This window comes from Bartonella florencae (genome assembly GCF_000312525.1).
GTDB lineage: Bacteria > Pseudomonadota > Alphaproteobacteria > Rhizobiales > Rhizobiaceae > Bartonella > Bartonella florencae.
Genome location: NZ_HE997451.1, coordinates 185,474 through 243,144, shown reverse-complemented (window position 1 = coordinate 243,144; position 57,671 = coordinate 185,474). Strand labels below are relative to the sequence as shown.

The window sequence follows — 57,671 nt, the reverse complement described above, 5'->3', positions numbered from 1 at the left end:
GCACCCATAATTGCTTCTGCGCTCTTTCCTCCTGCGGGAGGAGCTACTGCGGCGACGGCGGCTCGTGCGGCAATTGGAGCTGATGTTGTGCTGGGAGGTAGAGCTGGTGTTGCAGGAGCACAAATAACCAGTAAAGCTTTAGCAGCAGGAGAAAGGGCGGCACAATCTGCTTTAGCAGAGGGTGCAGAACGAACAGCGGCAAAGGCGGCAGGTGAAGCAGCAATGAAAGTCGCTGCAAGCAAAGAGGCGGCAAAATTTAGCTTGGGGCGTGCAGCAAAAACCGGAGCCATTTATGGGGGGATAGCGGGTAGTGGTGAGGGGGAGGGGCTTGGAGATACTTTAGTGTCTGCTGGATTTGGTGCAGGGCTAGGTGCTGCAACGCCATTTGTTGCAAGTGGTGTATCAAAAGTAACACCTTTTATGATAAAATCACTTAAAGCAGCATTGAGAGGACCTATAAGTCCAGCTGAAATGGCGGCAAAAGCAGCGCAAATGCCAGAAAAAGAGGCATTTCAAATAAGCGATAGAGCGCTTAGAGATGTAAGTCGTACTTTAGGGGACGAAGGTGTTGATAAGCTTGAGAGAGCATTAAAACAGCGTGGTCCTGATTCAATGATTATTGATCTTCATGATGGTCTTGCTACGAGAGCTTTTAAGGCAGCAAAAAAAGATCACGATACCTATTCACTCATAAGTAATCGTTTGAATGAAAGACAAGATGCGAGTGCACTGCGGGTAAAGGATGCGTTGACAGATGTGATGGGTCCAAAAGTAGATACGCTCAATTTAAAGCAAGAGATTATCAAACAAGCACAGAAAAAGGCTGAACCATTTTATGAGAGTGCGAAAGCTTCTCCTATTTCTAATGCTGTTCGTGAAGATTTATCGCGGTTGCAAGAAACCCCCGCATTCCAAAAAGCCTATAAAAAAGCAATTGCACAAATGCCAAATGAAGCAGATGCAACAGTTATAGGGAGCAATGGATATCCAAAGCTGAATATGCGAATTTTACATAAGATGAAAGAGGTTTTGGATGATCAAATTAATTCTGCACGTATCAAAGGAAAATGGGGATATGCTCGAGATTTGACTGATTTCAAACAACGCATTCTGGACGTTTTGGATACATCATCTCCAGAATATATTAAGGCACGGAAAATTTATTATGACGAGCGTACTATCGGTAATGCCCTCGAGCAGGGAGAGCAAGCGCTGAAGAAGAGCGTTAATCTCGATACAATCAAAAGTCAACTTTCGGATTTGGGGGTGATGGAAAAAGAGGCTTTTCAAAAAGGTTTGCGCTCACAAATAGAAGATGCCGCAGGTAATGCACAGAATTTTGACCACAGTCTTTTGAGTTTGTTTGACACAAAAAATGGTCAAGAAAAATTACAGCATATTTTTGGTGAGGATAAAGCAAAACAGCTTATGAAAGTGTTGCGACCAGAAGTGGAAAGAACAAAGCTTTTTGCACGATTGCCAAACCATATAGGTGAAGTGGAAGAAAGGGGGGCACAACAGACTATGGGTATAGGAAAAATTGCTTTCATCAAGGCAGTTGTAAAAAATTTCTTAGGGAAATTTGGACGCAAATTCTCAAGCGTCCATAAAGATACTGAGAGAGATATTGTAGCGCTTATAACAGCGCGGGAAAAAGGAGATTTTGGGTTAGCAAGGGAAAAAGCTGTTGAATTAATTAAGAAGTTTCATGAAGCAGAAAAGAAACGCTTAATAACCAAAGAAGACCACACAAAATTCTTCAATTTTATTGGCATTCTTTTGAATAGCAGTGCTGATAGAACGGTTATAAACTAATGATCAATTTTCATCCCAATGTAAAGCATGCCATCTCACAGGCAGCACAAAAATATGGTTTGCCAGAAAGCTTTCTTGAACGTGTCGCTATGATAGAAAGTAATGGTAATCCAAATGCAAGAAATAAGAACAGCAGTGCAGGGGGGCTGTATCAATTTCTCGATTCAACAGCAAAGCACTATCAACTCAATAACAAGTTTGATCCCTTTCAAGCAACCGATGCTATGGCACGATTGACCAAAGACAATACGCGTTATTTAGCCACAGCATTAGGCAGAGAGCCATCAGAAGCAGAACTTTATTTGGCACATCAACAAGGACCAGCAGGGGCTGTAAAGCTGATCAAAAATCCAAATATGCCAGCAAGCCATCTTTTAGGGAGCCAAGCAGTCACACTCAATGGTGGCGATATGGAAGCTACAGCAAGGGATTTTATGAATCATGTTTATGGGCTTTACAATAAAACGGGAGATGCTTTGAAGAGAACGATACAGCAAAACCAAAGCAATGGACAAGCAGCACCAAACGAGATGGGTCCTTTGCGTGGGTTTGAGAGGCTTCAAAAGACACTTCAAGGTCATCAAGTGGGGCAAGGTGATCAAGGAGGCAACCAATTAATGGCATATGACACGCCATTTCCAAACAGAATGATGGCACCTGAAAGCGGAGACAATTTAACAGGACGGGTTATGGAAACCACACCATTGCAAGGGCAAGGTATTGATGCAGGTGCTCTTAAAAAGGGCTTTTCTGGTTTGCTTCATTTAATGAGAGAGAATGGAGAACGACAAAAACAGCAGGCACAGATGGTACAGCAACAAATGTTACAGCAACCAGTCATGGCGGGTTTCTCACAATCGACGGGGCGCCCGACAGATTTAACAGCTCTTATTGATCCCTCTAGGCGGCAATCTGTTGGCTCCTATGGGCGGCAAAAAGAAGAGCAATTGCGCGAAGAGCTATTAAGAAGAACGGGGGCTTATAATGTCTGATATTTATGATTGGTCGTTGATAGCTGATAAAAATGCACATTCAGATAGCATTATTAATTGGGCAGAAGGACAACCCCCCAGTTCTGTCAATGATAGTGCGCGGGTCATGATGCAGCGTGTACGTGAATATCTTGCAGATAATGGTGGTTCTCTTGATGCAAACTTTATGGTGAATGGACAAGATAAAACAACAACCATAACGTTAACGACGGTTTCACCTATAGCAAAATATAAAAATGATATCATTCTACGTTTTAAGGCGCGTGGTGTAAATGTGGGAGCTACAACAATCAATGTTAATAATATCGGAGCAAAGCCACTCTATAAAGCCACGAACTTGGGTATTGTACCATTAGAGGGAGGTGAATTACAAACAGGCGGTATTTATGCAATAGTCTATAATAGTGATACATCAAGAAAAGAATATGATGGCTGGTATCTTTTAAATCCTACCCCCATTCCACCACCCCCACCACCAAAGATAGAAACCTTCCCTTCAGGGTTTATTGCCACTTTTGCTATGCAAGAACTGCCAAGTGGTTGGCTTTTATGTGATGGAGCTACTTATGAACGCGAAGATTATCCGCAATTATTCAAGGCGATAGGGGATAAATGGGGAAAAGACAGTGATACAACCTTTAAAGTTCCAGATTTTAGAGGCATGTTTTTACGCGGCTTTGATGATGGTCGTGGTTTAGACAGAAGTAGAAAATTTGCCGATATACAGCAAGATTGCCTCAAATCGCATACACATGTTGCCACCATTGAAGAAGCAGGGAAGCATGCACATAGCTTTAACTATAATGGAGTTGGATGGAGTGCCAATGATATAGGTAGAAGAAATCCCTCTTATCATTATGCAGTCATCGGGGGGACAACAGAATCTGCTGGTGCGCACACGCACAGGGTAACCATATCTTCAACAGGTGAGGCAGAAACACGCCCTGTTAATATAACGGTTGTTTATGCTATAAAAACATGAGTTTTCCAATGATCAATCATTTATCCGCTATTGATGATATTGCGGACGCGGAACAAATCCGCGTCCTTTTTTATGCAAGCAATCGAATAGTTCATGCACCTTTAAATAAGGTTCTTGATCTTATCAAAAACGATCTACAGCATGATCTTTTAAGCGCTTTGACACAGTATCAAGAAACAACAGAACAACGTCTTGAGATTATGCAAAAAACCATTGATGAATTGCGCATACAGTATCTCACTCTTCACACACAATCTCAAGAAACGAACTGACTAAGGAATAAAATGCGATGCCATTACCCTATCACACGCATATCTTTAAGCTTGAACCAGCAACAAAAGAAGAAGTCAAAGAGGGTGTTCTAGATAGCAAGGCTCTTGCACCCGTTTCAGTGGGGAGTGCAGCGGCTTATAAAGTAGAATATTTTGCAACTGCTGCTCAAGGAAAAAAAGCTGATGATGCGGTAGCTAAAAGAGATATTGGTACACTTGCCTATAAAGATAAGGTCACAATTTACGATATTGAAGCAAGTGGTGAAGCCTGTGAAAATGCGATTTTATCAGGTAGTGGTTGGATACAAATATCGCCGTTAGGAATTGGCGATATGAAGGCTACGACATATGACCCCGACGATGTGAGAGCAAATGCATTTTCTATGGAAAATATGAGTGAGGGTCCTACAAAAAAGATTTTGACAACAGAGGAAAGATCAAAGTTACAGTGGCTAAGCCCTAGCCAACCCACAATAGAAAAGTGGCATAAGGGAATTGAAGGCGTTTATTATCCTATATCTCCGGCAGATCTCAAAAATACCATTAGCTATTTCGTAGCATCAAAATCTTTTGGTATGTCAAGATTAGTCTATGATCCAGATCAAATAGAAAAAGATGCATTTGATATGGAGAATATGAAAGAGGGAATCGAGCATCTTATCTTAACCCCTCAAGAGCGTGCACAGATTACAAAAATTAATAAAGTTGAAGACGATGTAGAACAAGGGATTCATGTTGCAAGTGAAGCAAAAAATGTTGCAGATGTTGCATTAAATACAGCGAAAGATGCAAAAACAACGGCTGATGTAGTACACAAAACAGCAGATCAGGCACAAGCTGAGGCAAGTGTTGCACAAAAAAGTGCTGCGGACGCAAAAGCTATTGCTACTAAGGCACAAACAACAGCCGATAAAGCCCAAGACACAGCACGCAATGTGCAGAAAAAAGTTGATCTCATTCAACCTCTTGAAAAACAAGACTGGATTGATGGCACAAAAACAATAGATGCACTTATCTCACCAGCCGACCTCATGGCTTCAATTAAAGCAAATTGCAACAACAGCAGTGGTGGTGGCGGTAATAACGGCAGTTGGGGGAGAAAACCTATTGAAATCCTCATGACAGAAAGTGGTGATATCCCTTGGCCAGAAGGTATCACCGATCAGACAGATATTGAAATATGGGCTTGGGGTGGAGGAGGTGGAGGCGTTAAAGATGGCGGCGGCGGTGGCGGTCAATGCGTGCATGTTAACATGAAAGGATCTGATTTAGATAAATTAAAAACCGTTTACATTGGTCGTGGTGGTAAAGGCAATGATAGCAATATTTTGTGCAATGGTGGCAGAACAATTATCAAAGGGCTTCTTTCTGCAGAAGGAGGGTATTCCGTCTCCATGTCTTTAGTTAACTTTGGAGGAAAAGGCGGAGATGGAGGAGGAAACAGAGAGGGTATCAGTGGTGAAAGCTTTATTTTCTCTGGTGGGAATGGAGGAGGAAGTGGACGCGACGGAAAGAGAGCTGGTACCGGTGGAAGTTCATTTCTTGGAGGCGGTGGAGGCGGTGGTGGTCAATGCAAGGGTTCTATCATGGGGCAGGGTGGTGAAAGTTATAAAGGCGGTAATGGGGGGAGAGGTGGTAAAGAATGTGGTGGCGGTGGCGGTGGATATTTCGACGGGAAACACGGAGGCGACAAAGTCGGCGGCGATGGTGGAGATGGTGCAGTACTCATAAAGGTATATTTGTAAGGTGAATTGAATAATGGCACGGAAAATAAATAAAAATTGTCTTGCTTGTTTAAAAAGATGGGAAGGTTTGCGCTTGCAAGCTTATCAAGATGCTTCTGGTGTTTTGACCATTGGCTATGGACATACAGGAAAAGCTGGTAAGCCGGCAGTTGTTGAGGGTATGGTGATTACAGAAAAAAAAGCCGAAACCATGCTTTTAGCAGATTTGCAGCAATATGAGAGGGCGGTAGAAAAAGCGGTTTGTGTGAATTTAAGTGACGAGCAGTTTGGTGCTCTTGTTTCCTTTTGTTATAATGTAGGTATTTCAGCTTTCCAAAATTCTACGTTGCTTAAAAGACTCAACAAAGGTGATTATGAAGCGATACCTGCCGAATTACAAAAATGGACCAAAGCGGGAGGAAAACGTTTACAAGGTCTTGTCCACCGGCGTGCAGCAGAAGCAGGATTATGGGCAAAAGGGGCTTTTGTTTCCTCCAACTACCAAACGGTAGAAACAAAGGATTCAACAGGTCTTTTCAAAGCAGAAGCATTAACACCCATTATTGGATCTTTCTCAGGTCTTGGTGGTTTTTTAGCTGGCAATGGTCCTATCCAATGGGCATTCGCAGCCATTATGGTTTTGGCAGCAGGTGCTGGTATTTTCTTTGTTGCTAAACGCTTTCAGGAGCACTGTTTATGATGTTCTGGATGAAAAAAAATCTGATGCTAATAGGTGCGGTTTTAGCCGCTTTTTTTATAGTTTTAGCCAAAGCTTTCACTCTTGGGAAAAAGGCTGAACGGCAAAAGCAAACAGAAAATATTTTAAAGGCAGCAACAGTACGGTTTGAGGTGGAAAATGAAGTTAACAAAAAAAGTGATGCTGATGTGCGTGCTGCTCTCTCTGACTGGTTGCGTGACCCATAAATATGCTTCTTCTTGTATTGGTTGGTTGCCCATTTATTTAGACAAGAGAGATGTTAAGGTCATCAGTTCAAACTTAGCAAGAGAGGTCTTAAAACATAATAAGCAGGGCGAACGCTTGTGTGGGTGGGAACATGGTAAGAAAAAAGGGTGAAAAATATACAGAGCTTACAGAAGCGGAAAAAGAAATGCTTCAAGAAATGATCATTACCTACCAAAGTGTGAAAGTGATGTCGCGTCTCATGAAGTGGATAGCATTTTTTCTTTTTTTACTTATCCTTGATTTTGCACGCCTCATGGATGCGATAGATAATGTCATTGCACATTTAAAGCAGTGGTTTTCAAAGAATTAGATACATATCAAATTTTCCTTCAAGACAGCTCCCAAAAACACTTTGAAAAGAAGTCCTGATTCGCAATAACTGAAGAAAGTTTGGAAAAGATTTGTTAGAATCAGAAGAAATATTTCTTCTTCTAACAGGACTTTTTAGATGGTTACATCCTTTGGTAAAATCTTACGTAAACTTCGCGTTGATCACTCAGAACGTCTCTTAGATATGGCTAAGAAATTAGGTATATCCGTAGCGTTTTTATCTTCAGTCGAGATTGGCAAGAAATCTGTACCGGTTGGTATGGAAGACAAGATCACAGAGCTTTACGCCTTAGATCAAGAAACAGCATGCCTTTTAAGAAAAAAGGCTGATTCTTGCCGTAAGATCTTCACAATAAAGCCTTCGGATTCATTTAGCCGTGAAATTGTTGGTATGTTCGTGAGAACTTTAGACAATTTTTCACAACAGGATTTAGCAAAATTTAAAAAATTATTAGAAAAAGTTAGTGAAAAAAGAGACGCTCTGTAGAGGAACATTGGAAAATTCTATTCCCGAACCTTTATTTATTTATCCCGCACCTTAAAAAAACAGCTATAAAACCAATAAGTTACAGCATGATAAAAGTGCTGTGGCGGAGGGGGTGGGATTCGAACCCACGGTACAGTCTCCTGCACGCCGGTTTTCAAGACCGGTGCCTTAAACCGCTCGGCCACCCCTCCAAACTAGTTATGCCTTTTTACAAAGTTCTTGCAAAAGGTCAATCGTTTAAATGAATTTCTAAACGTTTTTAATAAAATTGCTTGAATGCCAAGCGAAATAATTTCTAAGATATAACTCTTTTTTGGGAATTGCACTAAATTAGTAATTTAGCTTTAATGTGAATCAATTTGTAAAGAAATAAAACCGAGTATAATATCTATAACAAATTCTTATTTATCATTACCTACCGAAATTTTGTGCAAACTTATTTTTTCTCAAAATAATTTTTGCTAAAATTTCATATAAACTTCGCATTAATCACTCAGAACGTTTTTTAATATGGCTGCGAAATTAGATATATCTGTAGTTTTTTACCTTCAGTTGAGATTGGCAAAAAATCATTACCTGTGGCGTGGAAAACAAGATTATAGAGTTGTATGCCTTAGATCCAAAAGAAGGCTACTCTGTTAAGAAAAAAGGCTGATGCTTTTCGCAAGATCTTTACAATCAAACCTTCTGATCCACTTAGACGTGAAGCTGTTGGCATGTTTGTTAGAAACTTAGAGAATTTTTCACAACAGGATATAGCAAGATTAAAAAGATATTGGAGAAATTAGGTAAAAAAACAGGCGTCCTATAGAGGTATGTTGCAAAATCCCATTCCCTCACTTTTATTCGTGTATCCCTCATCTCTTAAAACATAAATAAAATCAGTAAGTTATAGGAGAAGTAAAAGTATATGGTGGGCGATGAGAGACTCGAACTCCCGACATCCTCGGTGTAAACGAGGCGCTCTACCAGCTGAGCTAATCGCCCAATGCCAATGATCAGCAATTGAATGAGGCCCCTCTTTAAGCAAAAATTTTTGCAAACGCAAGAATAAAGATTGTGTTTGATGATTTTTTTTAAAAAATGCATAAGTCTGCTTGACATAAGCGTATGAACCCCTTACACGACCTTTTGTGCCAATAATGAATTGGTTCGAAAAGTGTGCGAGTGTAGCTCAGTTGGTTAGAGTGCTGGCCTGTCACGCCGGAGGTCGCGGGTTCGAGCCCCGTCACTCGCGCCACTCCAAGTTCCTTTGTTAACTTCTGCTTTTTGGTAAAATCTTTATATGTGGAACATAGAGTCTGTGAAGTGTTAACTTTATGGAGCATTATGGGTGGTTATTTTCTCCTTTTTATGTGGTTTATAAGAATAAGGCTTGCGTCTTTCTCTGCTCTGCGTTACCTATGCCCATAAGAAAAGCATCGCTTGACATGTCCTTGAAGCGGTCCAAGCGCAAAATGAGCAGGGCAATTAATAAAATTAATAATTTGTCTGTTTAATTTAATAATGTGGAGTGATTGCGTTAGTTTAAATCATTTCATATAAGGTGGAAGAAAATTATGACTCAGTTATTGAGCTCTTATTTGCCAGTTTTAATTTTTATTATTGTTTCGGCGGTTATTGCAGGGGTTCTTTTGATTATGCCTTATATTGTGGCTTATCGTTCTCCCGATCCCGAAAAATTATCGGCTTATGAATGCGGATTTAATTCGTTTGATGATGCACGTATGAAATTTGATATCCGTTTTTATTTGGTATCAATTTTGTTTATTATTTTTGATCTTGAAGTCGCTTTTCTTTTTCCTTGGGCAGTTTCATTTAATTCGATAGGTATGTTTGGTTTTTGGTCGATGATTGTGTTTTTAGCACTTTTGACTATCGGATTTATATATGAATGGAAAAAAGGAGCTCTTGAATGGGATTAATACAGAACAATTCTACGATGGTTGCTCCAAAGCCAAAAGGGGTTATTGATCCACATACCGGTAAGTTGATAGGTGCTGATGACGGCTTCTTTCGTGATATTAATGCTGAATTATCAGACAAAGGCTTTTTAGTAACCTCAGCAGATGCTTTAATCACTTGGGCGCGTACCGGTTCTTTAATGTGGATGAGTTTTGGTTTGGCTTGTTGTGCTATTGAAATGATGCAATGTTCAATGCCTCACTATGATAATGAGCGTTTTGGGTATGCTCCACGTGCTTCACCCCGTCAATCAGATGTGATGGTGGTGGCAGGCACTTTAACAAATAAGATGGCACCAGCTTTAAGGAAAGTCTACGATCAAATGCCGGAGCCCCGTTATGTGATCTCTATGGGATCATGTGCAAATGGTGGTGGTTATTATCATTATTCTTATTCTGTTGTACGTGGGTGTGATCGTATTGTACCTGTGGATATTTATGTTCCAGGATGTCCTCCTACAGCGGAAGCATTATTGTACGGTATATTATTGTTGCAGAAAAAAATTCGTCGTACGGGTTCTATAGAGCGATAGGGGCTTCTTTATTATGATGAATGAAACATTAGTCGAACTTTCATCCTATTTAAAAAGTAAATTAGGAGATAAGCTTGAAGAAACCATTCTTGCATTTGGTGAATTAACGATTGTCTCGCGTCTTGATGCAATTACGGATGTATTGATGTTCGTTCGTGATGATTCTCGCTGTCAGTTTATTAATATTACAGATATTAGTGGTGTTGATTATCCCTCTCGCGACAAGCGTTTTGATATCTCTTACCAACTCTTATCTCCTCGTGAGAATTTACGTCTACGTGTTAAAGTACGTACTGATGAAAATACTCCTGTTGCTTCTGCTTGCTCGATTTATCCTGGTGCAGAGTGGTATGAGCGTGAGGCGTACGATATGTATGGAATTTTATTTTCAGGACATCCCGATTTAAGGCGGATTTTAACAGATTATGGTTTCGAAGGGCATCCTTTGCGCAAAGATTTTCCTGTAACGGGTTTTGTTGAATGTCGTTACGATAATGAAGCAAAGAGAGTCATTTATGAGCCTGTTGTTTTACGACAAGAGATGCGCAATTTTGATTTTCTTTCTCCTTGGGAAGGAGGACAATATGTTTTACCGTGCGATGAAAAAGCAGATGTCAATAAGTGATATTGGAACTGATGAATTCTTGAAATTAGAGTGATAGACGTTTAAAATGATTAATTTTTTTAGTTTGATAAGAGTTTTTATTAATATTTGATATGAAGTTTTTAAAAAAGCAAGGGGTTAATTGTGGCTGAGGTCAGTGTTCGGAACTTTAATATCAATTTTGGACCGCAGCATCCTGCAGCGCATGGGGTTTTGCGCATGGTTTTAGAATTGGATGGTGAAGTCGTTGAGCGTGTAGATCCGCATATTGGATTGTTGCATCGCGGTACCGAAAAATTAATGGAAACAAAAACTTATCTTCAAGCTGGTCCTTATCTGGATCGTTTAGATTATGTTGCTCCTATGAATCAGGAGCACGCTTTTGTGCTCGCTATTGAGAAATTATTAGGTGTTGAGGTTCCCAAAAGAGGGCAGTTAATACGTGTTTTGTTTTCTGAAATTGGGCGTATTCTTAATCATTTGCTTAATGTAACAACACAGGCCATGGATGTTGGTGCACTAACACCACCACTTTGGGGATTTGAGCAACGTGAAAAATTGATGATTTTTTATGAGCGTGCATGTGGAGCGCGTCTTCATGCCAATTATTTTCGTCCTGGTGGGGTGCATCAAGATTTACCGGAATTGTTGATTGAGGATATTGGTAATTTTATTGATCCGTTTCTTATTGCTCTTGGCAAACTTGACGCGCTTATAACGCCAAATCGAATTTTTAAGCAGCGTAATGTAGATATTGGTGTCGTGAGTATTGATGAAGCTTGGGCGCGTGGTTTTTCTGGTGTCATGATTCGTGGAGCTGGTGTGCCGTGGGATTTGCGGAAAAACCAACCTTATGAATGTTATAATGAAATGGAATTTGATATTCCTATAGGTAAAAATAGTGATTGTTATGATCGCTATCTGATTCGTATGGAAGAAATGCGCCAATCAGCAAGAATTATGCGCCAATGCGTGGATCGCTTACTTGGTGCTGAAAAAAGTGGGCCAGTCTCGAGTTTAGATCATAAAATTGTGCCTCCAAAGCGGAGAGAAATGAAGAATTCAATGGAAGCGCTTATTCATCATTTTAAACTTTATACCGAAGGTTTTCATACACCTCCTGGTGAGGTATATGTTGCTGTGGAAGCTCCAAAGGGTGAGTTTGGAGTGTATCTTGTTTCTGATGGAACTAATAAGCCTTATCGTGTTAAGTTGCGTGCTCCTGGTTTTGCTCATCTTCAAGCCATGGATTTTTTAACCCGAGGGCATATGTTAGCGGATGCTACAGCTATTTTGGGTTCAATTGATATTGTTTTTGGGGAGGTTGATCGCTAATGTCCGTGCGCCGTCTTGCAGATGATATTTATCAACCCGCAGACTTTTCTTTTACAAAAGAAAATCAGATATGGGTAAAAAATACCATAAAGAAGTATCCTGTAGGCCGTGAACAGTCTGCGGTGATTCCATTATTAATGCGTGCTCAAGAGCAAGATGGCTGGGTGACACGTGCTGCGATTGAACATATTGCACAGATTCTTTCCATGGCTTATATTCGTGTTCTAGAAGTGGCGACTTTTTATACCCAGTTTCAACTCAAACCCGTGGGAACAAGGGCACATATTCAAGTTTGTGGTACAACTCCTTGTATGTTACGTGGATCTGAGGATTTGATTAAAGTTTGTCAGAAAAGAATTCATCATGAACCTTTTGTTACCAATTCGGATGGGACGTTATCATGGGAAGAGGTGGAATGTCTTGGCGCTTGTGTTAATGCTCCTATGGTGATGATTTTTAAAGATACTTATGAAGATCTTACAGCAGAGCGTCTTGAAGAGATTATTGATGCATTTGAAGCGGGTAAAGGTTCTGAAATAACAGTTGGTCCGCAAAATAGTCGTCAATCATCGGAGCCAATTAGCGGTTTAACTTCTCTCATCGATGGTGAAGAAAAAAAATCCCTGAAATCTTCAAAGAAAAAAGATAAGGAAGGATTGGGCGCATAGTAGCTATTTTTTGAGGGGAGATTTTATGATTTTACCCATTTCGATAATATTTGACGAAAAGTTAAGAGTTTTTAAAAAAATGTTTTAAAACTGCGTTTGAGGAAAAGCTAAGAATGCTATGGGCAAGAGAAAAAAAGGTGGGGTATGCTGGCTGATAAAGATCGCATTTTCACCAATATTTATGGTTTAAAAGACAAATCGTTAAAAGCTGCAATGTCACGTGGGCATTGGAACGGGACCAAAGCAATTATCGAAAAAGGCCGTGATTGGATCATTGATGAGGTGAAGGCATCGGGTCTACGTGGCCGTGGTGGGGCAGGGTTTCCTACCGGAATGAAATGGTCCTTTATGCCAAAACAAAGTGATGGACGTCCTCATTATTTGGTTGTGAATGCTGATGAATCAGAGCCTGGGACTTGTAAAGACCGTGATATTTTACGACATGACCCCCATACTTTGATTGAAGGATGTGCAATTGCTACTTTTGCAATGGGAGCAAATGTCGCTTTTATTTATATTCGTGGTGAATATATTCGTGAGCGTGAAGCGCTTCAAGCGGCTGTAGATGAATGTTATGAAGCAGGTTTGCTTGGCAAAAAAACAAAATATGGACATGCTTGTGATATTATTATTCATCATGGTGCTGGTGCTTATATTTGTGGTGAAGAGACAGCTCTTCTCGAAAGTCTTGAGGGGAAAAAAGGGCAACCTCGGCTTAAACCACCATTTCCTGCAAATATGGGAATTTATGGCTGTCCAACAACCGTCAACAATGTCGAATCTGTAGCGGTTGTTCCAACGATTTTACGTCGTGGGGCTTCATGGTTTTCGTCAATTGGGCGTGCAAATAATGTCGGAACGAAATTGTTTATGGTTTCTGGGCATGTGAATGCACCTTGTACATTTGAAGAAGCTCTTGGTGTTTCTTTTCGTGAATTAATTGAAAAACATACCGGCGGTATTCGTGGTGGATGGAATAATCTTTTAGCCGTTATTCCAGGTGGTGCTTCTTGTCCAGTTGTTCGTGGAGAAGAGATGGTAGATGCAATCATGGATTTTGATGGAATGCGTGATGTCGGGTCTTCTTTTGGCACTGGTGGGGTGATTGTTATGGATAAATCAACCGATATTATCAAGGCAATTTGGCGTATAGCTGCTTTTTTCAAACATGAAAGCTGTGGTCAGTGTACGCCGTGTCGTGAAGGTACAGGATGGATGATGCGTCTTTTGGGGCGTATGGTTGAGGGAAGAGCACAAAAACGAGAGATTGATCTTTTGTTTGAAGTTTCTAAACAGGTTGAAGGACACACTATTTGCGCACTTGGTGATGCGGCAGCATGGCCGGTACAGGGATTGATACGTAATTTTCGTCCAGAAATTGAGCGTAGAATTGATGATTATACGCGAAATGTCGTTCAAAGAAAAAATATTGCTTTAGAAGCAGTTGGATAGAGGTTCTTATTTTTAAAAGCAATGAAATGCAAATTTTAAGTGGATTATTTGCGGGCTGGATGAGTGATGATAAATATCAAAGTTGATGGTAAAGAGATTGAAGTCCCTGATTACTACACGTTGCTTCAGGCAGCGGAGGCAGCTGGTGCTGAAGTGCCACGTTTTTGTTTTCATGAAACTTTATCAATTGCTGGTAATTGTCGCATGTGCTTGGTTGAGGTTAAAGGGGGGCCTCCAAAACCTCAGGCTTCTTGTGCTATGGGGGTTCGTGATTTACGACTTGGTCCAAATGGTGAAGCACCAGAAATTTTTACCAATACCGAGATGGTGAAAAAAGCGCGTGAAGGTGTAATGGAGTTTCTTCTCATCAATCATCCTTTGGATTGTCCTGTATGTGATCAGGGGGGGGAATGTGATCTTCAAGATCAAGCAATGCTCTATGGACGTGATTGTTCTCGGTATACAGAAAATAAGCGTGCTGTAGAAGATAAATATATTGGACCACTTGTAAAAACGGTTATGACGCGGTGCATTCATTGCACACGTTGTGTTCGTTTTACAACGGAAGTGGCGGGTATTTCTGAACTTGGGTTGATAGGTCGTGGTGAAGATGCTGAAATTACGACATATCTCGAAAAAGCTATGACATCTGAATTACAGGGAAATGTTATTGATCTTTGTCCAGTGGGAGCTCTAACCTCAAAACCTTATGCATTTCATGCACGCCCTTGGGAGTTGGTTAAAACAGAATCGATTGATGTGATGGACGGACTTGGTAGTGCGATCCGCATTGATAGCCGTGGTCGTGAAGTTATGCGAATTATGCCGCGTACAAATGAAGATGTAAATGAGGAATGGATTTCTGATAAAACGCGTTTTATTTGGGATGGTTTACGTACTCAGCGGCTTGATAGACCATATGTACGCAAAGATGGAAAACTTCAACCTGTAAGCTGGGCAGAAGCTTTTGAAAAAATTAAAATCGTAGTTTCTAAAACCTTGCCAGAAAAAATAGGCGCAATTGCAGGTGATCTTGCCTCTATTGAAGAAATGTATGCACTTAAAAAATTACTCATTTCATTGGGTGCAGGGATCTTCGATTGTCGCCAAAGAGGAATGGCTTTGTCTTCTGAATTAGGGCGTTCGAGTTATATTTTTAATCCGACAATTGCTGGCATTGAACAAGCTGACGCATTGCTTATCGTGGGGTCTAATCCGCGTTATGAAGCTGCAGTTTTAAATGCACGTATTTTAAAGCGTCACCGGATGGGGCAATTTCCTATTGCGTTAATTGGTGATAAGGTTGATTTACGTTATCCTTATTCTTATCTTGGAACTGGTACAGAAGCATTGAGTGCACTTATTCGTGGAGAGGATACATTTTTAAATGTGTTAAAAGAAGCGAATAAGCCGCTTATTTTGATTGGGGAGGGCGCTGTTTCAGGTAAAGGAGGTTTATCTGTTTTAAAAAATCTTGCCAAATTAGCTGATAGTGTTGGAGCTCTTAAAGCAGAATGGAATGGATTTGGAGTGCTTCATAATGCAGCATCTACTGTTGGCGGTTTGGATATAGGGTTTATTTCTAAACTTGGTGTTGTAAATATTCTTAAAACCTGTGAAGTTTTATTTTTGCTTGGTGCTGATGAAATAGAGTTAGCCAATACAAAAGCTTTTACAATTTATATTGGTAGTCATGGTGATAATGGTGCACATGCTGCTGATGTAATTTTGCCTGCATCTGCTTATACTGAAAAATCAGGACTTTATGTCAATACAGAGGGACGTGTTCAAATGACTAATCGGGCTGGATTTGCCCCTGGTGAAGCAAAAGAAGATTGGGCTATCTTGCGTGCTTTATCGGATGTTTTAGGACAAAAGCTTCCTTTTGATTCGCTTTCTCAGTTAAGACAGAAGCTCTTTAATGATTATCCGCATCTTTGTGCTATTGATGATATCGCACCTTCTAGTATAAGTGATCTTAAAGTGCTTAGTTCACAGATAGTCGCTCTAGAAGCACAAGCCTTTACTTCTATGGTTAAAGACTTTTATTTGACAAATCCGATAGCACGTGCTTCTGCAGTTATGGCTGAATGTTCATCACTTGCAAAAAGCCGTACTACACAAGCTGTAGAGTAAGGGCAGGGGAAAAGGAATAATGATGTATGATTTCTTTATAACTTGGTTGTTGCCATTACTCATTATTGTTGGGAAAACACTTCTTCTTTTGGTTGTTCTTTTGGTATTGGTTGCTTATCTTCTTTATGCAGATCGAAAGATTTGGGCAGCGGTACAATTACGGCGTGGTCCCAATGTTGTTGGTCCGTGGGGGTTGTTGCAATCTTTTGCGGATTTAATTAAATTTGTTGTAAAAGAACCTATTATTCCAGCTGGTGCGAATAAAGGCGTTTTTCTTTTAGCGCCTTTCGTTTCTGCTACACTGGCTTTATCAACTTGGGCTGTTGTCCCTGTTGATGAAGGATGGGAAGTTGCAAAGATTAATGTTGGTTTGCTTTATATCCTCGCTATTTCATCTCTTGAAGTTTACGGTGTTATTATGGGGGGGTGGGCTTCGAACTCAAAATATCCTTTTTTAGGAGCTCTTCGTTCAGCAGCACAGATGGTTTCTTATGAGGTTTCCATTGGGTTTGTGCTTGTAACTGTTATTTTAATAAGTGGATCACTTGATCTTACAACAATTGTGCAGAAACAAAGTTATGGGCTTGGAACAGCTCTTGGTCTTCCTTTTAATAGTTTTCTTGATTGGAATTGGCTCATTCTTTTTCCAATGTTTATTATCTTTTTTATTTCTGCGCTTGCAGAAACAAATCGGCCTCCCTTTGATTTAGTGGAGGCAGAATCTGAACTTGTTGCTGGTCATATGGTTGAATATTCTTCAACGCCTTATATGCTCTTTTTCCTTGGGGAATATGTTGCTATTGTTTTAATGTGTGCATTAACAACTATTTTATTTTTAGGTGGTTGGTTGCCTCCCTTGGATGTTTGGTGGCTTAATTGGATTCCTGGTGTTATTTGGTTTGTTTTAAAAGTCTGTTTTGTATTTTTTTGGTTTGCTATGGTCAAAGCATTTGTTCCACGTTATCGCTATGATCAACTCATGCGACTTGGTTGGAAGGTTTTCCTTCCTCTCTCATTGGCAATGGTTGTGATAACTGCTGCTTTTTTAAAGTATACAGATTTTGTTTAAGAAGAGGTTTTATGATGTCAGCTTTTCTTCAGGCAGCAAAGTCACTCCTTTTATTGGAGTTTGTAAGAGCTTTTTTCTTAGCAATGCGCCAGTTCTTTGCACCAAAACCTACGATTAATTACCCTTATGAGAAGGGTTTTGTATCTCAGCGTTTCCGTGGGGAACATGCGCTTCGTCGTTATCCAAATGGTGAAGAACGCTGTATTGCATGTAAATTATGTGAAGCAATTTGCCCTGCACAAGCTATTACTATTGAAGCAGGACCGAGGCGTAATGATGGTACACGTAGAACTGTTCGTTATGATATAGATATGGTTAAATGTATTTACTGCGGCTTTTGTCAAGAAGCTTGTCCCGTTGAAGCTATTGTAGAAGGTCCAAATTTTGAATTTGCAACAGAAACGCGAGAAGAACTTTATTATGATAAAGAAAAACTTTTAATGAATGGCGATCGCTGGGAGCGAGAAATTGCTCGCAATATATTGATGGATGCACCTTATCGTTAAGTGTATCGTTAAATGAGGTGTCGGATAATTTTTCCGATAAATTGTAATCTGGTATGAATTTTTGTACCAATTGTATGATTGATTGAGGAGAAGCCTATGCTAACAGGTCTAGCGGCGGCATTTTTCTATTTATTTGCTTTTATTATGCTTGTAAGTGCAGTTGTTGTTATTATAGCACGCAATCCTGTACATTCTGTTTTGTTTTTAATCCTCGCATTTTTTAATGCTGCTGCTTTGTTTTTGCTTGCAGGAGCAGAATTTTTGGGGCTTATTCTGCTTGTTGTTTATGTTGGTGCGGTAGCAGTTTTATTTTTATTTGTTGTTATGATGCTTGATGTTGATTTTGCTGAGTTGAAAAGTGGTGCACTCCGGTATGCTCCTATTGGAGCTCTTGTTGGAGGAGTTATCGCTGTAGAATTAATTGTTGTTTTTGTAAGCAGCCATTTTTCTCCAGTTCTTAAAACGCAAATTATACAACCAATGCCAGACTTAGTACAGCGAACAAATACACAGGCTTTAGGCGATATTCTCTATACAGATTATGTTTTCTATTTTGAAACTGCTGGGCTCATTCTCTTAATTGCAATGATTGGTGCAATTATTTTAACGCTTCGTCATAAGTCGGGTGTAAAGCGGCAATCTATAGCAGCGCAAGTTTCTCGAACAGTAGAAAATGCAATTGAAATTAAACAAGTTGAATCAGGTAAGGGTGTTTAAGGGGGAGGCTATGCACATTGATATTACACATTATCTTATTATTTCTGCTTTGATGTTTACAATCGGTATTACTGGAATTTTTCTTAACAGAAAGAACGTGATTATTATTTTGATGTCTATTGAGCTTATATTGCTTTCCGTTAATCTTAATTTTGTTGCGTTTTCAGCATTTCTCCACGATCTTGTTGGTCAGATATTCGCTTTATTCATCTTAACGGTAGCAGCTGCTGAAGCCGCAATTGGTTTGGCAATTCTTGTCGTTTTCTTCCGTAATCGTGGTTCTATTGCGGTTGAAGATGTTAATGTAATGAAAGGCTAACCAGTGATGTATTATACGATTGTTTTTCTTCCGCTTTTGGGCTTTTTAATTGCTGCACTAGGTGGAAAAACTATAGGAGATCGTGCGAGTGAATTGATAACATGTAGCTTTATGGTGGTTGTTGCTCTACTGTCTTGGGTGGTTTTTTTCAATATTGCACTTGGTCATGCTCCAGTGGTTGATGTATTGGTATTACATTGGCTCACTGTTGGTGGTTTAAGCTTTGATTGGGCTCTCCATATTGATACATTAACAGCTGTCATGCTTATTGTGGTGAACAGTGTTTCGGCATTAGTGCATATTTATTCAATTGGTTATATGCATCATGATCCTTCAAGGTCACGTTTTTTTTCTTATCTTTCTCTTTTTACATTTATGATGCTCATGTTGGTGACATCTAATAATTTGCTGCAGATGTTTTTTGGCTGGGAAGGTGTGGGGCTTGCTTCTTATTTGCTCATTGGTTTTTGGTTTCAGCGAGATTCTGCTAATAAAGCTGCAATGAAAGCTTTTGTGGTTAATCGTGTTGGAGACTTTGGATTTCTTTTAGGGATTTTTAGTGTTTTTGTTTTGTTCCAATCGGTTGATTTTGCTTCTATTTTTGCAAAAGCTGCAGATAATGACTTTATACAAAATATGACATTTTTAGGTTGGCAGCTTGATGGACAAGCAGCAATTACTGTTACATGTCTTTTGTTATTTATTGGTGCTATGGGAAAATCAGCACAGTTTCTTTTACATACTTGGCTTCCTGATGCAATGGAAGGACCAACCCCTGTATCAGCACTTATTCATGCCGCAACAATGGTGACAGCTGGTGTCTTTATGGTTGCACGTATGTCGCCAATTTTTGAACTTTCCTCAACCGCTTTGACAGTGATTATTGTTGTTGGGGCAACAACGGCATTTTTTGCAGCAACTGTAGGATTGGTGCAGAATGATATTAAACGTGTGATTGCTTATTCTACATGTTCACAACTTGGTTATATGTTTGTTGCACTTGGTGTTGGAGCTTATGGAGCAGCTATTTTTCATCTTTTTACCCATGCTTTTTTTAAAGCCTTATTGTTTCTTGGTGCGGGTTCTGTCATTCATGCTGTATCCGATGAACAAGATATGCGAAAAATGGGTGGGTTACGCAAGCATATAAAGGTCACTTACTGGATGATGATGATCGGGACTATTGCATTGACCGGTGTTGGAATCCCAGGAACCCTTTTCGGGACTGCTGGCTTTTTCTCCAAAGATGCGATTATAGAGTCTGCTTTTGCATCCCATAATATTGCTTCAGGATATGCTTTTTATCTTCTTGTTTTTGCCGCCTTATTGACAAGTTTTTATTCATGGCGGCTTATCTTTATGACATTTCATGGGAAGCCACGGGCAACGGTTGATGTTATGCATCATGTTCATGAATCATCTCCAGTTATGTTAATTCCACTCTTTATTTTATCTCTTGGAGCAATATTTGCAGGTGTGATTTTTCAACCTCACTTTTTTGGTGACTTTTATGATGCTTTTTGGAAGGGAGCATTGTTTACAAGCAGCCACAATCACATTCTTCATGATGCTCACCATGTCTTTAATTGGGTAAAATGGTCGCCATTTATAGCAATGGTGCTTGGATTTATGTTTGCTTATTTATTCTATATTTCTTTTCCATTTCTTCCCAAGAAAATAGCTAATGCTATGCCAAGAATATATCACTTTCTTTACCAAAAATGGTATTTCGATCAATTATATAACTTCTTATTTGTTCGTCCTACCTTTAAAATTGGTTCTTTTCTTTGGAAAGTGGGAGACGGTAAAATTATTGATGGTCTCGGCCCGAATGGTATTGCAGCACGTGTTGTTGATATTACAAACAGAGTTGTTCGGATGCAAACAGGCTATCTTTATCACTATGCATTTGCGATGCTTATAGGTGTTGCATTATTGATCACATGGATGATGATCGGGGGCGTAAACTGATGAGCGATTGGCCTATTCTTTCTACGGTTACATTTTTGCCACTTGTGGGTGTTCTGCTCATTTTATTTATCAAAGATGATAGTGAGGCAGCGCGACATAATATACGCAATGTGGCATTTTTTACGACAGTGTTTGTTTTTATTATCTCCTTGATCATTTGGGCAAGCTTTGATTATAGAAACACACATTTTCAAATGGTTGAGAAACTCAATTGGTTAGGGGAGGGCATTAGCTATCATATGGGAGTTGATGGTATTTCTATTCTTTTTGTTGTTCTCTCAGCTTTTCTTTTGCCGTTTTGTATTTTGGCGAGTTGGGAAAATGTTAAAGATAGATTAAAAGCTTATATGATTGCTTTTCTTCTCCTTGAAGTTGCGATTATTGGCGTTTTTTGTGCTCTCGATGCAATATTGTTCTACGTTTTTTTTGAAGGTAGCCTTATTCCAATGTTTATTATTATAGGCGTTTGGGGTGGAGCACGGCGTGTTTATGCAAGCATAAAATTTTTCTTATACACTTTACTTGGTTCAGTGCTTATGTTGGTTGCCCTTATGGCTATGTATTGGGAAGCTGGAACGCTTGATATACCAACTTTACTCAATTATCAATTTCCTGCACAGATGCAAATATGGTTATGGCTGGCATTTTTTGCTTCTTTTGCCGTTAAAATGCCGATGTGGCCAGTTCACACGTGGCTTCCTGATGCTCACGTGGAAGCACCAACGGCTGGTTCAGTTATCTTAGCTGGTGTCTTGCTCAAATTGGGCGGTTATGGTTTTCTTCGTTTTTCTTTACCAATGTTTCCTCTTGCATCAGCTGATTTTGCACCTTTGATTTTTACCTTATCGCTTATTGCTATTATTTACACATCATTGGTTGCTCTTGTTCAAAATGATATAAAAAAGCTTATTGCTTATTCCTCGATAGCACATATGGGGTATGTGACAATGGGCATTTTTGCTGCGAATGAACAGGGTATTCAAGGAGCTATTTATCAAATGCTATCGCATGGAATTATTTCAGCAGCTTTGTTTCTTTGTGTTGGGGTTATCTATGATCGTTTGCATACACGTGAAATTTCCGCATTTGGTGGTTTAGTGAATAATATGCCAAAATATGCGGTTGTTTTCTTGATTTTCACTATGGCAAATGTCGGTTTACCTGGAAGTTCAGGATTTTTAGGTGAATTTTTAACTTTAATAGGTGTTTTTCAAGTCAATAAATTGGTTGTTGTTTTTGCTACAACGGGTGTTATTTTATCGGCTGCCTATGCGCTTTATCTTTATCGGCGGGTGGTTTTTGGTTCTTTGGATAAAGAGAATTTAAAAGTCCTTATAGATCTCTCTTCAAGAGAAAAAATTATTCTTTATCCAATGGTGATTCTAACAATATTTTTTGGTGTCTATCCAACGCCACTTCTTAAAGCAACGGCGTTTTCCGTAGAAGCCCTCATCAATAAATTGCACTAGATTAGGGAAGAATGTACATGCAAAATGAAATGTTAGCACAATTAGTTTTAATTCTTCCAGAGATTTTAATAGCATTAGGGGGGGTAGTATTGCTTTTGGCTGGTGTTTATTCCAATGCTCGTTCTTCTTTAACTGTGACTGGGCTGGCTATTGCTCTTTTTGTTGCAACCATTGTTATGATTGTTGTTTTTCCGAAGACTGGCTTATTTCAAACCAATGCGCTCATTATTGACTCTTTTGGTCGTTATATGAAAATTTTAACGCTTGTTGGTGCACTTTTTGCTCTTATTATGTCTGTCGGTTTTAACAGTTCTCAAAAGATCGATATATTTGAATTTCCTGTGCTTGTTCTTTTCGCAACTCTTGGCATGATGCTGATGATTTCAGCGGGCAATATGCTGTCGCTTTATATGGGATTGGAATTACAATCTTTAGCTTTATATGTGCTTGCTGCAATCAATCGTGATAATGTCAAATCTTCTGAAGCTGGTATAAAATATTTTGTTTTAGGAGCGTTGTCTTCAGGATTATTGCTTTATGGTATTTCTTTGCTTTATGGTTTTACTGGCCAAATTGGTTTTCACGAAATTGCCATTGCTTTAAAAGGTGAAAACTTACAATTGGGGGTTATTTTTGGAATTGTTTTTATTCTAGCTGGTTTGGCTTTCAAAATTTCTGCTGTTCCCTTTCATATGTGGACTCCAGATGTTTATGAAGGTGCACCAACACCTATTACAGCATTTTTTGCTGGAGCTCCTAAAATTGCCGCGATGGCACTTATTATCCGTCTTATGGTTATGACTTTTATTCCACTGGGTAGTGCTGATGGTTCTATGCCTGCATGGCAACAAATTTTAGTGTTCATGGCACTTACATCAATGATACTTGGTGCATTTGCTGCAATTGGTCAGAACAATATTAAGCGTTTGATGGCTTATTCATCTATTGGTCATATGGGATATGCGCTTGTTGGTTTAGCTGCTGGAGATATTTTGGGGGTAAAAAGTGTTATTCTTTATATGACTATTTATCTTGGTATGACACTTGGTTCATTTGCTTTTATTCTTGGAATGCGAACCAAAAGTGGAAATGTTGAAAATATTTACGATCTTTCAGGGCTCATAAAGACAAATCCGTTTATGGCTGTTGTGATGACAATACAGCTTTTCTCACTAGCAAGTATACCACCTATGGCAGGTTTTTTTGGAAAATGGTATACATTTTCTGCTGCTGTTCATGCTGGTCTGACACCACTTGCAATTGTTGGGATGATAGCATCTGTTGTTGGAGCTTTTTACTATTTACGAGTCATTAAAATTATGTGGTTTGATGATGCAAAGGCGTCTTTTGTTACGTTATCAAAAGAGCTTCAGTTTTGTCTCGGTCTTTCTGCATTGTTTATTTTATTTTATACGCTTTTTGGAATTTGGTTTACTGAATTTGCAGAAAAAGCAGCAGCTGCATTGTTTTAGTGAATATGGTTTATATTTTATCAGATTTTGCACAAAAACAAGGATACAGCGTTGAATCGTACGAAAATGTTGATTCAACAAATCTTATTGCACAACAAAAAGCGCAAACAGCTCATCAAGGTTATCTTTGGATCGTTGCACAAGAACAATTGCAGGGAAGAGCGAGAAGAGGAAGGCGTTGGGCTAGTCCAAAAGGGAACCTTTATTCTAGTCTTTTATTAATTGATGGTATTGTTCATCAAACTGCTGCTCAGCTTGGTTTTGTGGCTGGAGTAAGCGTGGTAGAGGCAATACAACAATTTATAAAAGCTGAAAAACAAGAGAATGGTATTGTTGGCTTAAAATGGCCAAATGATATTTTGCTCAGAGGTGCTAAAAGTTCTGGTATTTTGCTCGAGATTTTTAAATTGCCCTCAAAGCAGAATGCTTTGGTTATTGGTATTGGAATAAATGTAAAACATCATTATGAAGATGGTCCCTATCTCACTTCAAGCTTAAAGAATATTGGTTTGCATATTGAACCAGAACAGTTATTTATAGTTTTGACGGAGTTTTTTGCTAAAAATTACCTGCTTTGGAAGCAACGTGGGGGATGTGATATAATCCGTAAAAAATGGCTTTCACATTCGGCACATCTTGGACAATATGTGAAAATAATCAATGATGAAAAAATCATTGAGGGTATTTTTGAGGGGCTTGATCATGATTTTAACTGCATCATACAACAAGCAAATAATCAAAAAGCTATTATAACAGCTGGTGATGTTCATTTTGGTTTGGCTGCTTGTGTTCATGCAGATCGTTGTTAATTTATGAAAAATTATATTTCACGCTCAGATTATCTTAATAATTTAGGAGATGTTTATGGTTGCAGCTCATGAATGTGAATTTGTCTTTTTACCTCTGGGAGGCGTAGGTGAAATAGGGATGAATCTGGCTGCTTACGGGTTTGGACCACAACATCTTCGTGAATGGCTGCTGGTTGATATGGGGGTTAGTTTTGCTGGTCCTGAATTACCAGGAGCAGATCTTGTTCTCCCTGATATTCGTTTTCTGGAAAGCGAAAAACATAATGTGCGTGGTCTTATTTTAACACATGCTCACGAAGATCATTATGGGGCCGTTCTTGATTTATGGCCAAAGTTACAAGTTCCAATTTACTGTACGCCTTTTACAGCAGGATTATTGGAAATTAAAAAACAAGCAGATTTTGAATCTCACAAAATGTCACTCAATGTTTTTCAAGCTGGTGATTGTTTTCAAGTGGGTTCTTTTGCGCTAGAGGCTATTGCCGTTAACCATTCAATACCAGAATCTGTATCTTTGGCAATTACAACGTCTTTAGGTACTGTTATCCATACTGGTGATTGGAAAATTGATCATACACCTTCGCTTGGAGCTTTAACAAATGAAAAACGATTTCGTACTTTAGGCAATAAAGGCGTTTTGGCATTGCTTTGTGATTCTACGAATGCATGTCGTGATGGTATAACACCATCAGAACAACAAGTTCAGACAAGTTTCTGTGAAATTCTCTCAAAAGCTGAAGGGCGCGTTGCAATTGCAACTTTTTCCTCTAATGTCGGTCGGATTCGTTCTATCGCTCTTGCAGCTGAGTCCGTTGGACGCAAGCTTCTTATTGTTGGACGCTCTCTTAAACGCAGTATTATGGTTGCCCAAGAGCTTGGTTATATGGATGGTTTAGCTCCATTTGTGACAGAAGATGATTATGGTTATATCCCGCGTAAAGATCTTGTTTTAGTTGTCACGGGAAGTCAAGGAGAGTCATGTGCTGCTTTGGCTAAGCTTTCACGTGGTGAAATGAGAAATCTTGCACTTTCTGCTGGTGATACCATTATTTATTCATCACGAAGTATTCCAGGAAATGAAAAAGCAATTCTTGAGATACAAAATCGTTTTATTGATATGGGGATTAAAGTGATCACGAATGAGGATGCTCTCATTCATGTTTCAGGTCATCCCCGTCGCTTAGAACTTTTACAGATGTATGATTGGATAAAGCCACAAATACTTGTGCCTGTGCATGGTGAGGCAATACATCTTACTGCTCAAGCGGATTTAGCACGTCAAGCAGGTATTAAAATTGTGAGGGATATTAGAAATGGTAACATGCTGCGTCTCACACCAGATCCTGTAGAAGTTATTGATCAAGTTCCTGTTGGCCGTATTTATAAAGATGGTTGTCTTCTTGGAGATGAGTATGAGTTAGGAATTCGTGAACGTAGAAAACTAAGTTACGCTGGTCATGTTGCTGTTTCTCTCCATATGAATAGCAAATATGAGTTATTAAATGATATTGGTCTAAGCACATTTGGACTGCCTGAGAGTAATGGAGAGGGAGAAAAATTGAAAGATATTCTTTTAGATATTGTCGAAAATACATTTTATAACATCCCACGCATTAAACGAAAAAATAATGACCTTGTTCGAGAAGCAACACGGCGTGCAGTAAGAGCAGCTGTTCATGAAATTTGGCGGAAAAAACCTATCTGTACAGTTTTTTTACATCAATCAAAATGAAACATTTTAGTATTATGTTATTTTCTTTTTAATGAAGAAAGAAAAAAGGGGATTGTGAGATCGTTTTATCGCTCAAATTGAGCTTAATGAGGAATAGAGCACATAAATTTTTCAACAATCTGTTCGTTATGTTTGCAAGCATTCAGAATGTCGCTATAGATTAAATATATACTCTATTTAAATTGTTCTAATATAATAGGTCTGATTAGGAGTTAATTATTTCAATGCGTCTTTCTCAATATTTCCTTCCACTTTTAAAAGAAAATCCTAAGGAGGCGGAGATTGTTTCTCATCGATTAATGTTGCGTGCCGGTATGATTCGCCAACAAACTTCAGGAATTTATTCTTGGCTTCCATTGGGTAAAAAAGTTCTCGATAAAGTTTGTAAAATTATTCGTGAAGAGCAAGAGCGAGCTGGTGCTATAGAAATATTAATGCCTACAATTCAATCTGCAGATCTTTGGCGTGAAAGTGGTCGTTATGATGACTATGGTTTGGAAATGCTCCGCATTAAAGATCGTCAAAAGCGTGATTTACTTTATGGTCCAACAAATGAAGAAATGGTGACGGATATTTTTCGTTCCTATATTCGTTCTTATAAAGATCTTCCACTCAATTTGTATCATATTCAATGGAAGTTTCGTGATGAAATCCGCCCACGTTTTGGTGTGATGCGCTCACGAGAGTTTTTAATGAAAGATGCTTATTCTTTTGATCTTGATTATGAAAGTTCTCAAACGTCTTATAATCGCATGTTTATTGCCTATTTACGTACTTTTTCTCGTCTTGGTTTAAAAGCAATTCCTATGCGTGCTGATACTGGTCCAATTGGTGGTGAACTTAGTCATGAATTTATTATTCTTGCTGAAACAGGAGAAAGTGCTATTTTTTGTGATAAACAATTTCTTGAACTTACTGTTCCAAACAGTTCGATTGATTTTAGCGATAAAGCTATTTTAGATGATACTGTTAAACAATGGACATCTTTTTATGCAGCAACAGAAGAAATGCATAATGAAGAAGAATGGACTAAAGTTTCTGGTCATAATCGTCTTTCAGCGCGTGGTATTGAAGTAGGACATATTTTCCATTTTGGCACGAAGTATTCTGCTCCTATGGGAGCAAAAGTTATGGGACAAGATGGAAAAGAGCATGTCATCTCTATGGGATCTTACGGCATTGGGCCTTCACGTCTTGTTGCAGCAGCGATTGAAGCTTCTCATGATGAAAACGGTATTATTTGGCCAAAAGCGATGGCTCCATTTGATGTGGGTATCATTAATATGAAGCCTGATGATAAAAAATGCACAAATACATGTGAAACTCTTTATCAGAAATTCATAGATTCTGGTTTTGAGCCATTGTTAGATGATAGAAATGAGCGCCCTGGATCAAAATTTGCAACAATGGATCTCATTGGCTTGCCAGCACAAATTATTGTTGGACCTAACAGCATTGCACAAAATAAAGTTGAAATGAAAGATCGAAAAACAGGTGTAAAAAAATCTCTAACGGTTGAAGATGTCCTCGGCCAATTTTCTATAATTGAATAGGCAATGTTATGAAGAAGTTGAAAAGTAAATGGTTTTCATCTTATGAGTGGATGATTGCTTTTCGCTATATGATTCCCAATAAAAAACATGTTGTTGCATCCGTTATTTCTATCATTTCTCTTATTGGAATTATGTTAGGCGTATTTGCCTTGGTTGTTGTTATGGCGGTGATGAATGGTTTTCGTACAGAACTTCTCAATCGTATTCTTGGTATGAATGGGCATCTTGTTGTTCAAGCTGTTAATTCTGGTTTTCCTGATTATAGTACCCTTATTTCTTCTTTAGAATCTGTGCATGGTATAAAATTTGCTTTGCCTGTTATTGAGGGACAAGCGCTTGTGCAGGGCGAACTTCAAGGAGGCTCTGGGGCTTTAGTTCGTGGTATGCGCAAACAAGATTTAGAGAAGCTTAAAACCATATCCCAAAATATTAAATTAGGTTCGCTTGCACAATTTGATAAAGAAGAGGGTGTTGCAATTGGTAGTGGTTTGGCAACAAAATTGGGGTTAACCATTGGGAGTAACCTTCGTATTATTACTCCTGATGGTGATGCAACTCCCTTTGGTGTTACACCACGTGTTAAAGCTTACAAAGTGACTGCTATCTTTGAAATTGGTATGTCTGAATATGATTCAATATTTGTATTTATGCCTCTTCATGAAGCACAAATGTTTTTTAATTTGGGAGAAAACGTTCAGTCTTTAGAATTATTTTTAAATTATCCTGATGCTGTCGATCAAATAAAACCAATTGTAGAAAAAACAATTGGTCAGCAAGTCTCTTTAATTGATTGGCGAGAACGCAATCAAGCTTTTTTTTCAGCCTTGCAGATTGAACGAAATGTTATGTTTTTCATTCTTTCTCTTATTGTTCTTGTTGCTGCTTTGAATATTATTTCAGGACTCATTATGCTCGTAAAGGATAAAAGCCATGATATTGCAATTTTACGTACAATGGGTGCACAACAAAGCGCAATTCTGCGTATATTTATCGTCACTGGTATGATGATTGGCTTTATTGGTACAATATTAGGTTTAATTTTGGGGATTATAGCGACTGCAAATATTAATCATATTCAGGATTTTATTTCTTGGTTATTTAACGTTGATGTTTTTAATCCTCAACTTTATTTTTTAACGAAATTGCCCGCACAAATTGAGTGGGGACAGACAACCATCGTTGCTATAATGGCTTTATTTTTGTCATTTCTAGCAGCACTTATTCCGGCATGGCGCGCTGCTAAACTAGATCCTGTACAAGCTTTGAGGTATGAATAATGACAGCTATTTTAGAGCTTGTAGGAATTGAACGACATTTTTTTGAGGGGCATAAACCTCTTATTATTTTAGATAAAGCAAATTTTATTCTTAATCGCGGAGAACTCGTCGCTCTTGTCGCACCATCTGGTGCAGGGAAATCAACACTTCTTCATATTGCTGGCTTATTGGAAAAACCAACAGCTGGTGATGTGATGTTACGAGGTATTTCTTGTGCAAAACGATCTGATAGTGAGCGAACAGCTATTAGACGAAATGATATTGGTTTTGTCTATCAATTTCATCACTTACTTCCAGAATTTACGGCTTTAGAAAATGTCATGATACCGCAAATGATAGCAGGATTTAAAAAATCTATAGCAGAAGATCGTGCACTGAAGCTATTGACATATCTGCGTGTTTCTCATCGTGCAAACCATCGCCCATCAGAATTATCTGGTGGTGAACAACAGCGTGTTGCTATTGCACGTGCAGTAGCAAATGGTCCTTCAGTTCTGTTGGCTGATGAACCTACAGGAAATCTTGATCCTGTAACTTCAGCCTATGTCTTTCAAGCTTTATCTGCGCTTGTTCGTCAATCTGGTCTTTCTGCTCTTATTGCAACACACAATTACGCTTTGGCTAAACAAATGCATCGTCGAATTACGCTTAAAGAAAAAAAGATTATTGAACTTCCTTAGGTTAGATGCCAAACTTATTCTAAAAATTAAAGGCATATATTATTTCTCACTTAATTTAAGGAGACTTTTATGGCAGTTTTTGTCGTTGACGAAAATCAATTAGATGTGCGTCGTCGCCGCTTGATTTTTCGCGCATGGCATCGTGGTATTCGTGAAATGGATCTTATTTTGGGGCATTATGTAGATGCGCATATTGTTGAAATGAGTGATAAAACGATTTCTGAACTTGAGTATATTATGTCTTTTGATGATCGTGATTTATTGAAGTGGGTTACTGGAGAAATCTCCCCCCCTCCTGAAGTTGATAGTCCACTTTTTCGTGACATCATAAATTACCATGTTTGCATAAGTTTAAATTAATTCCAATGTCTATATTTAAAAAAACTATCATTCCGCAAAATACTTCGGCCCATATGATCTTTGATGGAATTACTGATGGATTTGAAGCCTTTGCACTTGCACAGTTGCGTTCAGAAATTGCACAAAATAAACCACTTCTCTATGTTCTTCGTGATGGAACCAAAATTGCCCATTTACAACAAGTTTTAAATTTTATTGAGCCAAATTTGCCTATACGTCAATTTCCTGCATGGGATTGTTTACCCTATGATCGCGTATCACCTGGAGTTGCTGTTATGGCACGTCGTCTATCAGCTTTGGCAGATATAGCAAATTTGCGCCAAAATCCACACGCTGCAATTATATTAACAACAGCAAATGCAATTATGCAAAAATTGCCTCCCCGTAAAATGGTAGAGACACAGATTATCCGTGCGCAGGTTGGACAGCGTAATCATATGGGGCATTTTATTCAATTTTTGGAAGCCAATGGTTTTGAACGTGTTACAGTTGTTCGTGATGTTGGTGAATTTGCAGTGAGAGGAGGAATTCTTGATATCTTTTCTCCTACGGAAGCCCAGCCTTTGCGTCTTGATTTTTTTGGAGACACCTTAGAGAGTATCCGCACATTTGATCCAGAAACGCAAAGAACCACAAAGCAAAAAACTGCACTTTTATTACATGCGATGAGTGAAATTGTTTTGACAGCTGAAGGCATTAGCCGCTTTAAAAGCAATTATACACGCACATTTGGTATATCACAAAAAAATAATATGCTTTATGAAGCAATTTCCCAAGGGCGGCGTTTTGCTGGTATGGAACATTGGTTACCATTTTTTTATGAGAATCTTGATAGTTTTTTTGACCATTGTGGCAATATACCTGTTGTTTTTGAACATCTCATAGAAGAAGTGCTCATTGAGCGCTATCGCCTTATTGAAGATTATTATGATGCACGTAAAGAACAGGAATATGATCATGAAGGTTGTGCTTCTTACCATCCAATAGAGCCTAGCCTTCTTTATTTAACGCCAGAGCGTGTTTTAGAAATTATACAACAATCTGAAAAACAGATTGATTTTACTCCTTTTAATGTTCCACAAACTTTTGGAAAAACTGTTGTCCACACACATGTCAAACGGGGATATGATTTTGTAAAAGAACGCAATGCACAAGAAAAAAATGTTTTCTCAACTGTCGTTGATCATATTGCTTCATTACGCGCAGCTGGTAAGAAAGTGCTTTTAGCCTGTTGGAGTGAAGGATCTCTCAATCGTTTGGTGCAGGTTCTTGAAGAACATGGATTAAAAAAAATAGATATTGTAAAATCATTACAAACTGTTAGAGCAACACCACGTGATCATATATTCGCAGCTGTTATAAGGATAGAGCACGGCTTTGAAGTGGAAGATTTTTCTGTTATAGCAGAGCAGGATATCCTTGGTGATCGTTTCATAAGATCACCAAAACGGCGCAAACACAATACGAATTTTATTTCTGAAATTGCAGCTTTAAATTCTGGCGATATGGTTGTGCATATCGACCACGGTATTGGACAATTTATTGGTCTTAAAACCATCACGACAACTGGAATTTTACGAGATTGCCTTGAAATTAAATATGCTGGAGATGATAGGCTTTTTTTACCTGTCGAAAATATCGAACTTCTTTCACGCTATGGATCAGAGGGAGCTGATGTAACATTAGATAAATTAGGTGGTGTTGCCTGGCAAGCACGTAAAACACGACTAAAAAAACATTTATTGGAAATGGCTGGCCAATTGATCCGTATAGCTGCAGAGCGTGCTATGCGTTCTGCACCTGCTTTGATCCCGCCAATTGGATCATTTGATGAATTTGTTGCATGCTTTCCTTATGAAGAGACGGAAGATCAAATGAACGCTATTGATGCTGTATTAGATGATTTGGCATCAGGCAAACCGATGGATCGCTTAATATGTGGCGATGTTGGCTTTGGAAAAACAGAAGTGGCCATTCGAAGTGCTTTTGTTGCTGCATTAAATGGATATCAGGTGGCTGTTGTTGTGCCTACAACTTTGCTCTCACGACAACATTACAAAACTTTTATTTCACGTTTTCAAGGATTACCTGTTAAAATTGGTCACGCATCAAGACTTGTGAAAGCTAAAGAACTCGCACAAGTCAAAAAAGGAATTTCAGATGGTACAATTGATATTGCCATTGGAACACATGCACTCTTAAGTGGTGCAGTCAATTTTTTACGGTTAGGTCTTCTTATCATTGATGAGGAGCAACATTTTGGTGTCAAACATAAAGAATGCCTAAAAGAGCTTAAAAGCGATATTCATGTTCTCACACTCTCAGCAACTCCAATACCACGTACTTTAGGATTAGCATTATCAGGGGTACGGGAACTTTCATTGATAACCACTCCACCCATTGATAGAATGGCGGTACGGACTTTTATTTCACCGTTTGATTCACTTGTTATACGTGAAACATTGCTTCGAGAATACTACCGTGGTGGACAAAGTTTTTATGTTTGTCCTCGCATTTCAGATCTTGGCTTTGTAGAAGAATACCTTAAAATGCATGTACCAGAGCTCAAGTTCGTTATAGCGCATGGACAAATGCCCGCTGGACAGCTTGATGATATTATGAATGCATTTTATGACGGTCAATATGATGTTTTATTATCAACAACCATTATTGAATCCGGTCTTGATATTCCAACTGCTAATACATTAATTGTGCATCGTGCTGAAATGTTTGGTCTTGCTGCTCTTTATCAATTGCGTGGTAGGGTAGGGCGTTCAAAACAACGTGCTTATGCACTCTTTACTTATCCATCCGGTAAAGTTTTAACTCTTGCTGCTGATCGTCGTCTTAAAATTTTACAATCTCTTGATACATTGGGGGCAGGCTTTCAATTGGCAAGCCATGATATGGATATTCGCGGTTCAGGAAATTTTTTAGGCGAAAAGCAATCGGGACATATTAAAGAGGTTGGATTTGAACTTTATCAAAAAATGCTTGAAGAAGCCGTTGCTGAATTAAAAGAGGGAGAACAGAGTGAAGATAAACAATGGTCACCTCAAATTTCACTTGATACAACCGCGATTATACCAGAGAATTTCGTGCCTGACTTGCCATTACGTATGGGACTTTATCGTCGTTTAACAGAACTTAATGATTTAGAACAAATCGATGAATTTGCAGCTGAATTAATTGATCGTTTTGGTCCTTTACCACTTGAAGTTCAAAATCTTCTTAAAGTTTTTTATATTAAAATATTATGTCGCAAAGCACATGTAGAAAAATTGGATGCTGGACCAAAGGGTATTATTATACAATTTCGTAATAATTATTTTGCAAATAGTGTTGCCCTTGTCCAGTGGGTTGCAAAACAGGGTTCAATGGCAAAAATTAGACCAGACCAAACTATTGCCCTTATTCGGAATTGGCCCACAGTTAATGAAAGACTTATTGGAGCAGCAACGATTATGAAACAGCTTGTTGAAATGGCAGAGAAATGCTCTTTTTAGGTCAAAAAATTTCGATGAATCTAAAATTATCATTCATCTTATAAAATAGCTCTACAAAAAAAAATCATAAAACTTGGGTCATAAAAAATTCTCTTTGAACTATTTTGTATAATACATATTGATACAAACAGACAAATATATTAAGCAAGGCTATTATAAAAATAGAGAGTGCTCTTGATAAGCATCTCTATGAACTTAAAAGTGAAATAATATGATTTCCTCATTACAAAGATTACTCACTATAGCCTTTTTGTTAATTACTTTAATATATGATGTAAAAAATATTCATGCTGAATTTCTTTTTAATGAAACTCTTGATGAAAAATATCAACGCTTTAAAGAAAGGACAATCATTGTTGATAATGAAATCGAGTTTATTGAAGAAAACTGGATGAGTTAAATCTTTTAATAAAATGTATCCTAATACAAAACATTATAAAGTCCTGCATAAAAAAATAAGCTTTTGCAGAAACAGAATGATCTTAGTGAAGAACATTTTAGTCTTACTGCGAAATTAAGTGCGTTAGCTGCGGGAAAGCTAAATTTGATGTATAGAACGTACATAGCGAGGGAGTACGAAGATGGAGAATATGAAGAAGAACCACTAAAGCAAAAGAGTATCTGAAAAAGAATCAATTATTTAAAGAATGGAAAATGAGTGGAGATATTTGAAATAATAAAAAATTATCTTATTTTTGTTGTTTCTTGCAGAAGTTGGGGGAGTATATTACATAGTGATATCGTTGCTGTTTTGCGCAAAGAGTTTGATTGGAAAAAGAAAGATTTTATTTGGGCAAAATATGCGGTTAGTTCAATAGATCCAAAGTTAATCAAGGACATTAAAGAAATTCTAATAACAGGACCTAATAATTTAAGAAAAGAGTTATATAATATTATAAAAAACGCTGTGGTGCGTGGAGATTCCTCTTTGAGAAATATACCTATGGTTTGCAAAAACTTCGAGGAAGTACATAATATAGTTTTCTAAACAAAAGAAAAAATATTATAAACAGTATAATTTTTCATATTCAGTAATGTTTTAATATAAGGTAGTTATATTTATTATAATAATATTATTTATTAAACAGATAATAATCAATAATAAAAATCTATTATTTAGATAATAAAATAAATTTATGGTATGCATATTTATTTTAAAATTATTTCAGTTTTTAATGCTGTAATGTTCACTTTTATTATAGCTTACTTTATAATTATAACAATTTTTATATAGATATAAAAATTTGATTATCTCTTTCATTTTATAAATGCTTATCATTTTAAGTAATAAATATTATAATAATTTAATAAAATTTCTTTTTCTTTTATTCATACCACCAAGCTGGCAGGCGATATCCATAAAGTGATGTATAAGCAGGATGTTTGATATATGACCAACGTTCTATCCAATATTTAGGCAAAATGATAGAGGGTTATATAGTAGCTTCCAGAAATAAGAATTCTGTTCAAGGCGCGAACTGCTGCAATAAAATCAACATTTGAGCGTACATCAACATCGCATCCATAACGGGATCGGCTGCTCCAGAAAAATTAAAATTCTCTTTTCAATTTCGAAAGGCTGGACTCCACCGATCTATTTATTCATTTCCTAGTGAGAGAAAGTTTTTTAATTTTACTATAATTATACCATAATCAAACATTCTTAAGCGATTTTGATATTGATTATCATCAACTGTCCTTATTTCAGCATGAAGACCAAAGCGTGACAATGTACTTTCAAAGGCAAGAACAACTTTTTCTTCTTCAAGTGATTGAGTCATAATTTCAAATTGAAAAGGTAAGTCATTGGGAGCAATAGCTTTGTTGTTTTTTTGAGTAAATCCTGCTTTTTGTAAGAGTTTCCAAGCTTTTTCTGTAATTGATCGATCTATGTCTGAGCCGTCTGTTTTGGAAATACGCCAGCTTCCATCCATAACTCAGGAATAACTGCATCAGGGTAGGGGGCTAAAAGTGCTTTTTTTTGCTGTTTTTCCCACAGATGATAGAATGGAACCGTCCCAATAACCTTGCGTTCTGGTATAGATATTATTAAAAAGGTGATGATTGACCCATTCAAAATCAAAAATTATCGATAAAGCCTCTCTTCTTTTTTGTCTTAAAAAAACTGTGTGATGCCTATTAAAAACAAAGCATATATGATCATTGAGAAGAGGATAAGCCTTTGAAAATTTTCTTTAATAAGATGACCTTCACGAACAGCTGAAAAATTATAGGAGTGTTGCCGACGATTTGGATTTGTTTCAATAAAAACATCAATTATGCCTTTTAAAAAGGCTTCAAAATGTGCCGTATCGTTACGAAAATATTCAATTTGAATGGTATCAAAATTATTTAAACCTTTGTTAATAGGAAGATCTTGCCTCTAATAGTGAGGATTGCGCTTATAGATAATTCTTTCACCAAGATCAACATGCCCCATAATATAGGGGCCGCTGCCCAAAATCTTATTTAGTCCGTTTTTTTTAACTTATCAATGTCAATAGAATGTTTTGAGAATTAGCCATTTCCCCCTGCTAAAAGAAGTGAAAATTCGCGATCTTTTAAATGTGGAAAGCGTATTCTAATACCATGATCTCCAATTTTTTCGGTGGATTCTATACGTTTCATATAACGATCAAAAGGTGGGATTCCTTTATCTTTAAGGAGCTTTATTGTGAATAAACCAACTTCAACTTTTTTTGCCAAGAAGCTATAAAGTGTAAAAGCTTCATCACGAGAGCATTCCGTCATTGTTTCGTAAATGAGATTAGAAAATTGTTCATCAGAGAAAAGCCCTTTTGCAGCTGTTCTAAAATTACGAATAACGTAGGGATTTAAGCTATCAAATATTTTAACAATACTATAAGTAACTTTACCTTTTCAATTTATATCAGGAGATACATAAGGAAAGTGCTTAAATTTTTCCGACAATTTAAGAGCTCTATCCGTCGTAATACTTCTTACTAGAGTTCCTTGGCGTAAAAGAAAAAATATAAATATATAAAAAATTAAAGTAATAAGATTTATAGAATAGCATTAAGAATTTATTTTAATTATATTATAAGGTTGATTCACTTATGTAATCTTATCTTGTTCCATTGTACTAGAGTATTTCATGGATAAATTACATAAGATATCAATGCCATAAAAGGGGGAGGCTGTATATGAGCGCATAAGAATTTAAATGGCTATTTTGTAGCTTTTTTGCCAAATTTGACTTTTCTCTTTATATTGAAGTAAGAAGCATAGAAGAGGGTGTCATTTCATTGGTTTAATTTAATACACTTGATTAAAATTATATTTAGTATTCCTATTGTTTGGATTATTATAAAAGCGCGTTGAAAGGATTAACTTAATCATGTCGCATAAAAGTATCTATTCTGTTGTTTCCGGATTAGCTGGAGCTGTTGCCCTTTTTCTTACAATTCATACTTCTGCAGGGGCGCAAACTTTATCTCAAGGTTGGTATAAAGTTTGCAGCAAACAGTCTGACGTTGATGTTTGCAATACAATGAACACTGTTTTATCAAATACTGGACAGCCTTTGACGGCTTTTAATCTTGTTGAGATAAAAGGAAAACAAAATGAGAAACGTATAGGTATTCAAGTGCCTACAGGTCGTTTTTTACCAGAAGGTGTGCATATTCAGATAGGAGATAATTTTTCTAAAAAAATTCCTTATATCATCTGCAATGGACCAAGTTGTATTGCCAATGATGTTTTGGATGATAAGCTTATTACAGCTATGAAAAGTGGTTCGAAAATGGTTGTAACAACAATTAATTTCCGTGGTTCAGCTAATCCTATTGAGTTTTCTCTTAATGGATTCAGTTCTGCATACACAGGTCCTGGTATGGAGGAAAAAGATTTTCAACAAGAGCAAATAAAATTGCAACAAGCTATTCAATCAAGGCAAAAAGAAATTGAAGATCGTATGCGCGCTGAACAAGAGAAAGCTAAAAAAATTAACTAGTATACGACGTAAAAAAAGCGTTCTTTGAAATTTTTTCTTTATGTTTACTTAAAAAACCGCCGCAGAATATTTGCGGCGGCTTTTTTATACTTAATTTTTGGAAAGATTCCTGCGTTTCCACCAACCAATACGCTGAGTTTTTGGGGTATCGTCAGGTGTTGACGATATAACAACAGGAGGATTGGCTTTCTCCTCAGCTTTATGAGGTGTCGCTCCAATAAATTCTTCATTTACAGCTTTCTGCTCTGATACTTCCTTTGTTGGTGTTATTTCTTTAGAGGGTGATTTTTTACGCGTTTTGCGTGTTGATTTAGTACTATTTTCAGGTGCTTTTTCAACCGCCTCATGAGCAGCTTCATCTGCTTTTTTTGTTTTAACTTTATGTTTTGCACGAGTTGTAGATTTTTCTTCCAGAAGTTCTGGTACTTCTATATTCTGATCATTTTTAATAACTTGCTGATCTTTTTCTGATTTTGAAGAACGTACTTTACGTTTTTTAGGTTTAACAACCGTATCAATTTTTACAGTTTCATCTTGTTGTATAGCCAATTGTTGGGAGTCATTTTTCGTTTCTTCAAATTGAACAGATTTTGCATCCGGAAGACGACGTTTGCGATACGCCGTTTTGATTTCTTCTAAGGCTTGTTTAGCAAAATCTCCCACTGGTTCTGCGTAAGGAATACGAATTTGATAAAAACCATTTTCCTGATTCCGGCGACCACCACGACGCCCTCGACGGCGTCCCCCCGCCCGACGATGAGAATCATCATTTAGCGTCTCTTCTTTTTTATGAGCAGTAGAAAGAGAATTATCATTTATTTCACTTGGACGATTTTTACGCCGACGTTTCTGATTTGTTTCAACAAGTGTTTTATCTTCAATAGAAAGGCTATTTATGAAGGTTTCATCTTCAATTTCTTCTTTACTGTCATCTTCAAAGATCGGTTGAGAAACTGTTTCCGCTATTGTACCTTTAGAAATAATAAGATGCTGACTTCCAATGCTATCATCTGCTTCAATACTGATATTAAGTTTAAAACGCGCTTCTAGATTAACAAGAATATTGCGTTTATGGTTTAACACGTAAAGCGCGGTTGCTACAGGTGTGCGCACAATAATGTTATGTTGCGGATTATGCAGAAGATATTCTTCAATGGAGCGCATGACATGTAAAGCAATTGAGGATTCAGAGCGGACATTTCCCGTTCCAGCGCAATGTGGACAAGGGTGCGTTGTACTTTCTAAAACCGATATGCGAATACGCTGACGACTCATTTCCAAAAGGCCAAAGTGTGAAATGTGACCAACTTGGATACGAGCTCGGTCGCTTTTTAAGCAATCTTTCAACTTTTTTTCAACCAATTTTACATTGCGTTCTTCAAGCATGTCAATAAAATCAATGACAATCAAACCAGCAAGATCACGTAAACGTAATTGACGTGCTATTTCTTCTGCTGCTTCAAGATTAGTTTGTAATGCTGTTTTTTCGACAGAAAGTTCTTTGGTAGAACGGCCAGAATTGACGTCAATAGCCACAAGCGCTTCCGTTTGATTAATAACAAGATAACCACCGGATTTTAAAGAAACTTGTGGGTGCAACATTTTATCAAGTTGAATCTCAATATTATTGCGCGCGAAAATGGGAATGGGATCGCGATAGGGTTGTACAACTTTTGCATGACTTGGCATGAGCATACGCATGAAATCTTTCGCTTCACGATATCCTTGGTCTCCAGAAACAAGAATTTCATTAATATTTTTATTGTAAAGATCTCGTATAGAACGCTTTATGAGATTACTTTCTTCATGAACTAGGCATGGTGCCGTCGATTTAAGTGTTAGCGTGCGAACGGTATCCCATAATCGGGTTAGATATTCATAATCACGTTTAACCTCAGCTTTTGTTCTATTTGCTCCAGCAGTTCGTAAGATAACTCCCATGCCTTTAGGAACTTCTAATTCTTTTACAATTTCTTTAAGACGCTTGCGATCTTGTACATTGGTAATTTTTCGCGAAATACCACCACCACGTGCTGTGTTCGGCATGAGAACAGAATAACGACCTGCTAGGGATAAATACGTTGTAAGTGCTGCACCTTTATTGCCGCGTTCTTCTTTGATAACTTGTACCAACAAAATTTGACGTCGCTTAATCACTTCTTGAATTTTATATTGACGTTCTTGTCTTCGTTGATAGGTGGGGAGCTCCTCACGGACATCTTCCGCACCAACCATTTCGATATCATCATGAGAAACAGTTGCGCTAAAAGTTTCTTCTACCTCATCAGCTGTTATGTCTTCAGAAGTCGTATCATTTTCAATATCTGCTGCCATGCTATTCTTGCGCTCATCTTTTTTTGTTTTTCTGGAGCGTTTTTTATTTTTGTTTGTTTCTTCAGGAGAGACATCTGCATAATTATCTCCTATGGCAGCTTTTTCCTCTTCTTCAAGAAGGGCGAGACGATCAGCAATAGGAATTTGATAATAATCAGGATGGATTTCAGAAAATGTTAAAAAACCATGACGGTTTCCACCATATTCGACAAAAGCTGCCTGAAGCGACGGCTCTACACGTGTAATACGCGCTAGATAAATATTCCCCTTAAGCTGCTTTTTATGTTCTGATTCAAAATCAAGTTCTTCAATTTTGTTGCCATGAACAACAACAACACGCGTTTCCTCCGGATGGGAGGCATCTATAAGCATTTTGTTTGACATAAGTTAAAATCCTGAGGGCGACATGCGCAACTTTATTCAAACGAACAGTATAACTATTCGCAAATGTAAGAGGCTGTCTGCCATAAAAGGGAGATACCAGTAAAACAGAATGGGATGCTATCTGTAAACGCCTGATTAAATCTACGGCATTTCTCTTCATTATTTCCTTCTGTTTTCTATGACACATAATTTTGTAAGTCCCCAGTAAAACAATCTTTAAAATAGTTCGGATGTTCGAACCAGCGAATCTTAAATAACGCAATTCTAACTTTTGTGACACAAAGAATTTTCATCCATAAAAAGTCTAAATATATAACATGCAACAAATTTTCTAAAGACAACTTAATATGGATTATTGTTACTATCAGTTAGAAAGCGTAAATGTTCTTTTATGTTGATATCATGATTTTGGCAAGTAACAATATAAATGCGTTCCATTATAATCCATAATAATCTTTTTATTACCTTAATTTAGTTTTGGAGTAACGTTGAAAATTAAAGGTTTCAGCTTTTCTTGAAAAAGATAGGGTAAATCTGATATATCATTTTCTACGATTGAAATAATTATTGCCAATAAAAATATAAGAGTATTTCATTTATGAAAAAAGGGGTTTCTAGCGAAAAGCCGAAGACGGCTTATAGGGATGTTATTTTTTACCTCTCATATTGTCTATTCTTTTTTTTAGCATTTCAAAGTAATATCCAAGCGGCAAATCCTTTAAAGCTTATTAATATGCGAACTATTGGTGATAGTGCATATACGCGTGTTGTTGCGATTTTTAATGTTGAACCAAAGGTTCATTTACAAGTTTTGCATAAGCCTGCACGTTTGATTATCAATTTACCCACGGTTGATTTTTCAGCGCAAAATACTTCCTTAAAAAAACAGCATAGATTATCAAGCATGTTATCAGATGTGCGCTATGGTTTTTCTGATATACAAACTTCACGCATTATTTTGACGAGTAAAGTTGCTTTCGTTGTTGAAAAAACTAGCGTACAAAAATTAGAGAACGGTTTATGGCAGCTATTGATTGATATTCGTAAAACCACACAAGAAAAATTTAACAAAATATTTGAAAAACAACAGAAAGCTGATTTTGATACAAAAACACAACAAATGCCAACACGTAATTTTCGTGTTGTTCTTGACCCTGGTCACGGTGGAATTGACGGTGGTGCGCGAGGCGTTAGTGGAATTTTAGAAAAAGATGTAACACTGGCTTTTGCATATGTTTTGCGAGATGAATTAGAAAAAGATTCTCATATCACCGTTACTTTAACACGCACTTCTAATGTCTTTCTAAGATTAAGTGAGAGAGTTAAAAAAGCGCAAGAATTGGAAGCTGACCTTTTTATATCTATCCATGCCGATACTATTAATTTAAATTCTCTGCGCGGTGCAACAGTTTATACTATCTCAGATAAGGCTTCTGATGCGATTGCAAAATCCTTAGCTGAAAATGAAAACAAAGTTGATCTTCTCGATGGTTTGCCGGCAGATGAAACACTTGAAGTTACGGATATTTTGCTTGATCTTACCCGCCGTGAAACGCATGCATTTTCAGTAAATTTTGCTGATAGTGTTATCTCAAACTTAACAAAAAGTAATATTAATCTGATAAATAACCCTCATCGATATGCTGATTTTCAAGTTTTAAGGGCTCCAGATATACCTTCTGTCTTGATAGAAATCGGTTATTTATCAAATAAAGAGGATGAAGAATTATTAAACAATCCTCAATGGAGAAAAAAGATGGCTCTCTCGATTGCTCATTCTATTCGACAATTCGCTGAATATAGGCAGAAACTTATGCAGCCTCTTTAAATTTGTAAGAAAATAGAGTATCAGTACTAAAGTCTGATAGATTTTAATATAAACAAACCGTTTTTCTTTGTCTCAATCTAGCGGTACTATCCGCATAGTATTAGTGAGATGATATATTTTTCTTTAATCAATTCTAAAGAAAGTGATAGCTGTTTTGATGATAATTTTTTTTAGATATCTTCTTCGTTTTGTTATGACTCTTGTGTTTTGTGGGGCAGTGATACAGGAAGCTATAGCAGAAGAGCAGATGAATTCACTTCCTGATTATGAAGTTCTTTCGCTCTATGAGCCACCTGTGATGACACGCGTCCATGCTGTAGATGGTAGCCTTATGGCAGAGTTTGCAACAAAGCATCGCCTCTATTTACCAATTCAGTCAATACCAAAGATTCTTAAAGATGCTTTTATTTCTGCTGAAGACAAAAATTTTTATCATCATTTCGGCCTAGATCCCGAAGGACTTTCTAGAGCTTTAGTTAATAATATTCGTAATATTGGTTCTGGAAAACGTCCAGAAGGGGCGTCAACCATTACACAACAAGTCGCTAAAAACTTCCTTTTAAGTTCAGAAGCAACCTTAGAACGTAAATTAAAAGAAGCTATTCTGGCGATGCGTATTGAGAAAACCTATTCAAAAGATCATATTCTCGAGCTTTATCTTAACGAAATCTATCTTGGTCGTGGTACTTATGGCATTGCAGCAGCTTCTTTGACTTATTTCAATAAATCCGTCAATGATCTGACTTTAGAAGAATGTGCTTATTTGGCTGCTCTTCCTAAAGGTCCAGGAAATTATGATCCATTTAAAAATACACAACGTGCAATTAATAGGCGCAATTGGGTCATAGATCGAATGGTTACAAATGGATATGTTACACGTGAGCAAGGCGAAAAAGCTAAAGAGAAGCCTTTAGGAGCAAAAATACGTGGTAGCGATAACTATGTTTTTGCTGCTGAGTATTTTACTGAAGAAGTGCGTCGCCGTTTAATGCATCGTTATGGCGCAAAAATGCTTTATGAAGGTGGTCTTTCAGTTCGTACAACACTTGATCCGCATTTGCAGGCTCTTGCTCGACGAGCTTTACACAATGGATTAATTAAATTTGACCATGCACAAGGATGGCGTGGTGCTTATGCACATATTGATGAGAAAGGTGATTGGGGGGCCGAGCTTGCTAATGTCACAGGGCTGAGTGACGTTCCTGAATGGCGTTTAGGCGTTGTACTTTCTGCTAACGCTCATAAAGTAGAGATTGGTTTACAGCCACAGCGCGAAGCTTCAGGTTTATTAACAAAAAAACGAGAAATAGCTGTTTTGTCTGAAGCTGATTCAAAATGGGCGTTCAATATTATAAAAGAAAATGGTCATCGAAAAGTTGTGCAAAACTTATCCCAAGTTTTGCAAGTTGGAGATGTTATTTTTGTTGAAAAAGTACCAAGTACAAACAACATTTATCGCTTACAACAAATTCCAAAGGTTGAAGGTGCTGTTGTGGCTATGGAACCGCACACAGGGCGTGTTCTTGCAATGGTGGGCGGCTTTTCTTTTTCTAACTCTGAATTTAATCGTGCAACACAAGCCTATCGTCAACCTGGTTCTGCCTTTAAGCCTTTTGTGTATGCAGCAGCACTCGATAATGGATATACTCCAGCTTCCGTTGTTTTAGATGGCCCCATTGAAATTCGCCAGTATAATGGTGAAATTTGGCAACCTAAAAATTATGGTGGCACATTTGCAGGACCTTCAACACTGCGTTATGGTATTGAACATTCCCGTAATCTTATGACAATACGGCTTGCCTATGATATGGGAATGCCTCTTGTTGCTGAATATGCAGAGCGTTTTGGTGTTATAGATAAATTGCAACCTTATCTCCCCATGGCGTTAGGAGCTGGTGAGACAACAGTTTTACGAATGGTTACAGCTTATTCAGTTATTGCCAATGGAGGGCGCTCTATTCATCCTTCTCTGATAGATAGAATTCAAGATCGTTATGGAAAAACGATTTATCGTCATGATGATCGTCTTTGCGAAAATTGTAATGCCCAGTCATGGGATAATCAAAATGAACCCAAATTGCTTGATGAACGAGATCAAGTTCTTGACCCTATGACGGCTTATCAAATTACATCAATGATGGAGGGGGTTGTTCAGCGTGGTACAGCTGCACGTTTGCGTTATCTCAATCGACATATTGCTGCTAAAACAGGAACCACTAATGATTCTAAAGATGTATGGTTTATGGGGTTTACCCCTGATCTTGTCGTTGGTGTTTTTATTGGTTATGATCAACCAGCACCGTTGGGATACAATGGGACGGGAAGTTCATTGGCCGCGCCTATTTTTGGTGAGTTTATGGAAGCAGCTCTGAAAGGGAAACCAGATGTCCCCTTTAAAATGCCAGAAGGGATGATTTTAATGCCTATTAATCGTAAGACAGGTATGCTCGCGGAAAGAGGAGAGCAAAATGTTATTATAGAAGCATTTAAACCAGGAACTGGACCTGCTGATATATATCAGGTCATTGGTGGAACAAATTCTTTTCAAGAAGGTGTTCCTGCAATGACGACTTCTCCACAGGTTAATAAAGCTCTTGAAAGTGGTACAGGTGGGCTGTATTAGTCGGTAAAACTCTCTTCTGATATAATCTATAAATGAAGTAGAGTTATTTTCCTCTGTTTTTTTCTAGTGTCGTGACAATAAATAGGTGCATGAAATTATGCTATCGCCTTACTGGGATTATTGAATTTGTATAAAATGCTTAAAGAAGCATAATAGAAAAATGTCTAAAAATAAAAACTACGGTGTTAAATTATGCGAGTAGAAATAGAAACATTAGTGGATGAAATCCAACAAGCAATTAAGTTGCTAAGGGGGCATCTTTGACTGGGATCAATCACTAAAACGTCTCGAATATCTCAATCAAAAAGCAGAAGATCCAGCACTTTGGAATAATGCGCAACAAGCACAAGATATGATGCGTGAGCGTCAGCGTCTTGATGATTCAATCAGTGGTATTCTATCATTTACAAAAACACTTGAAGAGTGCATTGCGTTAATTGCGATGGGGGAAGAAGAAAATGATATCGAAGTTATCACTGATGCAGAAAACACAATACGCTATCTTAAGAGAGAAATAGAAAAAAGGCAAATTGATGTGCTTCTTTCAGGAGAAGCAGATCCCAATGATACTTATTTAGAAGTTCATGCAGGTGCAGGTGGTACGGAAAGTCAAGATTGGGCTTCTATGCTGTTACGTATGTATACACGCTGGGCTGAACAACATAAAATGAAGGTTGAAATATTAGAAATTCACGATGGGGAGGAAGCTGGAATAAAATCAGCAACTCTTCTTATAAAAGGGCATAATGCCTATGGTATGTTGAAAACAGAATCAGGTGTTCATCGTTTGGTACGCATTTCGCCATTTGATTCTAATGCAAAGCGCCATACCTCTTTTGCAAGCATTTGGGTTTACCCAGTCATTGATGATAATATTGAAGTGGATGTTTCAGAGGCAGATGTTCGTATCGATACATATCGTGCATCAGGCGCAGGAGGACAACATGTCAATACGACGGATTCTGCAGTTCGCATCACACATATAAAAACAGGTATTGTTGTTCAATGCCAAACGGAGCGTTCCCAGCATAAAAATCGCGCAACTGCGTGGTCTATGTTGCGTGCAAGACTTTATGAAGAAGAGCTCAAAAAGCGAGAAGAAGAAACAAATGCTGTTGAAGCGTCTAAAACAGAAATTGGATGGGGACATCAAATTAGATCTTATGTTCTTCAACCCTATCAGCTTGTCAAAGATTTGCGTACAGGTGTTGAAAACACTGATCCACAATCCGTACTTAATGGTGATTTAGATGCATTTATAGAAGCAGCACTTGCACAGCGCATTTACGGAAAAGTCCAAGAAGTTGAAGAGAGTAATTAATAATAGAATATTTAAGGTTATAGCTGAGTGCGTGCATAGCTCTAGATTCACTAAAGCTAACGATTAGACTAATTTTTACCTTTGATAAGGCTTAGATGACAAGTGCTATTAACCATTATCATGTAAACATGCAGCAGCAGCTAGCACCTTATCAGCGTGTCTAGATACACTAACTTTGCGCCATTCTTCTGCTATTTTTCCAGTTTTATCAATCAAAAAAGTGCTTCGTTCAACACCCATATATTTGCGCCCATACATGCTTTTTTCAACCCAAACACCGTAAGCTTCAAGAGTCGTTTTCTCTTCATCGGAAACAAGAATGATATCAAGCGCGTGTTTTGTTTTAAATTTATCATGGCTATTAATACTATCTGGAGAGATCCCAATAATAACCACTCCCATTTCATCAAATTTTGACTTCAATCGTGTAAAATCAATCGCTTCACTCGTGCATCCACTGGTGTCATCCTTCGGGTAAAAATATAAAACAATATATTTTCCTTTTAGGTCAGAAAGACGTATTCTACCTCCACCGTCGCGTGGCAAATCGAAATCAGGAGCAAGAGTACCTTTCGTTGGTATTGTCATTATCTTATCTTTCTTTTCTCTGTTACCAAGTACAAGCCATTAGAATACATAGCATAAACAATTATACAACTCTCTAGAGTGCTACTATTTTAAAAGATTTTTTATTTTTTCTACAAAGCAGATTACATCACAAATATTGCATTTAAAAACATCATCAAAGAAAAAATATAAGCAAAAGAGTATGAAATTATAAAGAGATTATACCGGTTTCATCAAAACATGTTTTTTCTTACCAAAAGAAAGTTTAATGATTCCATTAGCATTGACGTCTTCTTCAATAATAAGACGTGTTTCATCTTCAATGATTTGATCATTAATACGCACACCTCCACCTTGAACATGGCGACGTGCCTCACTGTTAGATTTAGCGAGTCCTGCTTGTACTAAAAGAGTAAGCACCCCAATACCTATATTTAATTCTGTGGCGTGAATTTCAACAGTTGGAAGATTTTCTCCAAGCGTTTTTTCTTCAAAAGTTTTTCGAGCAGTTTCGGCTGCTGCATCCGCAAGGCTGCGTCCATGCAGCATCGCTGTAATTTCTGTGGCAAGAATTTTCTTTGCCTCATTAATCTCACTCCCTTGCAATGCAGAAAGCTTGAGAATCTCATCCATTGGCAATGTGGTATAAAGTTTTAAAAATCTTATAACATCAGCATCTTCTGTATTGCGCCAATATTGCCAAAACTCATAAGGTGAGAGCATATCCGCATTAAGCCATACAGCCCCATTTAGTGACTTGCCCATTTTTGCACCAGAAGCAGTTGTCAGCAACGGTGAAGTCAATGCATATAACTGTGCGGTCCCTAAGCGATGTCCTAATTCAATGCCATTAATAATGTTGCCCCATTGATCAGTCCCCCCCATTTGCATACGTAGTCCATAGCGCTCATGAAGTTCAACAAAATCATAGGCTTGTAGGATCATATAATTAAACTCTAAAAATGACAAAGAATGTTCACGCTCAAGCCTCAGTTTGACAGAATCAAATGACAACATGCGGTTGACAGAAAAATGTTTTCCTACATCACGTAAAAATTCTAGATAGTTTAAATTACATAACCATTCAGCATTATCAACAATACATGCATCCGTTTCTTTATCACCAAATGTCAAATAGTTAGAAAATACCTTTTTAATACTAGTAATATTTGTAGCAATATCATCTTGTGTGAGAAGACGTCGTGTTTCATCTTTGAAGGAAGGATCACCGATCAGCCCTGTTCCTCCACCCATCAAAGCAATAGGGCGATGACCAGTTTTTTGTAACCAATAAAGCATCATAATTTGTAGAAGATTTCCAGCATGCAGACTTGATGCTGTAGGATCAAACCCAATATAGGCGCTCACAACTTCTTTTGATAAAAGATCATCTAAGCCTTTTTCATCCGAAATTTGGTGGATAAAACCACGTTGGTGCATAATATGTAAAAAATCAGATTTAAAGGCAGTCACAGATTTTATTTCCTCATTAAGATTACATTCAATTTATATATTAATTTGCTCATACGCTCACTCTAGCATAATTAACGTATACCCCACAAGAGAACGAAAATACTGATAGTGAAAATAACACTGAAGCCATTTTCTTACATATTTTAAGAAGAAACACTTTTTGTTAAAAGAGAAGCATTTCCTTTTTGATCTTCGAATGTTGATAAATTATAGAAAAGAGGAGACAATATAAAAACAAAATTTCTCCTTGCTTATAGGAGTGATGATTTCATGTTTTATAAACTTCTATTGGTTTAGGTGAGTGAAAGTATTTCAGGTGGAGGCGTAAGAAATTCACTTGTAATATGGTTGTCTAAATATTGAGCACATCGTTCAATAAGTTCTTGATTATATCCGCTAAAAAAGTGATTAGCACCTTCTAATATTTCTTGTGTAATAGTGATCCCTTTTTGCGTTTTTAGTTTATCTACAAGCGTTTGCACATCTTTTGGAGGAGCAACTTTATCAATATTACCATGAATAATAAGCCCAGAAGAAGGACAAGGAGCAAGAAACGAAAAGTCATAAACATTGGGTTGAGGAGCAACGGATATAAAGCCTTCAATTTCCGGTCGGCGCATTAAAAGTTGCATACCAATCCAAGCGCCAAATGAATATCCAGCTACCCAACAATTTTTAGAATCAGGATGCTGTGTTTGCACCCAATCGAGTGCAGCAGCAGCATCTGAAAGTTCTCCTATTCCATAATCAAATTCACCTTGACTGCGACCAATACCACGAAAATTAAAACGTAATGTTGTAAAACCACGTTGTTGAAACATATAAAAGAGATCATAAACAATTTTATTGTTCATAGTGCCACCAAATTGGGGATGAGGATGCAAAATAATCGCAATTGGCGCATTTCTCTGTGGTGAGGGCTGATAACGTCCTTCAAGCCGACCTGCGGGACCATTAAAAATAACTTCTGGCATTAAATGCTCCTTACATCTGACAAGCTCTCATTGACCTTGACCGACTTTTACCATAGAATCAGTAATTACTAGATATTCTCATTTAAGTGCATTTTTCAAGAAAATTGCACTATTTTTTTAAATCAATTCATTAGATGAATGATTGTGATATAAAATGGTTGTAAAACGTCGATATTTTGATCATAACGCGACAACACCGCTCAAAAAAAAGCGCGGATAGCATTAGTGGAATCTCTAGAGATATTTGGGAATCCTTCATCCGTTCATACGGAAGGACGTGCTGCTAAGGCTTTGTTGCAAAAAGCACGTAGGCAAATCGCTGAAAAGCTTAGAACAAATCCAGATCATGTTATATTTACATCTGGTGCAAGTGAAGCTGCGATGACTTTGTTAACAGCCTCTTATAGTATGGGAAAATCTAAAATTCAGTTTTCTCATCTCTATATTGGTGCTACTGAACATCCATCTGTCGCAGAAGGTGGGCGTTTTCCTAAAGAATTCATCAGTACAATTGCGGTTGATCAAAATGGGCTTATTCAACAAGATAAATTAATTTCTCTCTTAAAGATTCACGATAAAACAAAAGGGTTACCTCTTATTGCTATTCAAGCTGCAAATGGTGAAACCGGTGTTCTTCAACCAATAAAAGAAATAGCTGCTATCGTTCGGGATTCTGGAGGCATTCTGATTGTCGACTTGACCCAATATGTGGACAAAAGCTTCGTTGATATCCATCAGATAGGAGGGGATTTTTTTATACTCTCTGCGCACAAAATTGGCGGGCCTAAGGGAATTGGTGCTTTTGTTTCAAATGGGAACCTTCTTATGCCTTATCCTCTTATCATAGGAGGGGGGCAAGAAAAAGGCTTACGTGGAGGAACAGAAGCATTGCCGCTTATTGCTGCTTTTGGAGCAGCGATAGCTGATTGTTATAGCCAAGAAGAGATAAAACAGTTAATGTCTTTACGTAATAAATTAGAAAATGGGCTACAAAAGATATCTTGTGATGTTGAAATTTTTGGTAAAAGAGTGCCGCGTTTGCCAAATACAACTTACTTCACTGTAGAAAATTTAAAAGCTGAAACGATGCAAATTGCTTTTGACTTGGCAGGATTTTCTGTGTCAGCAGGCTCTGCTTGTTCTTCAGGAAAAGTAAAACAAAGCAAAGTGTTGGAAGCAATGGGCTACCATGTCCCAAATGGAGCTATTCGCATTTCAATAGGACGGTGCACGAGGTCTCAAGACATCGATGATTTTTTATTGGTTTTTTCTCAGATTGTCAGTAATAGTAAAAAGTGAAATTTGTTATTTAAAATTTAGAACTATTTTAAAAATAAAATAAGTTTGATTGAAATTTTCCCACTTTGTATATAATCTAGAGAGTAGATTGCTGCTTTAATCTTGTAAAAAACAAGACTTTTAATCACCGGTTCTTGACACCGGAAGGAATGGAGAAAAATAATGCCGGCAGTGCAGGAAACGATACGTCAAGTACGTGAAATAGATGTTGATCAATATAAATATGGTTTTGAAACCAATATTGAAACAGATAAAGCTCCAAAGGGTTTAAATGAAGATATTATAAGATTTATTTCTGCAAAAAAACATGAACCTGAATGGATGCTGACATGGCGTTTACAAGCTTTCCGCCGTTGGTTAACAATGCAAGAACCTAATTGGGCACGTATTGAATATCCAAAAATCGATTTTCAAGAGCTTTATTATTATGCCGCTCCTAAAAATCATACAGGACCAAAATCTTTAGACGAAGTAGATCCTGAATTATTGGCAACCTATGAAAAACTTGGCATTCCCCTCAAAGAACAAGAAATTTTGGCAGGAGTCAGAAAACAATCTGATCCATCTGCTTTTGATGAGAATATTTATGCATCAGGACAGGTAGCTGTTGATGCGGTTTTCGATTCTGTTTCTGTTGTAACAACATTTAAAAAAGAATTAGCGCGTGCAGGGGTTATTTTTGGTTCTATTTCAGAAGCAATTATCGAACATTCTGATCTTATTAAGCAATATTTAGGAACTGTTGTACCAGTGGGTGACAATTATTATGCTGCTTTGAATGCTGCTGTCTTTACAGATGGTTCATTTGTTTATATTCCCAAAGGGGTTCGTTGTCCTATGGAACTTTCAACCTATTTTAGGATTAATGAGCGCAATACAGGCCAATTTGAACGAACATTAATTATAGCTGATGAAGATTCCTATGTTTCTTATCTTGAAGGATGTACGGCTCCCCAGCGCGATGAAAATCAGCTTCATGCTGCTGTTGTCGAGCTTGTTGCTCTCAAAAATGCAGAAATTAAATATTCTACAGTACAAAATTGGTATCCCGGCGATAAGGATGGTAAGGGAGGTATTTATAATTTTGTCACAAAGCGTGGAGATTGCAGAGGCGATAATTCTAAAATTTTATGGACACAGATTGAGACTGGTTCAGCAATTACTTGGAAATATCCATCTTGTTTACTTCGTGGTGATAACACACGTGGAGAGTTTTATTCTATTGCGATTGCAAATGGCTACCAACAAATTGATTCTGGTACAAAAATGATCCATTTGGGAAAAAATACTTCTAGTCGTATTGTTTCTAAAGGCATTTCTGCTGGTTTTTCAAACAACACTTATCGAGGACAAGTTACAGCGCATCGAAAAGCACAAAATGCACGGAATTTTACGCAATGTGATAGTTTGTTAATAGGCAATGATTGTGGTGCCCATACAGTCCCTTATATTGAAGCAAAAAATGCCACAGCTCAATTTGAACATGAAGCAACAACATCAAAAATTTCTGATGAGCAGCTTTTTTATGTTATGCAGCGGGGAATTCCTGAAGAAGAAGCTATCGCATTAATTGTCAATGGTTTTGTAAAAGAGGTTATTCAAAAACTTCCAATGGAATTTGCTGTCGAAGCACAAAAGCTCATTGGTATTAGCCTTGAGGGTAGTGTGGGATAATTTTATTTATGAGATAAAGAGAAAAGTTAATGTAAAAAGGCTATAACAGTAGCAAATAATGCAAGACATGATCTCTATGATAAATTAGAGAAGCAAATGGATACGAAGATAAGGCAAATGCGCGTTAGTATCCGAAAAAGAAAACAGCCAGAACAGGATTAAATGATGTTAGAGATAAAGAATTTGCACGCCCGTATTGCTGAGACCGATACAGAAATTATTCGCGGTTTGAACTTGACTGTTCAAGATGGTGAAATTGCTGCTATTATGGGACAAAATGGAGCAGGAAAATCGACTTTGTCTTATTTGCTTGCTGGTAGTGATGATTATGAAGTCACGGAAGGTGAAATTCTTTATAATGGACAATCCCTTTTAGAAATGGATCCAGCAGAACGCGCCGCATATGGTGTTTTTCTTGCATTTCAATATCCAATGGAAATACCTGGGGTAGCCACAATGGAATTTTTAAAAGTTGCTATGAATTCTCAACGCAAAGCACGTGGTGAAAAAGAGCTTAAAATTCCTGAATTTATAAAACATGTTAAAGAGGCTGCTTCAAAACTTGAAATCAATATGGATATGCTCAAACGTCCATTAAATGTAGGTTTTTCAGGTGGAGAAAAAAAACGTGCTGAAATTTTACAAATGGCACTTTTTGAACCTAAACTTTGTATTTTAGATGAAACAGATTCTGGTTTAGATATTGATGCGCTAAAAATTGTTGCAGATGGTGTTAATAAACTGCGAGATTCAAAACGTTCGTTTTTAGTTATTACCCACTACCAACGTCTCCTCAATTATATTGTTCCTGATACGGTACATGTTCTTTATAAAGGGCGTATTATTAAAAGTGGAGATAAGTCATTAGCGCTTTATTTAGAGAAAAATGGCTATGCTGATATTATCAGTGATGCCGCTTGAGGTCATTGAATATGAATGCACAACAAGAATTGTTAACGGTTGAAAAAGATATTATTCGTCATTTCAATCAATGTATAAGCAATTTACCTGGCGATAAAACAGTGCAAACAGTCCGTAAAAAAGCTATTGAACTGTTTCAGTCCGCAAGACTTCCTTCACGTAAAATCGAAAACTGGCACTACACAAATCTGCGCACATTATTAAAATCTGTTAGTGATTTTTCAGAAGTCAATGATGAGGAGCAATTGCTTGATGCATTATTTTCAGAGAGCGCTGTTTTTTCTATTAAAAATGGTAAAACAGATAAGCAATCAAAGATTACAAATGTTACAACAAAACGATTTGCAGATGCGTTAAAGGAAGAGTCTATAAAAATAGACCAGATTATTTCTCGAGAAGATTTTATTGGACAAATAAATACGGCTTTTGTTACGGATGGTTGGCTTTTTCACATCCCTGAAAATACAAAATTAGATGTTCCTATTGAATTACAAAATATTCAAAGGGGAGGGCAATCTCATATTTTTTCAGAGATAAAAATTGATAAAAATAGTCAAGCTGTATTTATTGAACGTCAGAGTGGCAATGATAAAGAGACTTTCGTCAGTTCGATATTTTCATTACAGGTTGCCGCTTATAGTGATGTTACATGGATTATTATTCGAAATCGTGGTTTTAACTCTGCACAGTTTAGCCGATTTTGTGCTGTTCTTGATCAAGAAGCAAAACTATCACTTTATGTGATTAATATAGGCAGCCAACTTAATCGTCAGGAAATTGATGTTGAGTTACAAGGGGAAGGCTCCAATTTTCAATTGCGAGTTATCAATTTATTATCAGGAGGGACACATAGCGATCTCACCATGAGTGTGCGTCACTTGGAAGAAAACTCAACTTCAACTGAAATTATACGCAATGTGGTTACAGATAAAGCCGTTGGTGTTTTTCAAGGAATAATACGTGTTGCGCAAAAAGCGCAAAAAACAGATGCACGTATGGCTTGTAATAGTCTTATTCTCTCAGATGACGCAGAATTTAATGCAAAGCCTGAATTAGAAATTTTTGCTGATGATGTTGCATGTGGTCACGGTGCAACCGTTGCCAATATTAACCATGATTATCTTTTTTATCTTATGGCGCGCGGCATTCCTTTTAAAACTGCGCGTGCACTTCTGATTAATGGATTTGTCTCTGAACTTATTGAGGAGATTAAGCAAGATAATATCCAGACTGTTTTAAAAAATATCATTGGCAAATGGTTAGAAAAAAATGTTTAAGGTCAAAAAATGGAAAGTAACGTACCAACGTTGAATTATAATGTAGAAGAAATTCGCCTTGATTTTCCTATTTTACAACATAATGTTTATGACAAACGGTTAGCATATCTTGATAGTGCAGCATCTGCTCAAAAGCCGCAGTCTGTTCTTGATGCGATGGATAATTTTTATCGATATCGTTATGCAAATGTGCATCGAGGAATACATTTTTTATCCAATGCAGCGACACAATGTTATGAAGATGCTCGTGAAACAGTTCGTAGCTTTTTAAATGCTAAAACAGTAAGGGAGATTGTTTTTACAAAAAGTGCGACGGAAGCTATTAATACCGTTGCTTACGGTTGGGGAATGTCTCAATTGAATGAAGGTGATGAAATTATTCTTACCATTATGGAGCATCACTCAAATATTGTCCCTTGGCATTTTATTCGTGAGCGTAAAGGTATAAAACTTGTTTTTGTGCCCGTTGATGGGAATGGTGTTCTTCATATTGAAGATTTTCAAAAAGCTTTAAATGATAGAACAAAACTTGTTGCTATTACGCATATGTCGAATGTATTGGGAACCGTACCTTCTGTTAAGGAAATCATTGAGCTATCACACCAAAATGCCATTCCTGTTCTCGTTGATGGTTCTCAAGGAGCTGTACATTTAACCGTTGATGTACAAAACCTTGATTGTGACTGGTATGTCTTTACAGGTCATAAACTTTATGGTCCAACAGGTATTGGTGTCCTTTATGGTAAGGAATATAGGCTAGAAGAAATGCATCCTTTTCAAGGGGGAGGGGAAATGATTGAAGATATAACTGTTGATAAGGTTTCTTACAATGCTCCCCCCCATCGCTTTGAAGCAGGCACACCTCCCATAGTTGAAGCTATTGGCTTGGCCGCTGCTATTAATTACATGCAAAAAAAAGATAGAAATGCTATTCACGCACATGAAAGGGCACTTTTGTCTTATGCCCATGAAAGGCTTAAAATGGTTAAATCACTGCATATTTATGGCAGTTCTCCTGATAAAGGTGCAATTGTATCTTTTGAAATGGCAGGCATCCATGCCCATGATATTGCTATGTTTGTTGATCGACAAGGTGTTGCAATACGTGCAGGAACACATTGTGCTCAACCTTTGTTACAGCATTTTGGTTTAACATCTGCTTGTCGTGCATCATTAGCTATGTATAGTAGTCATAAAGATATTGACCAGTTAGTGGAAGCATTAGAAAAAGCAAGGATATTTTTTAATGGCTAAATCAATTGAAGAGCATCATTCTACAGAATCTGCTGAAACTGTAAACAAAAGTGAAAAGACGAGCATATCAGCAATCCCAGCTGATGAAATTGATCGTATGACGGATGATATTATTGCTGCTCTCAAAACAGTTTATGATCCAGAGATTCCTGCTGATATTTATGAACTAGGACTGATTTATCGTATTGATATTGAAGATGATCGTTCAGTAAAGATTGAAATGACACTTACGGCACCAGGATGTCCTGTTGCAGGTGAAATGCCAGGTTGGGTGGAAAATGCTGTAAGTGCAGTTGAAGGTGTCTCGCATGTTGAAGTCACCATGACATTCGATCCACCATGGACACCTGATTGTATGTCAGAAGAAGCACAAATTGCTGTTGGATGGTACTAGATACTGTTAAAGAGTTCTAAAATCATCTTTTTGGGAAAGAGATTTGCAGCTTATTTCTTATTTTTAATGAAAATGCAGATTTTTTTTCTTTATAACGACTAAAATCTTATAAATTCATAAAAACATTTAAATTTTATTTGGAGAGCTTTTGAGTTGAAATTAAAAGCTTTTAAAAATATCTTTATTCTTTCTGTTGTAAAAGCTTATTGTAGTGGAATAAACATAATGGAGGATAATAGATAATTTTGCGTATGATTTTAGATTTAACAAACACTGTTTTTAATTTTTTAAAACAAAACTCGACAAAAAAAATCACAGCTCGAGAAATTGCTCAATGGATATTTGAAAATTATATAGAATCCTGCCATCAAAAACAAAAACATTCAACTGCAAAAGTTATCCCCCTTAATAATGATGCAGCTCTTATTCAGCAAATTGTTGCTGAGGTAGGGGTAAGACCTCCATATTTGCAAAAACGTTTATCCCGAAATTAAAACCACGCAGGGACGTCCACGACAATATTATTTCACGCAGTCAACAGATAGTGCTGAAATTGATGAGGCAAAGAGTACAACTTCTAAGACAAATGACTTTGTTAAAGAACATGATCTTTATCCACTATTATCTAAATTTTTATGGTCAGAACTTGAAGTTTACAGCAAACGTATTAATGAGAAACATTCTCGTATAAGAATGGAGCAGGTGGAAATAAATGGGTTGTAACCAGACCTTGTCGGAATACAAGGTTTAAGTCGTGAATGGCATCCTGAAATTAAAGACTGTGTTTTACAATATTTTGATAAAAAACAAAATTCTGGTCTTTTGAAGTAAAAATTTTTCTCAATCGTTCAAATGTACGACAAGCATTTTTCCAAATGGTTAGTAAATCTTCATGGGATAATTTTATTTATCTAGTCGCTAGTGAGATTTCAGGCGTTAATACGTTAAAAGAACTTGGGATGCTTTCAAGTTTACATGGAATTGGTTTTATAAGACTTGATAGGGAAAACTTTTCCGAGAGTCAAATTATGATTCCTGCATAAGAGCGTAATGAAATCGATTGAGATACCGCTAATAGATTGCTGGAGGAAAACAAAGACTTTTCCATTATGAAAAACTCATCCGCCAATTTTATCAGACTGGTGAGATTCGCCAATCTGATTGGGATCATTCTCTTAAAAACTTTTCTTAAAGATTGCCTATCATTCTCAAATTTTTAATTTAGCTCTTATCACGCTTAATTACTATTATTAGCGTAAAACTGCTAATAAAATACTTTAAGAATGTCTTTTTTTATTTTTCAGAGTCATAAAAAAATTAACATCAAAAAGGGAGAGCTTTCAAATTTACTATCAAAAATGTTTTGCTTACATTAGAGGGTTAATTAAAAACTCTTGTTATCTATATATGAGAAATAAAAGCCGGTTTTTTACCTTTGAAATCAACAGAATAATAGATTCTGATAAACCTATTTTGCAATAATCCCACAGGCTAAACGCGCACCACCTCCACCAAGCGGCAATGGCTTATCTGATTGATTGTCTCCTCCTAGATGAATTATTAGCGAATGCCCTTTAATATTCGAAAGTTTTTTAATTCGCGGAGCAAGAACACTCATTGTTGATTGCCCTTTATCATCGACGTAAAGTGCAGGCAAATCACCTAAGTGACCATTAA

At 37.4% G+C, this 57,671-nt stretch carries 49 protein-coding genes, 3 tRNA genes and 1 pseudogene (2 of these 53 running past the window's edge); 44 read left to right on the top strand and 9 right to left on the bottom strand.

What is annotated here, in order from left to right:
* The 9 genes from BN202_RS01120 to BN202_RS01075 form a co-directional block, all read left to right on the top strand.
* Window positions 1-1,815: the 3' portion of a hypothetical protein gene (locus BN202_RS01120; RefSeq protein WP_019218675.1), read on the top strand. 396 nt of this gene lie to the left of the window's left edge; the window shows 1,815 of its 2,211 coding nt (coding positions 397-2,211); the start codon falls outside the window, past its left edge; it ends in the stop codon at window positions 1,813-1,815.
* The gene (locus BN202_RS01115) at window positions 1,815-2,807 is read left to right on the top strand and encodes a transglycosylase SLT domain-containing protein (protein ID WP_019218674.1); all 993 of its coding nucleotides are present in this window, start codon (window positions 1,815-1,817) and stop codon (window positions 2,805-2,807) included. Before BN202_RS01120 ends, BN202_RS01115 begins: the two co-directional genes overlap by 1 nt.
* Window positions 2,800-3,789: a phage tail protein gene (locus BN202_RS01110; protein ID WP_019218673.1), complete on the top strand. Its 990-nt coding sequence runs from the start codon at window positions 2,800-2,802 to the stop codon at window positions 3,787-3,789. The genes BN202_RS01115 and BN202_RS01110 overlap by 8 nt, the downstream gene beginning before the upstream one ends.
* A gap of 8 nt (window positions 3,790-3,797) precedes the next feature.
* Window positions 3,798-4,061, top strand: a complete 264-nt coding sequence (locus BN202_RS01105; RefSeq protein WP_034986877.1) for a hypothetical protein — start codon at window positions 3,798-3,800, stop codon at window positions 4,059-4,061.
* Between the two features lie 17 nt (window positions 4,062-4,078).
* Window positions 4,079-5,806 carry a glycine-rich domain-containing protein gene (locus tag BN202_RS01100; protein ID WP_019218671.1) on the top strand — a complete coding sequence of 576 codons (1,728 nt, stop codon included), beginning with the start codon at window positions 4,079-4,081 and terminating at the stop codon, window positions 5,804-5,806.
* Between the two features lie 13 nt (window positions 5,807-5,819).
* Window positions 5,820-6,485 (top strand): lysozyme, encoded by a 666-nt coding sequence (locus BN202_RS01095; RefSeq protein WP_019218670.1) that lies wholly within the window; start codon window positions 5,820-5,822, stop codon window positions 6,483-6,485.
* Entirely contained in the window at window positions 6,482-6,709 is a 228-nt protein-coding gene (locus BN202_RS01090) for a hypothetical protein (RefSeq protein ID WP_019218669.1), read from the top strand. The genes BN202_RS01095 and BN202_RS01090 overlap by 4 nt, the downstream gene beginning before the upstream one ends.
* Window positions 6,710-6,840: 131 nt before the next feature.
* The gene (locus tag BN202_RS01080; protein WP_019218668.1) at window positions 6,841-7,059 is read left to right on the top strand and encodes a hypothetical protein; all 219 of its coding nucleotides are present in this window, start codon (window positions 6,841-6,843) and stop codon (window positions 7,057-7,059) included.
* A 138-nt stretch (window positions 7,060-7,197) separates the two neighbouring features.
* Window positions 7,198-7,566 (top strand): helix-turn-helix domain-containing protein, encoded by a 369-nt coding sequence (locus tag BN202_RS01075; protein ID WP_019218667.1) that lies wholly within the window; start codon window positions 7,198-7,200, stop codon window positions 7,564-7,566.
* Window positions 7,567-7,667: 101 nt separating this feature from the next.
* Here the strand turns inward: BN202_RS01075 and BN202_RS01070 are convergent.
* Together BN202_RS01070 and BN202_RS01065 are read right to left on the bottom strand one after the other, a co-directional pair.
* Window positions 7,668-7,757: transfer RNA gene (locus tag BN202_RS01070), tRNA-Ser, on the bottom strand.
* A gap of 720 nt (window positions 7,758-8,477) precedes the next feature.
* Window positions 8,478-8,553 (bottom strand) — tRNA-Val (locus BN202_RS01065).
* Window positions 8,554-8,729: 176 nt separating this feature from the next.
* Between BN202_RS01065 and BN202_RS01060 the strand changes: the two genes are divergently transcribed.
* The 24 genes from BN202_RS01060 to BN202_RS10175 all read left to right on the top strand — a co-directional run bounded on the left by BN202_RS01060 (window position 8,730) and on the right by BN202_RS10175 (window position 34,686).
* Window positions 8,730-8,806, top strand: a tRNA-Asp gene (locus BN202_RS01060).
* Between the two features lie 319 nt (window positions 8,807-9,125).
* On the top strand, window positions 9,126-9,491 hold the full coding sequence (locus tag BN202_RS01055) for an NADH-quinone oxidoreductase subunit A (RefSeq protein ID WP_019218666.1): 366 nt from the start codon (window positions 9,126-9,128) through the stop codon (window positions 9,489-9,491).
* Window positions 9,482-10,063, top strand: a complete 582-nt coding sequence (locus BN202_RS01050) for a NuoB/complex I 20 kDa subunit family protein (RefSeq protein WP_019218665.1) — start codon at window positions 9,482-9,484, stop codon at window positions 10,061-10,063. Before BN202_RS01055 ends, BN202_RS01050 begins: the two co-directional genes overlap by 10 nt.
* Window positions 10,064-10,079: 16 nt before the next feature.
* Entirely contained in the window at window positions 10,080-10,688 is a 609-nt protein-coding gene (locus BN202_RS01045; protein ID WP_034987038.1) for an NADH-quinone oxidoreductase subunit C, read from the top strand.
* A 123-nt stretch (window positions 10,689-10,811) separates the two neighbouring features.
* Window positions 10,812-12,002 carry an NADH-quinone oxidoreductase subunit D gene (locus BN202_RS01040; protein WP_019218663.1) on the top strand — a complete coding sequence of 397 codons (1,191 nt, stop codon included), beginning with the start codon at window positions 10,812-10,814 and terminating at the stop codon, window positions 12,000-12,002.
* Window positions 12,002-12,670, top strand: coding sequence for an NADH-quinone oxidoreductase subunit NuoE (gene nuoE, locus BN202_RS01035; RefSeq protein ID WP_019218662.1), 669 nt, complete (start codon window positions 12,002-12,004; stop codon window positions 12,668-12,670). The genes BN202_RS01040 and nuoE overlap by 1 nt, the downstream gene beginning before the upstream one ends.
* A 144-nt stretch (window positions 12,671-12,814) precedes the next feature.
* The gene (gene nuoF / locus BN202_RS01030) at window positions 12,815-14,122 is read left to right on the top strand and encodes an NADH-quinone oxidoreductase subunit NuoF (RefSeq protein WP_019218661.1); all 1,308 of its coding nucleotides are present in this window, start codon (window positions 12,815-12,817) and stop codon (window positions 14,120-14,122) included.
* 66 nt (window positions 14,123-14,188) lie between these two features.
* Window positions 14,189-16,258, top strand: coding sequence for an NADH-quinone oxidoreductase subunit NuoG (gene nuoG, locus BN202_RS01025; protein ID WP_019218660.1), 2,070 nt, complete (start codon window positions 14,189-14,191; stop codon window positions 16,256-16,258).
* A gap of 22 nt (window positions 16,259-16,280) precedes the next feature.
* Window positions 16,281-17,327: an NADH-quinone oxidoreductase subunit NuoH gene (gene nuoH / locus BN202_RS01020; protein WP_019218659.1), complete on the top strand. Its 1,047-nt coding sequence runs from the start codon at window positions 16,281-16,283 to the stop codon at window positions 17,325-17,327.
* Between the two features lie 14 nt (window positions 17,328-17,341).
* Window positions 17,342-17,833: an NADH-quinone oxidoreductase subunit NuoI gene (gene nuoI, locus BN202_RS01015; protein ID WP_019218658.1), complete on the top strand. Its 492-nt coding sequence runs from the start codon at window positions 17,342-17,344 to the stop codon at window positions 17,831-17,833.
* A gap of 96 nt (window positions 17,834-17,929) precedes the next feature.
* A complete protein-coding gene (locus tag BN202_RS01010; RefSeq protein WP_019218657.1) occupies window positions 17,930-18,550 on the top strand; it encodes an NADH-quinone oxidoreductase subunit J in 621 nt (206 codons plus the stop codon).
* A 10-nt stretch (window positions 18,551-18,560) separates the two neighbouring features.
* Window positions 18,561-18,869 (top strand): NADH-quinone oxidoreductase subunit NuoK, encoded by a 309-nt coding sequence (gene nuoK / locus BN202_RS01005; protein WP_019218656.1) that lies wholly within the window; start codon window positions 18,561-18,563, stop codon window positions 18,867-18,869.
* A 6-nt stretch (window positions 18,870-18,875) separates the two neighbouring features.
* The gene (nuoL, locus tag BN202_RS01000; protein WP_019218655.1) at window positions 18,876-20,840 is read left to right on the top strand and encodes an NADH-quinone oxidoreductase subunit L; all 1,965 of its coding nucleotides are present in this window, start codon (window positions 18,876-18,878) and stop codon (window positions 20,838-20,840) included.
* Complete coding sequence (locus BN202_RS00995) at window positions 20,840-22,309, top strand: NADH-quinone oxidoreductase subunit M (protein ID WP_019218654.1); 1,470 nt, start codon at window positions 20,840-20,842, stop codon at window positions 22,307-22,309. The genes nuoL and BN202_RS00995 overlap by 1 nt, the downstream gene beginning before the upstream one ends.
* A 17-nt stretch (window positions 22,310-22,326) precedes the next feature.
* Window positions 22,327-23,781 (top strand): NADH-quinone oxidoreductase subunit NuoN, encoded by a 1,455-nt coding sequence (nuoN, locus tag BN202_RS00990; RefSeq protein ID WP_019218653.1) that lies wholly within the window; start codon window positions 22,327-22,329, stop codon window positions 23,779-23,781.
* Complete coding sequence (locus BN202_RS00985) at window positions 23,781-24,590, top strand: biotin--[acetyl-CoA-carboxylase] ligase (protein ID WP_198005535.1); 810 nt, start codon at window positions 23,781-23,783, stop codon at window positions 24,588-24,590. The genes nuoN and BN202_RS00985 overlap by 1 nt, the downstream gene beginning before the upstream one ends.
* Before the next feature lie 55 nt (window positions 24,591-24,645).
* Complete coding sequence (locus BN202_RS00980; protein ID WP_019218651.1) at window positions 24,646-26,322, top strand: ribonuclease J; 1,677 nt, start codon at window positions 24,646-24,648, stop codon at window positions 26,320-26,322.
* A 224-nt stretch (window positions 26,323-26,546) separates the two neighbouring features.
* Complete coding sequence (gene proS, locus BN202_RS00975; protein WP_019218650.1) at window positions 26,547-27,875, top strand: proline--tRNA ligase; 1,329 nt, start codon at window positions 26,547-26,549, stop codon at window positions 27,873-27,875.
* A gap of 8 nt (window positions 27,876-27,883) precedes the next feature.
* A complete protein-coding gene (locus BN202_RS00970; RefSeq protein ID WP_034986866.1) occupies window positions 27,884-29,152 on the top strand; it encodes a lipoprotein-releasing ABC transporter permease subunit in 1,269 nt (422 codons plus the stop codon).
* Window positions 29,152-29,832, top strand: coding sequence for an ABC transporter ATP-binding protein (locus tag BN202_RS00965; RefSeq protein ID WP_019218648.1), 681 nt, complete (start codon window positions 29,152-29,154; stop codon window positions 29,830-29,832). The genes BN202_RS00970 and BN202_RS00965 overlap by 1 nt, the downstream gene beginning before the upstream one ends.
* Window positions 29,833-29,901: 69 nt before the next feature.
* Window positions 29,902-30,192: an FAD assembly factor SdhE gene (locus BN202_RS00960; RefSeq protein WP_019218647.1), complete on the top strand. Its 291-nt coding sequence runs from the start codon at window positions 29,902-29,904 to the stop codon at window positions 30,190-30,192.
* Window positions 30,193-30,197: 5 nt separating this feature from the next.
* A complete protein-coding gene (gene mfd / locus BN202_RS00955) occupies window positions 30,198-33,698 on the top strand; it encodes a transcription-repair coupling factor (RefSeq protein ID WP_034986861.1) in 3,501 nt (1,166 codons plus the stop codon).
* Window positions 33,699-33,909: 211 nt separating this feature from the next.
* On the top strand, window positions 33,910-34,098 hold the full coding sequence (locus tag BN202_RS10180; RefSeq protein WP_019218645.1) for a hypothetical protein: 189 nt from the start codon (window positions 33,910-33,912) through the stop codon (window positions 34,096-34,098).
* Between the two features lie 258 nt (window positions 34,099-34,356).
* Window positions 34,357-34,686: a hypothetical protein gene (locus BN202_RS10175; RefSeq protein ID WP_019218643.1), complete on the top strand. Its 330-nt coding sequence runs from the start codon at window positions 34,357-34,359 to the stop codon at window positions 34,684-34,686.
* 610 nt (window positions 34,687-35,296) lie between these two features.
* On the opposite strand, the gene BN202_RS10170 is transcribed toward BN202_RS10175, so the two are convergent.
* Together BN202_RS10170 and BN202_RS10165 are read right to left on the bottom strand one after the other, a co-directional pair.
* Complete coding sequence (locus BN202_RS10170) at window positions 35,297-35,632, bottom strand: ABC transporter substrate-binding protein (RefSeq protein ID WP_244426377.1); 336 nt, start codon at window positions 35,630-35,632, stop codon at window positions 35,297-35,299.
* 583 nt (window positions 35,633-36,215) lie between these two features.
* Entirely contained in the window at window positions 36,216-36,449 is a 234-nt protein-coding gene (locus tag BN202_RS10165; RefSeq protein ID WP_244426375.1) for a hypothetical protein, read from the bottom strand.
* 607 nt (window positions 36,450-37,056) lie between these two features.
* Between BN202_RS10165 and BN202_RS00935 the strand changes: the two genes are divergently transcribed.
* Window positions 37,057-37,671: an invasion associated locus B family protein gene (locus BN202_RS00935; RefSeq protein WP_019218642.1), complete on the top strand. Its 615-nt coding sequence runs from the start codon at window positions 37,057-37,059 to the stop codon at window positions 37,669-37,671.
* A 90-nt stretch (window positions 37,672-37,761) separates the two neighbouring features.
* Here BN202_RS00935 and BN202_RS00930 read toward each other — a convergent pair whose 3' ends face one another.
* A complete protein-coding gene (locus BN202_RS00930) occupies window positions 37,762-40,389 on the bottom strand; it encodes an Rne/Rng family ribonuclease (protein ID WP_019218641.1) in 2,628 nt (875 codons plus the stop codon).
* A gap of 598 nt (window positions 40,390-40,987) precedes the next feature.
* Between BN202_RS00930 and BN202_RS00925 the strand changes: the two genes are divergently transcribed.
* From BN202_RS00925 to prfB, 3 genes are all read left to right on the top strand, one after another.
* Entirely contained in the window at window positions 40,988-42,217 is a 1,230-nt protein-coding gene (locus tag BN202_RS00925) for an N-acetylmuramoyl-L-alanine amidase family protein (RefSeq protein WP_019218640.1), read from the top strand.
* 157 nt (window positions 42,218-42,374) lie between these two features.
* A complete protein-coding gene (locus BN202_RS00920; RefSeq protein WP_019218639.1) occupies window positions 42,375-44,840 on the top strand; it encodes a penicillin-binding protein 1A in 2,466 nt (821 codons plus the stop codon).
* A 192-nt stretch (window positions 44,841-45,032) separates the two neighbouring features.
* A protein-coding gene (gene prfB / locus BN202_RS00915) for a peptide chain release factor 2 (protein WP_156792104.1) occupies window positions 45,033-46,161 on the top strand; the annotation gives its coding sequence in 2 pieces (ribosomal slippage) (window positions 45,033-45,101 and window positions 45,103-46,161; 1,128 coding nt in all).
* A gap of 108 nt (window positions 46,162-46,269) precedes the next feature.
* Here the strand turns inward: prfB and BN202_RS00910 are convergent.
* The 3 genes from BN202_RS00910 to BN202_RS00900 all read right to left on the bottom strand — a co-directional run bounded on the left by BN202_RS00910 (window position 46,270) and on the right by BN202_RS00900 (window position 49,175).
* A complete protein-coding gene (locus BN202_RS00910) occupies window positions 46,270-46,749 on the bottom strand; it encodes a peroxiredoxin (protein ID WP_019218637.1) in 480 nt (159 codons plus the stop codon).
* Window positions 46,750-46,947: 198 nt separating this feature from the next.
* Window positions 46,948-48,201, bottom strand: coding sequence for a tyrosine--tRNA ligase (gene tyrS, locus BN202_RS00905; protein ID WP_019218636.1), 1,254 nt, complete (start codon window positions 48,199-48,201; stop codon window positions 46,948-46,950).
* Window positions 48,202-48,494: 293 nt separating this feature from the next.
* Entirely contained in the window at window positions 48,495-49,175 is a 681-nt protein-coding gene (locus BN202_RS00900; RefSeq protein ID WP_019218635.1) for an alpha/beta hydrolase, read from the bottom strand.
* A 154-nt stretch (window positions 49,176-49,329) separates the two neighbouring features.
* Between BN202_RS00900 and BN202_RS00895 the strand changes: the two are divergent.
* From BN202_RS00895 to BN202_RS10160, 7 genes and pseudogenes are all read left to right on the top strand, one after another.
* A pseudogene (locus BN202_RS00895) lies at window positions 49,330-50,474 on the top strand (cysteine desulfurase family protein).
* Window positions 50,475-50,636: 162 nt separating this feature from the next.
* A complete protein-coding gene (gene sufB / locus BN202_RS00890; protein ID WP_019218633.1) occupies window positions 50,637-52,148 on the top strand; it encodes a Fe-S cluster assembly protein SufB in 1,512 nt (503 codons plus the stop codon).
* 165 nt (window positions 52,149-52,313) lie between these two features.
* On the top strand, window positions 52,314-53,069 hold the full coding sequence (sufC, locus tag BN202_RS00885) for a Fe-S cluster assembly ATPase SufC (RefSeq protein WP_019218632.1): 756 nt from the start codon (window positions 52,314-52,316) through the stop codon (window positions 53,067-53,069).
* Window positions 53,070-53,080: 11 nt separating this feature from the next.
* On the top strand, window positions 53,081-54,346 hold the full coding sequence (sufD, locus tag BN202_RS00880) for a Fe-S cluster assembly protein SufD (RefSeq protein ID WP_019218631.1): 1,266 nt from the start codon (window positions 53,081-53,083) through the stop codon (window positions 54,344-54,346).
* Window positions 54,347-54,355: 9 nt separating this feature from the next.
* A complete protein-coding gene (locus BN202_RS00875) occupies window positions 54,356-55,600 on the top strand; it encodes a cysteine desulfurase (protein WP_019218630.1) in 1,245 nt (414 codons plus the stop codon).
* Entirely contained in the window at window positions 55,593-55,994 is a 402-nt protein-coding gene (locus tag BN202_RS00870; RefSeq protein WP_019218629.1) for an SUF system Fe-S cluster assembly protein, read from the top strand. Before BN202_RS00875 ends, BN202_RS00870 begins: the two co-directional genes overlap by 8 nt.
* A gap of 245 nt (window positions 55,995-56,239) precedes the next feature.
* A complete protein-coding gene (locus BN202_RS10160) occupies window positions 56,240-56,488 on the top strand; it encodes a hypothetical protein (protein ID WP_244426373.1) in 249 nt (82 codons plus the stop codon).
* Window positions 56,489-57,462: 974 nt separating this feature from the next.
* Here the strand turns inward: BN202_RS10160 and sodC are convergent.
* On the bottom strand, window positions 57,463-57,671 hold the 3' portion of the coding sequence (sodC, locus tag BN202_RS00860; protein ID WP_156792105.1) for a superoxide dismutase family protein. The gene runs 307 nt beyond the window's last position; 209 of the gene's 516 nt are visible here — the last part of the coding sequence; the start codon falls outside the window, past its right edge; it ends in the stop codon at window positions 57,463-57,465.

What these genes read in the sequence shown, in the direction of transcription:
- BN202_RS00870 (WP_019218629.1), top strand. Translation starts at nt 55,593, where the DNA reads ATGGCTAAATCAATTGAAGAGCATCATTCTACAGAATCTGCTGAAACT.
- BN202_RS01090 (WP_019218669.1), top strand. Translation starts at nt 6,482, where the DNA reads ATGATGTTCTGGATGAAAAAAAATCTGATGCTAATAGGTGCGGTTTTA.
- BN202_RS10180 (WP_019218645.1), top strand. Translation starts at nt 33,910, where the DNA reads ATGATTTCCTCATTACAAAGATTACTCACTATAGCCTTTTTGTTAATT.
- BN202_RS00965 (WP_019218648.1), top strand. Translation starts at nt 29,152, where the DNA reads ATGACAGCTATTTTAGAGCTTGTAGGAATTGAACGACATTTTTTTGAG.
- BN202_RS00920 (WP_019218639.1), top strand. Translation starts at nt 42,375, where the DNA reads ATGATAATTTTTTTTAGATATCTTCTTCGTTTTGTTATGACTCTTGTG.
- BN202_RS10165 (WP_244426375.1), bottom strand. Translation starts at nt 36,449, where the DNA reads ATGACGGAATGCTCTCGTGATGAAGCTTTTACACTTTATAGCTTCTTG.
- sufC (WP_019218632.1), top strand. Translation starts at nt 52,314, where the DNA reads ATGTTAGAGATAAAGAATTTGCACGCCCGTATTGCTGAGACCGATACA.
- BN202_RS00930 (WP_019218641.1), bottom strand. Translation starts at nt 40,389, where the DNA reads ATGTCAAACAAAATGCTTATAGATGCCTCCCATCCGGAGGAAACGCGT.
- BN202_RS01110 (WP_019218673.1), top strand. Translation starts at nt 2,800, where the DNA reads ATGTCTGATATTTATGATTGGTCGTTGATAGCTGATAAAAATGCACAT.
- BN202_RS01075 (WP_019218667.1), top strand. Translation starts at nt 7,198, where the DNA reads ATGGTTACATCCTTTGGTAAAATCTTACGTAAACTTCGCGTTGATCAC.
- BN202_RS10170 (WP_244426377.1), bottom strand. Translation starts at nt 35,632, where the DNA reads ATGGATGGAAGCTGGCGTATTTCCAAAACAGACGGCTCAGACATAGAT.
- nuoH (WP_019218659.1), top strand. Translation starts at nt 16,281, where the DNA reads ATGTATGATTTCTTTATAACTTGGTTGTTGCCATTACTCATTATTGTT.
- BN202_RS00995 (WP_019218654.1), top strand. Translation starts at nt 20,840, where the DNA reads ATGAGCGATTGGCCTATTCTTTCTACGGTTACATTTTTGCCACTTGTG.
- nuoF (WP_019218661.1), top strand. Translation starts at nt 12,815, where the DNA reads ATGCTGGCTGATAAAGATCGCATTTTCACCAATATTTATGGTTTAAAA.
- BN202_RS00875 (WP_019218630.1), top strand. Translation starts at nt 54,356, where the DNA reads ATGGAAAGTAACGTACCAACGTTGAATTATAATGTAGAAGAAATTCGC.
- BN202_RS00980 (WP_019218651.1), top strand. Translation starts at nt 24,646, where the DNA reads ATGGTTGCAGCTCATGAATGTGAATTTGTCTTTTTACCTCTGGGAGGC.
- BN202_RS01055 (WP_019218666.1), top strand. Translation starts at nt 9,126, where the DNA reads ATGACTCAGTTATTGAGCTCTTATTTGCCAGTTTTAATTTTTATTATT.
- BN202_RS01080 (WP_019218668.1), top strand. Translation starts at nt 6,841, where the DNA reads ATGGTAAGAAAAAAGGGTGAAAAATATACAGAGCTTACAGAAGCGGAA.
- BN202_RS01010 (WP_019218657.1), top strand. Translation starts at nt 17,930, where the DNA reads ATGCTAACAGGTCTAGCGGCGGCATTTTTCTATTTATTTGCTTTTATT.
- BN202_RS00970 (WP_034986866.1), top strand. Translation starts at nt 27,884, where the DNA reads ATGAAGAAGTTGAAAAGTAAATGGTTTTCATCTTATGAGTGGATGATT.
- BN202_RS00925 (WP_019218640.1), top strand. Translation starts at nt 40,988, where the DNA reads ATGAAAAAAGGGGTTTCTAGCGAAAAGCCGAAGACGGCTTATAGGGAT.
- BN202_RS00910 (WP_019218637.1), bottom strand. Translation starts at nt 46,749, where the DNA reads ATGACAATACCAACGAAAGGTACTCTTGCTCCTGATTTCGATTTGCCA.
- BN202_RS01115 (WP_019218674.1), top strand. Translation starts at nt 1,815, where the DNA reads ATGATCAATTTTCATCCCAATGTAAAGCATGCCATCTCACAGGCAGCA.
- nuoI (WP_019218658.1), top strand. Translation starts at nt 17,342, where the DNA reads ATGTCAGCTTTTCTTCAGGCAGCAAAGTCACTCCTTTTATTGGAGTTT.
- BN202_RS01045 (WP_034987038.1), top strand. Translation starts at nt 10,080, where the DNA reads ATGAATGAAACATTAGTCGAACTTTCATCCTATTTAAAAAGTAAATTA.
- nuoG (WP_019218660.1), top strand. Translation starts at nt 14,189, where the DNA reads ATGATAAATATCAAAGTTGATGGTAAAGAGATTGAAGTCCCTGATTAC.
- sufD (WP_019218631.1), top strand. Translation starts at nt 53,081, where the DNA reads ATGAATGCACAACAAGAATTGTTAACGGTTGAAAAAGATATTATTCGT.
- BN202_RS01105 (WP_034986877.1), top strand. Translation starts at nt 3,798, where the DNA reads ATGATCAATCATTTATCCGCTATTGATGATATTGCGGACGCGGAACAA.
- BN202_RS01095 (WP_019218670.1), top strand. Translation starts at nt 5,820, where the DNA reads ATGGCACGGAAAATAAATAAAAATTGTCTTGCTTGTTTAAAAAGATGG.
- mfd (WP_034986861.1), top strand. Translation starts at nt 30,198, where the DNA reads ATGTCTATATTTAAAAAAACTATCATTCCGCAAAATACTTCGGCCCAT.
- BN202_RS00960 (WP_019218647.1), top strand. Translation starts at nt 29,902, where the DNA reads ATGGCAGTTTTTGTCGTTGACGAAAATCAATTAGATGTGCGTCGTCGC.
- sufB (WP_019218633.1), top strand. Translation starts at nt 50,637, where the DNA reads ATGCCGGCAGTGCAGGAAACGATACGTCAAGTACGTGAAATAGATGTT.
- BN202_RS00900 (WP_019218635.1), bottom strand. Translation starts at nt 49,175, where the DNA reads ATGCCAGAAGTTATTTTTAATGGTCCCGCAGGTCGGCTTGAAGGACGT.
- nuoN (WP_019218653.1), top strand. Translation starts at nt 22,327, where the DNA reads ATGCAAAATGAAATGTTAGCACAATTAGTTTTAATTCTTCCAGAGATT.
- nuoE (WP_019218662.1), top strand. Translation starts at nt 12,002, where the DNA reads ATGTCCGTGCGCCGTCTTGCAGATGATATTTATCAACCCGCAGACTTT.
- nuoL (WP_019218655.1), top strand. Translation starts at nt 18,876, where the DNA reads ATGTATTATACGATTGTTTTTCTTCCGCTTTTGGGCTTTTTAATTGCT.
- BN202_RS01100 (WP_019218671.1), top strand. Translation starts at nt 4,079, where the DNA reads ATGCCATTACCCTATCACACGCATATCTTTAAGCTTGAACCAGCAACA.
- BN202_RS01050 (WP_019218665.1), top strand. Translation starts at nt 9,482, where the DNA reads ATGGGATTAATACAGAACAATTCTACGATGGTTGCTCCAAAGCCAAAA.
- nuoK (WP_019218656.1), top strand. Translation starts at nt 18,561, where the DNA reads ATGCACATTGATATTACACATTATCTTATTATTTCTGCTTTGATGTTT.
- proS (WP_019218650.1), top strand. Translation starts at nt 26,547, where the DNA reads ATGCGTCTTTCTCAATATTTCCTTCCACTTTTAAAAGAAAATCCTAAG.
- BN202_RS00935 (WP_019218642.1), top strand. Translation starts at nt 37,057, where the DNA reads ATGTCGCATAAAAGTATCTATTCTGTTGTTTCCGGATTAGCTGGAGCT.